Raw genomic sequence first — 56,966 nt, forward strand, 5'->3', positions numbered from 1 at the left:
GATCCGCCGCATCCCGCAACGACGTTTGGCGGAGCCGCGCGATCTGGATGGCGCGCTCCTCCTGCTTGCCAGCGACGCGGGGCGGCACATGACCGGCAGCGTCATTACCGTGGATGGCGGACATTCCGTCGGGAGTCTGTGATGGATCTCAACCTCGACCCGCGAAGCGAGAGCTTCCGCAAGCGTGTGCGCGAGTTCGTGCAGGAACGCCTCATCCCGCTGGAATCCGACCGCTCCAACTATGATGAGCACGAGAACATCGCGCCCGCGCTGCTCAAGGCGCTGCGGGAGGAGGCGAAGGCCCAGGGGCTTTGGTGCCTGCAGCTGCCGGAAAGCGTGGGCGGCCAAGGCCTGCCCTTCACCGGCATGGTCGCCTGCTACGAGGAGATGAACCGCTCCATCTTCGGGCCGGTCGTGTTCAACTCCGCCGCGCCCGACGACGGCAACATGATGGTGATGTGCAAGGTCGCCACGCCTGCTCAGAAGGAATGGTGGCTGGAGCCTGTGATCCGCGGCGAGTGCCAGTCCTCCTTCGCCATGACCGAGCCGGGCGAAGGCGCGGGCTCCGACCCTGGGATGACCAAGACCCGCGCCGAACGCGTCGGCAATGACCGCTGGCGCATCACCGGCCGCAAGTGGTTCATCACCGGCGCGGGCGAGTCTAAGCGCTTCATCGTCATGGCCCGCACTTCGGACGATCCGCGCAAGGGACTGACCGCCTTCCTGTTCCGCGACACCGATCCAGGATGGCACATCATGCGCCGCATCCCGATCATGGGACCGGAGGAGCATGGCGGGCATTGTGAGCTGCAGTTCGACGGGCTTGAGGTGCCGGACGAGAACGTGCTGATGGGCGTCGGTGACGGGCTCAAGATGACGCAGATCCGCCTCGGCCCCGCGCGCCTCACCCATTGCATGCGTTGGGGCGGGCTGGGCCGCCGCTGCCTGGAGATCGCATTGGACCGGGCCGAAACGCGATCGGCCTTCGGCCAGAAGCTGGCCGACAAGGAAAGCGTGCAGATGATGCTCGGCGAAGCGGCGATGCAGCTCGACATCGGGCGGATGCTGACCATGCGCGCGGCGTGGAAGCTCGACCAAGGCGATTTCGCGCGCAAGGAAATCTCGACGGCGAAGATCGTCGTGGCTGACGCGTTGCACCGCGCCGCCGACACGGCATTGCAGCTTCTTGGGGCCAAGGGCTATTCGCGCGACACCGTTGTTGAGTGGATCTACCGCTATGCCCGGCAGGCACGGCTGGTGGATGGCGCCTCCGAGGTGCACCGCATGGTGATCGCGAATTTTCTGCGCCGCGAGGCCGGCGGCTTCTTCGCATGGGGCCACCATGGATGACGCCACGCTGAGCGAGGCGGCCGGCGCGCCCGTCCGGGTGCTGTCGCGCACCTTGCTCTCCGGCGGTGCGATCCAGCAGAACTGGCTGCTGGAGGTAGAGCGCGACGGCACGCCTGAAGACTGGGTGCTGCGGACCGACAACGCAGCTACCCTCGCGGTCTCGCTGACGCGGCCGGAAGAATTCGCGCTGCTGCGCGCCGCCCACGCAGCAGGGGCGCCGGTTCCCGAGCCGCTCTTCGACGGCAAGCATGACGGCAAGCCGTTCTTCGTGATGCGCCGCGTTCGCGGCATCGCCAACCCGGTCGCGCTGGGCAAGCAAGTCGGCCCTGGCGGCGACGCCACGCTGGTGCGCGAATGCGGAAGGGCGTTGCGGCGCATCCATGCGATCCAGCCGCCGCGCCCTGACCTCAGCTTCCTTGGCGAACCGCCAGCCGATCCGGCCCTTGCATTCGTCGCGGCGATGGAGAAGCGGCTGGACGAGGCAGGAACGCCGCGCCCTGTGCTGGAATGGGGCCTCGCAGCAATGCGCCGCCACGCCCCGCCGCCCCTGCCACCGGTGCTGCTGCATCGGGATTTCCGCAACGGCAACTTGATGGTGGAGCAGAGCCGCCTGACTGGCGTGCTCGACTGGGAATTCTGCAGCTGGGGCGACCGGCACGAGGATTTGGGCTGGTTCTGCGCACCATGCTGGCGCTTCGCGCACCGGCATCTGGAGGCGGGCGGGCTGGGGCCGCGTGAGGCCTTCCTCGAAGGCTATGGGCCGGGCGTGGACGCGGCGCGGCTGCCCTACTGGGAATTGGCGGCAACGATCCGCTGGGCTGTGATCGCCGCCGACCAGGGCGCACGCTTCCTGTCAGGCGTGGAGCGCTCGCTGGAACTGGCACTGACTGGGCATATCGTGCCCGCGCTGGAAATGGACATCCTCAGGCAAGTGGAGGGTCTTGATGCTGGAACGACCTGATGCGGGCGAGTTGATCGAGGCGGCACGAGAAACGGTGCTCAACTCCCTGCTCGCAGCCCTACCGCGCGAGAAGCACTACGAGGCGCGGATGGTCGCCAATGCCCTGGCCATCGCCGGGCGCTCGTTGAATGCCACGGTGCCCGCGCACGACATCGCCCGCTTGGCCAACACTCTGCGCCACAATGAGCCCGTGCCCGGCAGCGCCGCTTATGCCGAAACCCGCGCCGCGCTGGAGGAGATCGCCCGCGCGCGCTGCGCCGTCTCCGCCCCGAAGGCGCTCTGAGCCATGGCGGGACCGCTCGCAGGACATCGCGTCATTGAGGTCGCAGGCATCGGCCCAGGCCCGTTCTGCGCCATGCTGCTGGCCGACATGGGCGCGGATGTCATCCGCATCGACCGTCAGGATGGCCCGCCCGGTTCGCGCCAGGACATTTCGGGGCGCGGCCGCCGCTCGCTTGCGCTGGACCTGAAACGTCCCGAGGCGATCGAAGCCGTGCTGCGCCTCTGCGACGCCGCGGATGCGCTGATCGAGGGATTCCGCCCTGGTGTGATGGAGCGCCTCGGCTTGGGACCGGAAGTGGTACGGGGGCGCAACAAGCGCCTCATCTATGGCCGCATGACCGGTTGGGGTCAGGAGGGGCCCATGGCGAAGGAAGCCGGGCACGACATCAACTACATCTCCCTCACCGGGGCGCTGCACGCCATGGGCCGCGCGGGTGAGCCCCCTGCCCCGCCGCTCAACCTGGTCGGCGACTATGGCGGGGGCGGGATGCTGCTGGCCCTCGGCATCCTTGCGGCGCTGGTGGAACGCGGCCGGTCCGGCGAAGGCCAGGTGGTGGACGCGGCGATGGTGGATGGCGCGGCACTGCTGATGGCGCCGATTTACGGAATGGCGGCGCGGGGGCGCTGGTCAGGCCGGGCGGGAAACATGCTCGACGGCGCCGCGCCCTTCTATGACAGCTATGCCTGCGCCTGCGGCGGCTTCGTCGCGGTAGGCCCGATCGAGCCCGCCTTCTTCAGCGAGATGCTGCACAGGATGAGCCTAAGCGAGGCAGAGTTCGAGGGCCGCATGGATCCGGCCAACTGGCACGCGCAGAAGCAGCGCCTTGCTGTGGCATTCCGCCAGAAGACGCGCGACGAATGGGCCGCGATCTTCGCCGGATCCGACGCCTGCGTGACGCCGATCCTGTCCATGACCGAAGCTCCTGCGCATCCACATCTGCGCGCGCGCGGAACCTTCACCGAGCAGGACGGGACGTTGCAGCCCGCCCCCGCCCCGCGCCTCAGCCGCACTCCGTCCTCCCTGTCCCGACCGCCATCCCTGCGCGGCGAGCATGGGCGGGAGGTCCTGGAGGAAGCCGGCTTCACGGCGACGGAGATCGAATCCCTGTTGCGGAAAGGCTGATCGCGGATAGGCTGCCCGGGAAACCAACGGGGAAGCATCCATGGACACGGCCCTTCGGTCCGCGCGGCCGCGTGCCGTCCTGACGTCTGAGCACGAAGCATTCCGCGCCCAGTTCCGCCGCTTCGTCGAGCGCGAGATCGTGCCGCATCACCGTGACTGGGAACGCGCCGGCTGCGTCCCGCGCGAGGTGTGGCGCAAGGCCGGCGAGCAGGGCTTCCTTTGCCCCACCCTGCCGGAGGAGTACGGCGGTGCCGGCGCGGATTTCGGCTTCTCCGCCGTCGTGGTCGAGGAACTGGCGCGGGTGAATGCCTCGGGCGTCGCCTTCCAGCTTCATTCCGACATCGTTGTGCCTTACGTCCTCGCCTATGCGACGGAGGAGCGGAAGCGCGCTTGGCTGCCGCGCATGGCCTTCGGCGAGATGATCGGCGCCATCGCCATGACCGAGCCCGGCATGGGCAGCGACCTGAAGGCGGTGCGGGCCACGGCGCGGCGCGACGGCGACCACTACACCATCAATGGTTCCAAGACCTTCATCTCCAACGGGCAGAATGCGGGCCTCGTCATCGTGGTCTGCAAGACGGACCCTGAGGCGGGGCGCAAGGGCGTCTCCCTGATTGCGGTCGAGGAAGGGACACCCGGCTTCACCCGCGGCCGCAACCTGGAGAAGATCGGGCTGCATGCTCAGGACACGTCCGAGCTCTTCTTCGAGGATGTGCGCGTACCGGTCGCCAACCTGATCGGCGAGGAGAATGGCGGCTTCCGCCACCTCATGCACCAGCTGCCGCAGGAAAGGCTGATCATCGCCATCCGCGCCGCCACCAACATGGAGGCGATGCTGGAGGAGACGATCGCCTACACCAAGTCTCGCCCCGTCTTCGGCCAGACCGTCTTCGACTTCCAGGTGCACCGCTTCAAGCTGGCGGAGGCCAAGGCCGAGATCGGCATGTTCCGCGTCTACCTGGATGACTGCCTCGCACGTCACATGCAGGGCGAGTTGTCGGGCGAGGAAGCGGCTGCCGCCAAGCTGCTCGGTACCGAGATGCAGAACAAGTGGCTGGACGCCTTCCTGCAGATGCACGGTGGCTATGGCTACATGGCCGAGTACGCCATCGGCCGCGCCTGGACCGATGCCCGCGTCGGCCGGATCTATGGCGGCTCGAGCGAGGTGATGAAGGAGATCATCGCCCGCACACTCTGAAGCCCGACAAAAGGGCGAAACGAAGCTGGGAGGCTAAAAACGAATGAAGCGTCGCGACATCCTTGCTGCTGGGGTTGCGGGTCTTGCCTTGCCCGCCATCGGACATGCGCAGTCCAACTTCCCCAACCGCCCGATCACGCTGCAGATCGCCTTTCCGCCGGGCGGCGCGACGGACGCACAGATGCGCGCCTTCGCCGAGGCGGCGACGCGCGCCTTCGGCCAGCAGGTCATCATCGAGAACCGGCCGGGCGGTGGCGCCACCATTCCCGCGTTGAACATGCGGAACACGCGGCCCGACGGCTACACCGTTGCGCAGTTTCCGCTCCCTGCCATCCGCCTGCCCTTCATGCAGCGCATGGCCTTCAACCCGCGCACCGACTTCACGCCAATCACCCACCTGACCGGCTACCTCTTTGCCACTTGCGTGCGCACGGAAAGCCCCTACCAAACATGGGCCGACCTCGTCGCCGATGCGCGGGCGAAGCCGGGTCAGTTGCGGATTGGCAACACGGGCGCGAATGGGACGCCGCACCTCACCATGATCGACCTCGCCGCAGCGGAACGGCTGGAGGTCGTCCATGTCCCCTTCCGCGGCGAGGCCGATGCCGTTCCCGCGCTGCTTGGCGGCCATATCGAGGCCTCGGCCACGGGTTCGGGCGTGGTGGAACTGGTCGAGCAGGGCAAGCTGCGCGTCCTGAACGTCTGGTCCTCCGAACGCTCCTGGCGCTGGCCCAACGTCCCGACGTTAAAGGAGCTCGGCTACAACATGGTCGTCACATCGCCCTATGGGCTTGTCGGCCCGCTGGGCATGGAACCGGACATCGTGCGCCGCCTCAACGAAGGCTTCCGCGCTGCCCTGCATGATCCCGCGCATGTCGCGGTGCTACGGCGCCTGGACATGCCGCTCGAATATCTCGGTCCGGAGGACTACGCCGCCTTCATCCAGCGCACCGCAAATGAGGAGGAAGCACGGGTCACCCGCCTCGGGCTGCGCGGATGATGGTGCTGCGGGAGGACGCGCTGGCCGGGGCGCGCGTCCTCGTCACGGGCGGTGGGTCCGGATTGGGCCGCATGATGGCGGAGGCGCTGCTGCGATGCGGCGCCGAGATCGAGATCTGGGGACGCCGCCCCGGCCCGCTGGAGGAGACCGCCGCCGCGCTCGGTGCGGAGCGCGTGCGCTCGCAGGCCGTGGACATCCGCGATGCCGAGGCGGTGGAGGCTGCCATCGCCGCCAGCTTCGACGCTGGGAAGGGCCCCACCCATCTGATCAACAATGCGGCAGGCAATTTCATCTCCCGTACGGAGGACCTGTCGCCACGCGGCTTCCGCGCCGTGTCGGACATCGTCTTTGCGGGGAGCTTCAACGTCACCCATTCGCTGGGAAAGCGTTGGATCGCCGCCGGGACCGGTGGCGCGGTGGTCAGCATTTTGGTGACCTGGATCTGGACAGGGTCGCCCTTCGTCGTGCCCTCCGCCATGAGCAAAGCCGGGATCGAGGCGATGACCAAGTCCCTGGCGCTGGAGTGGGGACGTCACGGCATCCGCCTGAACGGCATCGCGCCTGGGCTGATCCCGACTGAGGGCATGCTGGCCCGCATTCGCCCTGGTGAAGCCGATCCGACGGGGAAGTGGTCCGTCCGCAACCCGATGCGCCGCGCCGGCACGCCGGAGGATATCGGCACTCTCGCTGCCTTCCTGCTGAGCGATGGCGCAGGCTGGATCACCGGCCACACCGTCGCGCTGGATGGCGGGCACTGGCTGGCCAACGGCGCCGGTACCTACATGGACTATGCCGCTTGGGGCGACGCGGAATGGCAGGAAGCGCGCGACCGCATCCGCGCCACCAACGAGCGGGACAAGTCTAGCCGTAGGTGACGCTGTCATCCTGGGGCCGGCCGGAGGAGCGGACTGGCCCGCCCCCTGTCATTGCCAACGCCACCGCCTCCGCCACGCGGATGCCGTCCACCCCGGCAGAGAAGATGCCGCCCGCGTATCCTGCCCCCTCGCCTGCCGGGTAGAGGCCGGGCGTGTTCAGGCTCTGGCAATCCTCGCCGCGCGGGATGCGGAGGGGCGAGGAGGTGCGCGTCTCCACCCCCGTCATGACCGCATCGCCCATGGCAAAGCCGGGCAGGTCACGGTCGAAGGCGGCAAGGGCCTCGCGCATGGCGGCCACGGCGAAATCCGGCAGGCAGGGCGAAAGGTTGGTGGGCGTCACGCCGGGTTGGTAGGAGGGCGCGACCTCGCCGAGCGATGGGGAGGCGCGGCCTGCCAGGAAGTCGCCGACGCGCTGCGCCGGGGCGCGGTAGTCGCCGCCGCCCGCCTCGAAGGCCCGCTCCTCCCAATGGCGCTGGAACTCGATGCCGGCCAGCGGCCCGCCCGGATAATCCTCTGGATTGATGCCGACCACGATGCCTGCATTCGCATTGCGCTCGTCACGCTGATACTGGCTCATCCCGTTGGTGACGACGCGCCCTTCTTCGGAGGCCGCCGCGACCACGCGCCCGCCGGGGCACATGCAGAAGGAATACACGCCGCGTCCGTTGGAGGCGTGGTGGACCAGGCGGTAATCCGCGGCGCCCAGCAGCTTGTTGCCGGCATTCGGACCGAAGCGCCGCTGGTTGATCAAAGATTGAGGATGCTCGATCCGCACGCCCACAGAGAAGGGCTTGGCCTCCATCTGCACGCCGCGTCCGTGCAGCATGGCGAATGTGTCGCGGGCCGAGTGGCCGATGGCGAGGATGACGTGGCGCGCCTCGAGCCGTTCCCCGTTCGAGAGGTGAAGGGCGTGGATGGCGCCTGTCTCCACGTCCGTCTCGATGTCATCCACGCGGTGACCGAAGCGATACTCGCCGCCCAGTTCTGTGATCTCGGCGCGGATGCGCTCCACCATCTGCACCAGGCGGAACGTGCCGATATGCGGTTTGGAGATGAACAGGATCTCCTCCGGCGCCCCGGCCTTCACGAACTCGGCAAGGAGCTTGCGGCCGAAGAAGAAGGGGTCGCGGATCTGCGACCAGAGCTTGCCGTCGCTGAAGGTGCCGGCCCCGCCCTCACCGAACTGCACATTGCTCTCAGGGTTCAGGATCTGGCGGCGCCAGAGGCCCCATGTGTCCTTGGTCCGCTCCCGCACCGCCTTGCCGCGCTCCAGGATGATCGGGCGGAAGCCGGATTGGGCGAGGATGAGCGCGGCCATCAGCCCGCAAGGCCCCGTGCCCACCACGACTGGCCGTTCCGTCATTCCTTCCGGCGCGGTGGCGACGAAGCGATAGGTCATGTCCGGGCTGGGGCGCAGCCTTGGGTCACGCGTCAGCAGCGACGTCTCGTCCGGTACCTCGGCGTCGATCGTGTAGGCCAGCATGATGCGGCGTGGATTGCGCGCGTCGTAGCCACGGCGGAACACGGAATAGCGCAGCGGCACCGTGCCCAGGCGTTCGGCGACGGCGATGTCCAGCGCCTCGGGCGGATGGTCGAGGGGAAGGCGAAGTTCGGTGAGACGCAGCATGTCGGGGCGGAGTTCGTCCGCCCGTCGCCTCACGTCAAGAAGCGCTCCTTCAGGATGCGCCGGAGCAGCTTCCCGGCCTCGGAACGGGGCAGCTCTTCCACAAACTCCACGGCGCGCGGGACCTTCATCCGGCCCAGATGGGCGCGGCAATGGGCCAGGAGCGCGTCGGGCGAAGCGTGGGCCCGCGGCACCACCAGGGCCAGCGGCACCTCGCCCAGATCGGCATCCTTCACGCCGATCACCGCGCATTCCGAGACATCGGGGTGGCGCGACAGCACCGCCTCGATCTCAGCCGGGTAGATGTTGACCCCCCCGGAGAGGATCAGGTCCGCCCGCCGGTCAGAGAGGAACAGGTAGCCCTCCTCGTCCAAGGAGCCGAGATCGCCCAACGTCGCCCAGCCCCTGTCATTATAGGAAGCCTCGGTCTTGGCTGGGTCATTGTGGTAGGCGAAGCGGGCGCCGCCCTCGAACCACACGCGGCCGACCTCGCCGGGCGGAAGCTCCTTCCCTTCCTCGTCGGTGATGTGCAGGCGGCCATAGACGGCGCGGCCGACGCTGCCCGGGCGCGCCATCCACTCCTGGGGAGAGATCACCGTGGTGCCGATGCCTTCGCTGCCGGCGTAGTACTCCCAGAGAATCGGCCCCCACCACGCCATCATGGCGCGCTTCACTTCGACCGGGCATGGCGCGGCGGCATGGATGGCGCAGCGATGCGAGGACAGGTCGTGCCGCTGCCGCACTTCCTCCGGCAGTGCGAGGAGGCGCGCGAACATGGTCGGCACCCACTGGCTGTGGGTCACGCGGAATCGCTCGATCATCGCGAGGCATGTCTCGGCATCGAACTTCCGCAGGATCACGGCGGTGCCGCCATGGTCCATGGCGCGCTGGAGGTAGCGGTTCGGCGCGGCGTGATAGAGCGGAGCAGGCGAGAGGTAGACCGTGTCCGCACCGAAGCCGTAGAGCCGCTTCCAGCTCATGTCGAATTCGGGCTTGTCGCGCTCCTCCCAGGGAATGAGGGGACGGCGGATGCCCTTGGGCAACCCGGTGGTGCCGGAGGAATAGAGAAAGTCCCTCCCGAGCGGCCGGGGCGGCTCGGGCCAGGTCGCGGGCTGACCGGCAGAGAGCCATTCCAGAGGCGCGAAGCCGGGCAGCGTGCCTCCCGCTGCGTAGCGATGCGGAACGTCGTCCAGATCCAGCGCACCGGCGAGCGCCGCGAGCCCCGCATCCGCCACCAGCACCCGCGCGCCGGAATCGCGCAGCACGTGCGCCACCTCGTGCGGACGGAGATGGATGGAGAGCGGTGTGACCATCAACCCAGCCCGCCTTGCGCCATATCCCAGCACCAGGAAGTCCGGCGTATTGGGCAGGAGCATCGCGATGCCCTCGCCCGGCGAGAGGCCCAGCGACAGGAAGCCGTTGGCAGCACGGTTCGCCGCCTCGTCCAGGGCGCGGAAGGTCAAGGACTCGCCCGTTTCGGGAAAGATCGCACAGATCTTGTCGGGATCTTCCTTGGCGCGCGCGGCCAGCAGCGGCATGGCGTTTCCTCTCCTCGCGGCATCCATGCTTCCGGCTGCCCCGGCTTGCGTCAACTGCGCGCGCATGATGCGCTGCCTTCGCATCCGCGAAGGAGGAAACAGGATGGACGTTAAGGGGGCCGTCGCGATCGTGACGGGCGGCGCTTCGGGGCTCGGGCTGGCGACGGCCAAGCGCCTTGCCTCCCAGGGCGCCAAGATCATGATCGTGGACCTTGCCACCTCCAATGGCGAGGCGATGGCGAAGGAGCTTGGCGGCGGCTTCGCGGTGGCCGACGTGGCCGATGAAGGTCAGATGCAGGATGCCGTCGCGACAGCCGAGAAGCTCGGCCCGGTGCGCGTGCTGGTGCATTGCGCCGGCCGTGGTGGCGCGCTTCGCATCCTGGAGAAGGACGGCACTCCCGGCAGCCTCGCGCAGTACGAGGCGATCATCCGCGTGAACCTCACCGGCTCCTTCAATGCGCTTCGCCTTGCAGCCGCGGCGATGGCCAAGAACGATGCGGTGGAAGGCGAACGCGGCGTCTGCATCCTCACCGCTTCCATTGCGGGATATGAGGGGCAGATCGGGCAGATTCCCTATGCGTCGTCCAAGGCTGGCGTGATCGGCATGACGCTCGTCGCGGCGCGGGACCTGGCGTCGAAGGGCATTCGCGTCTGCACCATCGCACCCGGCATCATGGACACGCCGATGCTTCAGCGCCTGTCCGACCCGGTGAAGCAGTCACTCGCGCAGGGCGTACCAAATCCGCATCGCCTGGGCCTGCCGGAGGAATATGGTCGCCTCGCTGCGCATATCGTCGAGAATGGTTATTTGAACGGCGAGACGATTCGTCTCGATGGCGCGCTGCGGATGGCGCCGCGCTGAAGCGAATGCGGGCGGCGACGTGGTGCGCCGCCCGCCCATTGGTCATCGGCGCTGCGGCATGACCTCAGAGATGCGGACCGTCGCAGCCTGTGGGCGGCTGCGGTCAAAGGTGCCGACCCAGATGTTGTAGTTGCCGCTCTGCGGCCGCTCGAACACCACGCCGGGGTTCAGACCCTGGAAATCGTCGTTGCAGATCCAACGGCCCGAGGGATCGTTGATGACGATGGTCGTGTCTACCGACGACACGGCGGAAATGATAAGCGGGAAGGAACCCGCCTCATAATTCAGGTCCACGTCGGGACGCGAGAAGTCGATCCAACCGGCGCAGCCAGGGCCGATTCCGTCCGCCTGCCGGTCACCACCAGCCTCCACCGAAACCTCGCGCGGGTCGGGCTGGAAGTCGGCGCGCAGATTCAGCGTGCCGTAGCGCGGATCGGCGCGCCAATCCGGAAAGGGACCGCCTTGCGGTGCCTTCTGCTGCGCGAAGCCGCTCCCCGCGGCCAGTGCCAACCCCAGCACGGCCAGAGCAACGGTCTTTCTCATGTACGCGTCCTTCCTTGATGTCAGAATTGGGGAAAGCTGAACCGGTGTCGTTCGGAAGTCAAAGCCGAGTTTCATGAAGAATCTGTCGGCATTCCATCGCGCGCCAGGGCGGCAGCGCCGAGCAGCCAGGCGGTGCATGCCCCTCAATGGAAAGGCGCAGTATTTCGAGATCCACTTCGCTGTCCACGTCATGCCAAGCGGGTAGTTCGAGCAGGCGCATCCCCGCAGCGGCATGGCGCGTCGCTGCCATCAGATCCGGCGTGGACCACGGCATGCCGCGAAGAAGCGCCGGCGCTGGCCGCGCCAAGGCAAGAAGGCAGTATCCGTCGTCGAGGGCCGGCACCAAGGCCGCGTCAGCACCATCGTACAGCCCCGCCATCGCAAGCTCCGCCAGAGTCGGCGGTAGGGTCGGCGCATCCGTTCCAATGAGCAGGGAGGGATAGCCTAAAGTTTCGAAAGCCGCCTCCATGCGCTCGCCCAAGTCGCCGGTACTCTGCGGCACCACGGTGAAGCCCGGCAGCGTCACCTCGCCCTCCGCGAAGGCCACGACACTGGCGGAACGTCGTTGCGCGATCTCAACGGCGAGCGCTACCGAGTCCTGCAGAAACGCGCGCGCGAACATGGCGGCCCGCTCCGCCCCCATCGTCGCGGCGAGGCGGGTCTTCCCGCGAGCGGGGTCCTTGCACATCAGGCCAATCATGCGCGCGAACGTGCCACGGGCGACGAGGGGCGATAAGGTGGGCGCCATGCAGGAAGCAGATCTCTGCGTTGTCGGCGCGGGCTCGGGTGGGTTGTCGGTCGCGGCCGGCGCAGCCCGGATGGGCGCGCGCGTCGTGCTGGTCGAGCGCGGAGCGATGGGCGGCGAATGCCTGAACACGGGCTGCGTCCCGTCCAAGGCGCTGCTCTCAGCGGCGCGTGAGGGCGTGGCTTTCTCGGAGGCCATGGCGCGGGTCCGCAGAGCCATAGCCGCTATCGCCCCACACGACTCGGAGGAAAGGTTCCGGGGCCTCGGCTGCGAAGTCATCCGCGCCTCCGCCCGCTTCGTTTCGCCACGGGAAATGGAGGCCGGAGGCCGGCGCATCCGTGCCCGGCGCTTTGTCCTGGCCACCGGCTCGCGCGCCGTGGTGCCCGACATTCCTGGCCTGGCCGCGCCCCTCACCAACGAAACGCTGTTCAACCTGGAGGCGCTGCCCGGGCACCTCGCCATTCTGGGCGGCGGGCCGATCGGTGTTGAAATGGCACAGGGTTTCCGCCGCCTGGGAGCCCAGGTCACGCTGATCGAGCGCGGCCCACGACTGCTTCTTCGTGACGAGCCGGATACCTCCGCCCTCATTCAGCGCGGGCTGGAGCGCGAAGGCATCTCCATCCGGCTGGGCGAGGCCCCGGAGCGCGCGGAGGGCACGCGGTTGCATCTCCCTTCGGGCCCGGTCGAGGCGACGCATGTCCTCGCGGCGGTCGGGCGTGTGCCTGTGGTGGATGGGCTCGACCTCGAGGCGGGCGGCGTGGCCCATGATGCCAAGGGCATCACCGTGGATGACGGGCTTCGCAGCGTCAGCAACCGCCGCGTCTTTGCGCTCGGCGACGTAGCGGGGCGCGGGCAATGGACGCATCTCGCAGGATGGCAGGCGGGTATCGTGCTGCGGCGGGCCTTGTTCCTGCTTCCCGCACGTGCCCGACCGCCTGCCCTCCCTTCCGTCACCTATTGCGAGCCGGAAGCGGCTCAGGTCGGGCTGACCGAGGACCAAGCACCCGGCTGCACCGTGCAGGTGGCTGAACTTGCGCGCACCGACCGCGGCGTGACCGACGGCGTGACGGAGGGTCGCGTGAAGCTCGTCCTCGGCCGGGGTGGCAAGATGCTGGGATGCTCCATCGTCGGGCCCCATGCGGGCGAGATGATCGGGCTGCCGACCCTCGCCATCGCGCGGGGCCTCGGTGCCCGCGACCTGGCCGGGATGATCCTGCCCTACCCCACTTTGTCCGAGGCGCTGAAGCGCGCCGCCGGTCAGCATTTCGAACCGGCCCTGTTCGGGCCGCGCACCCGCTCCCTCGTCCGTCTCATCCAGCGCTGGATGCCGTGAGGCGCCTGCTCCTCGCCGCTGGGGCTTTCCTCCTCCTGCTTGTCGCACTGCGCCTGTCGCCATTGGGCGAGGCGCTCTCTTTGGAGAATCTCCGGCAGCACCAGGCTGGGCTGCTTGCATTGGTGGCTGAACGGCCCTTCCTGGCCGCACTGCTGTTCCTCTGCGCCTATGTCGCGGTGGTAGCCCTGTCTCTTCCGGGCGCAACGGTGATGACGCTCACCGGCGGCTTCCTGTTCGGGCCGCTGGTCGGCACTGCGTTGGCAGTAATGGGGGCGACCGTCGGAGCGGCGCTCGTCTTCCTGCTGGCGCGTCGCATCGTGGGGGCGAAGGGGCTTGAGAGCCTGGGTGAGCGCGGTGCGCGGCTGGCGGCCCTACTGCGGCGCGACGGCTTCCTCGTCCTTCTGGCGCTACGCCTCGTGCCCCTCTTTCCCTTCGTGCTGGTGAACCTGCTGCCGCCATTAGCCGGCATGCGGCTTCCAGCCTTCCTCGCCGCGACAGCACTGGGCATCGTTCCGGCCACCTTTGCCTACGCGCTGGCGGGTTCCGGCCTGGGCGACGCGCTGGAGGGCGGGCGCGTCCTGACGCCCGAGATCATCGTGGCGCTGTGTGGGCTTGCCCTGGTGGCGCTGTTGGGCATCCCGCTGCGACGCTGGTTGGAGCGGCGCTGAACACCGCCCCCTTGGCCACTACCTGCCGCCGTGCAAATGTCTTCCCATACTCGCAAGGATGCAGGATGCTTCGCCTTCTCTCCGTTGTACTTCTGGTCGCCACGCCCGCCTTGGCCGAAACGCGGCAGCCGAGCCCGGCGCAGCGGGCGCAGCAGGAAAGGATGCGAAGCTGCAACGCCGAAGCGAAGAGTCGCAGCCTTTCCGGCGAGCAGCGTCAGGGCTTCATGCGGAGCTGCCTACGCGGCCAGTCTACCGGTGCGACGCCGCAGCCGATGTGACCGCCGGCGCCGCTTACCAGCGGCGCACTGGTCCGCAATCGAGATGCACAAAGCCGTCACGCCGATACAGCCCGACACCGCCCGTCTGCATGTCGGCCGCGGTGCGCGCGATTCCCATGGAATCACGGCCCGGAAGGCGGCAATCCACAGCCATGCCCGACATGTGCAGCGAGACACGTGACACCCGCCGGGACTCCCGTGCACGGGCCGCGTTGCTCTCCGGCGCACGATAGGCGCTAATGACATCCCACATGTCGTCGGAGCCGAGGCGGCGTTGCACCTGGTTCAGCACATCGAACAGGCGCGGGTCCATAGGTGTCGCCTCGTCCAGGCCAGGGTCGCGCAGCACCTCGTCCAGGCGGTGCAGCGCGTCGCGGTCATAGCGGCCGTCGCGCCAATAGACGCCGCGGAAGGAATCGCCGGTCTGGACGCGACGCACGGCGATGGAGCGGGTGCCCGAAGCGCCGCTCTGTGCCATGGCCGGGGCTGTCAGCAGGCCGAAGGCGGCACCCAGCATCACGCGGCGGGGAACGGCGTCACACGTCGCGCCGTCCCGGCAGGCCGGGCAGGTATGTTGAAAGAGTCGCATGGTTTCTAGCTCCGCGCCGCCACCGGAACGCGGGGAGCGCGGCTTTCCATTGCGCGCGCATAGGCTTGGTCGAGCCCATAAATGTCCGGACGGATCCGGACATCCCTCCCCGCGACCGTGACGGTCGAATAATGAAGGCGGATGGGTAGCTGTCGCCTCAGCGAGGTGACGGAGGTGGCGCGGGAGGCCAGCATTCGGTCTGCCCGCTCGCGGTCCCAGCCGGGCATGCCGTCCAGGAGCAACGTCAGGAAATCCATCGGACGCTCCAGCCGGATGCAGCCCGAGGAGAAGGCGCGGTCTGGGCGGCGGAAATACTGCCGCTCCGGCGTGTCGTGCAGGAAGATGTCATCGCCGTTCGGCATGATGAACTTCAGCCGGCCGAGCGCATTCAGGTCGCCAGCATCCTGCCTGAGGATGAAGGGGAATCGGTCGGGGTGGATGGAGCGCCAGTCCACCGTCATCGGGTCGATTTCCGTCAACTCGCCGTCGATGCGGCGGAAGATGCGGATCCCGCGCTGAGCGAGCGACTGCGGGTCGCGGCGGAGGCGCGGAAGCATGTCCTCCTTCGCGAGGCGCTGCGGCACACCCCAGGGCGGATTGAACTGAACCGCGGTCAGCCGCGTCACGATCATCGGCGTTGCACGGGCGGGGCGGCCCACCACCACCGCCATGTCCATCAGCACCCGGTCCTCCTCCAGCACCAGGAGGCGGTAATCGGGGACGTTCACTTCGATGCGGCGTTCGCGCAGCGCCGGCGCCAGGCCACGCCGCATGTCGAGGGCAACGCGGATCTGGTCGATCTGCTGCTGCGGAGAGCGGTTGAGCGCGGCGAAGGTCAGCGCGCCAATGCGGCCATCCGGCTCCAGCCCTGCTTCGGTCTGGAAGCGGCGCACCGCCGCGACAAGCGCCTCATCATATTCCGTGCCCGCACCAGGGCGGGCGGCAAGCCCCGGGTCCGTCGCGGCGAGGCGCGCACGCAGGGCAGGCACGCGGGCGTCGTCGACGCCCGGCTCCAGCGTGCCCCCCGCGCTGGGGACGGTGGGAAGCGGACGCAGCGCGCGGGCCCGGGCCGCAGCGAGTTCCGCCTTCAGCACCGCGACGTCCGGCCCGGCCTGAGCCGCGCGGTCCAGCGCCTCGACCGGCTCGGCGGATTGGGTGATCTGAGCCAGCCAAGGCGTGAGGGGATGCGCGGCCGTGTCGCGCCGCAGATCCACGCGCCCGACAGGAATTCCTGCCCGCCCGTGCAGGAGGTCCGTCACGACCAGGCCGGCCGCGCGCAGGATGGCGGCAGGGTCGGACAGCGTCGCCGGGCCGAGATCGTACCAGCGCGGGTCCAGCCCATCCTCCTCGACACGGAGCAGGCGCTCACCCAGCCGCGCAAGGGCCTCCGGCCCGGCCGCAATGGGGCGCGCCTGGGCGTTGGCGCGCCCGGAGGCAGCGCCAAGCGCCGCGATGGCGGCCAGGAAATGGCGACGATCCATGGCCCGGTTCTACACGCCTCCCCAGCCCCACGCCAAGCGCGGGCAAACCCTCAGCCGAAGTTCGAACCCTGCGACAGCGGCAGTATCCGAAGCCTAAACGCAACGCTTCATTGATCGGGCGTCAGTAGCAGGAGGGCCTCACCCTCCTCCACCGCGTCGCCCAGGGCGTGAGGCACCGACTCGATCCGGCCGGCAAAGGGCGCATGGAACTTCAGCTCAGTCTTCATGGCTTCCATGACCGCAAGGAGTTGGCCCTCCGCGACCCTGTCGCCCGCGGCGACCAGCAACTGCACCAGCCGTCCGGGAATGGGCGCGAGCAAGGTCCCGGCATCTCCGGCTTCGGAGGCAGAGGCTGGGGCCTCGACCCGCTCCAGCCGCCATGCCTCGCCGGGCCGCGTGACCCGGATGGCCTTACCGTCGGCGGCAAATTGAGCCCCGGATGCGTCGGGTGTCACGCCATCCAGGGTCACGCCGGATGGCGCGCGCCGCACAACAAGGGCATGCGTGGTCACCCCGTCGGACCAGTGCTCCACCCTCTCAGCCGCGCCATGAAGCCGGAACCCGTCCCGCCGGTCCCAGGGTCCGGACGCCGACTCGGGGCGGTGCCGCCCCAAGGCCGCGGCGAGGAGCTTTGCCGGCATCGGCTGCGGCGCGGCGAGCAATGCATCCGCATGCCGGGCGATGAAACCCGTGTCCAGCTCCAAAGCACGCAACGCGGGATGCCGCGCCAAGCGCCGGAGGAAAGGAAGGTTCGTAGCGAAGCCCTCAAGGGTCGCCGCATCCAGCGCCGCCGCAAGGCGGTCCAGCGCAGCCTCGCGGTCCTGGCCCCAGGCGATCAGCTTCGCCAGCATCGGGTCGTAGAAGGAAGTGACCGCATCGCCCGCGCGGAACCCGGCATCGAGGCGCAGCCCCTCACCTTCGGGAACCTCCAGCCGGGTGACCCGACCGGTCGAAGGCCGAAAATCATGTACCGCATCCTCGGCGTAGAGCCGGACCTCGACCGCGTGGCCCCTCGGCAAGGGCGGGAAGTCGCCTGGCAGGGCTTCGCCGGATGCGACGCGCAACTGCCATTCCACGAGATCGAGGCCGGTCACCAGCTCGGTCACTGGATGCTCGACCTGCAAGCGCGTGTTCATCTCCAGGAAATAGGCCTCATCGCCCTCCACGATGAACTCCACCGTTCCGGCATTCACGTAGGCCACGGCGCGCGCGGCATTCACGGCAGCGTCGTGCAGCCTTTCCCTTAGCGCTTCCGACAGAGCCGGGGCAGGCGCTTCCTCCAGCACCTTCTGATGGCGGCGCTGCACCGAGCAATCGCGCGTGTGCAGGTGGATGATGCGGCCGCGCTGGTCGCCCAGCACCTGCACCTCTACATGACGTGGTCGGGTGAGGTAGCGCTCCAGCAGGACGCGTGCATCGCCGAAGGCGGCTTGCGCTTCGCGCCGAGCTCCGGCCAGCTCAGCAAGGAAATCCGCCGGCCCGTAAGCAGGGCGCATCCCCTTCCCGCCCCCGCCGGCACTGGCCTTGATCAGCACGGGAAAACCGATGCGCTGCGCTTCAGCCTCCAGCACCGCGTCAGACTGGTCCTCGCCATGATATCCGGGCACGGTCGGCACGCCGGCTGCCACCATGAGGCGTTTGCTCTCGGCCTTGGAGCCCATGGCCCGGATGGCCTCAGGCCCCGGCCCGACGAAGGCGATGCCAGAGGCGGTGCAGGCTTCGGCAAAGGCCGCGTTCTCGCTGAGGAAGCCGTAGCCGGGGTGAATCGCATCGGCGCCCGCGCGGCGTGCCACGTCCAGGATCGTGTCTGCGCGCAGATAGGACTGCGCTGCCGGGGCGGGGCCGATGCAATGCGCCTCGTCTGCTGCCCCGACATGCAGCGCGTGGCGGTCGGCCTCGGAGTACACGGCGACGACACGGCAGCCGAGGCGTCGCGCGGTGCGGGCGATGCGGACGGCGATCTCGCCGCGATTGGCGATCAGGAGGGTGCGGAACATGACGCTCACATCCGGAAGAGTGGTGCTATGCGCCGCTCGCCCGGCGCGTGCATCGCCGCGTGCAGCGCCAGGCCCAGCACGTCCCGACTCAGGGCGGGTGGGATGATGCCGTCATCCCACAGCCTTGCCGTGGCGTGGTAGGGATCGCCCTCGCGCTCGTACTTGTCGCGGATCGGGGCCTTGAATGTTTCCTCCTCCTCTGCGCTCCAGGCCTTGCCCGCCGCTTCGAGATTGTCGCGGCGAAGCGTTGCCAGGACGCTCGCCGCCTGCTCACCGCCCATGACCGAGATCCGCGAATTGGGCCAGGTGAAGAGAAAGCGCGGCGAGTAGGCTCGGCCGCACATGCCGTAATTCCCCGCTCCGAAGGAGCCGCCGGTGATGAGAGTCAGCTTCGGCACGGATGCTGTGGCGACGGCGGTGACCAGCTTCGCTCCATCCTTGGCTATGCCGCCCGTTTCATATTTCCGTCCTACCATGAAGCCGGCGATGTTCTGCAGGAAGAGCAGCGAGATGCCGCGCTGGCAGCAAATCTCTATGAAATGCGCGCCCTTCTGCGCGCTCTCGCTGAACAGGATGCCGTCATTCGCGAGGATGCCAACGGGCATGCCCCAGAGATGCGCGAAGCCGGTCACGAGCGTCGTTCCGTAGCGCGGCTTGAACTCATCCAGTTCGGAGCCGTCCACGATGCGCGCGATGATCTCGCGTGCCGGGACTGGCTGCCGCACGTCGCCAGGCACCAGCCCGTGCAGATCGGCGGGGTCATAGGCAGGAGGGGCCGCGCGGCGCGGGGCGGCAGGCGGCTTGGGCGCGTTGAGGTTGCCGACGATGCGGCGCAGCAGCGCCAGGGCGTGATGGTCATCCTCGGCCAGATGATCGGCAACGCCGGACAGGCGGGTGTGCACGTCGCCGCCGCCGAGGTCTTCGGCGCTCACCACCTCGCCGGTCGCAGCCTTCACCAGGGGTGGGCCGCCCAGGAAGATCGTGCCCTGGCTGCGGACGATCACCGCCTCGTCGCACATGGCGGGCACATAGGCACCACCCGCGGTGCAGGAGCCCATCACGGCAGCGATCTGCGGGATGCCCTCGGCCGACATGGTGGCTTGGTTAAAGAAGATGCGGCCGAAATGCTCGCGGTCGGGGAAGATCTCGTCCTGGTTCGGCAGGTTGGCGCCGCCTGAGTCGACGAGGTAGAGGCAAGGCAGCCGGTTCTCCCGTGCGATTTCCTGGGCGCGCAGGTGCTTCTTCACCGTCAGGGGGAAATAGGTGCCGCCTTTCACCGTCGCGTCATTGGCGACGATCACGCAGAGCCGCCCAGACACCATGCCCAGGCCGGTCACGAGCCCGGCTCCCGGCACTTCATTGCCATACATGCCGTTTGCCGCGAGCGGACTCAGCTCCAGGAAGGGCGCGCCGGGGTCGAGCAGGTTCTCGACGCGCGCGCGGGGCAGCAGCTTGCCACGCGACAGGTGCTTCTGCCGTGCCGCCTCGGGACCGCCCAAAGCCGCGCGGGCAGTGCGGGTCGAAAGCTGCTCCAGCAGCGCCTCCATGCGGATGCGATTGGCGCGGAACTCCTCGGTCCTTGTGTTCAGCTTCGAGGCGACGCGCATCTAGGCGGTTTCCCGGAAGATCTCGCGGCCGATCAGCAGGCGGCGGATCTCGCTGGTCCCGGCGCCGATCTCATAGAGCTTCGCGTCGCGCAGGAGCCGCCCGGTCGGATAGTCATTAATGTAGCCATTACCCCCCAGGATCTGGATCGCGTCCAGCGCAGCCCGCGTCGCCTCCTCTGCCGCAAACAGGATGGCGCCCGCCGCGTCCTTGCGCGTGGTCCTGCCTGCGTCGCAGGCGCGCGCCACGGCGTAGACATAGGCGCGCGCCGCATTCAGCCGTGTGTACATGTCCGCGACCTTGCCCTGGATGAATTGGAACTCGCCGATCGGGCTGCCGAACTGCTGCCTCTGATGGATATAGGGCACCACCACGTCCAGGCAGGCCTGCATGATGCCGAGCGGCCCCGCCGCCAGCACCGCACGTTCATAATCTAGCCCGGACATCAGGACCCGCACGCCGCCATTCACGGCGCCCAGCACGTTCTCCTCCGGCACCTCGCAATCCTCGAAGACGAGCTCCGAGGTGGGCGAGCCGCGCATGCCAAGCTTGTCCAGCTTCTGCGCCGGCGTGAATCCCTTGAAGCCGCGTTCGACGATGAAAGCGGTGATGCCCTTCGGCCCTGCCTCTGCCTCCGTCTTGGCATAGACGATGATGGTCTCGGCATAGTGGGCGTTGGTGATCCAGAGCTTCGTGCCGTTCAGCACGTAGCGGTCACCACGCTTCTCCGCGCGCAGCTTCATGGAAACGACGTCGGAACCCGCACCCGGCTCGCTCATCGCCAGCGCGCCGAGGTGATCGCCGCTGATCAGCTTCGGCAGGTAGCGGCCCTTCTGCTCCTTCGTGCCGTTCCGCTCGATCTGGTTGACGCAGAGATTGCTGTGCGCGCCATAGGAGAGGCCGATGCTGGCGGAGGCACGGCTCACCTCCTCCATCGCCACACAGTGAGCGAGGTAGCCCATGCCAGCCCCGCCATGCTCCTCGCTGGCAGTGATGCCATGCAGGCCGAGCGCCCCCATCTCCGGCCAAAGGTGGCGCGGGAATTCGTCGGTGCGGTCGATCTCGGCCGCGAGGGGTGCGATGCGCTGCTCGCTGAAGCCGCGCACCGTGTCGCGCAGGGCCTCGATGGGCTCGCCGAGGGCGAAATCCAGCCCGGGAGGGGCATTCGGGATCATGGCAGCCTTTTCCAGTTCTCGCGCAGGGTGCGCCGCATGATCTTGCCTGTCGCCGTCTGCGGCAACTCGGCAACGAAGCGGATGTGGCGAGGATAGAGGTGGCCGGCAAGGCGGGTCCGGACATGGGCCTGCAGGGCGGCCTCCAGCTCAGGGCTTGGAGAATGACCGGCGCGGAGGACGACCGCCGCGGCCACCGCCTCGGTCCGCATAGGGTCTGGGATGCCGATTACGGCGGCGGCCGCTACCGACTCATGGCGAATCAGGCAGTCCTCCACTTCGCCAGGACCGATCCGGTAGCCGGCGGAGGTGATGACATCGTCCGCGCGACCGAGGAAGCGGATGAAGCCATCTCCATCCATCTCGCCGGCATCGCCGGTCATGAGCCAGCCGTCACGGAACTTGGCGGTGGTGTCCTCGGGCCGGTTCCAGTAGCGCATGAACATGACCGGATCGGGCGCACGTATCGCAATCTCGCCCTCCACGATGGACACCTCATGCCCCAGCACGGCACGGCCCGCCCAGCCGGGCTTCGGTGGGAAGAGGGCACCGCAGGACGAGACGACAAGATTGCATTCGGTCTGGCCGTAAAACTCGTTGATCGAAACGCCGAACGCTTCCCTTCCCCACTCCAGCATCTCCGCGCCCAGCGTCTCGCCACCCGAACCGATGGAGCGCGGCCGGGCACCGAGGCGCGCCGGGTCCGGCACCTGGCGCATGAGGCGCAACGCAGTGGGCGGCAGGAACAGGTTGCGGATCCCGTGGCGAGCGACGAGGTGGAAGGCCTCCTCAGGGTCGAACTTCGTCATGCGGTGCGCCATAACCGGCACGCCGTGAAACAGGCTGGGCAGGAGCACGTCGAGCAGCCCCCCGATCCAGGCCCAATCCGCGGGCGTCCAGAACAGGTCGCCCGGCTGGGGGAAGAGGTCCTGCGGCATCTCCACCCCCGGCAGATGGCCGATTAGCACCCGGTGCGCATGCAGCGCCCCCTTAGGGGAGCCTGTGGTGCCGCTGGTGTAGATGATCAGCGCCGGGTCTTCCGCCGAGGTATCCGCGCATTCGTGTCGGTCGCCCGCGCGCTCCATGGCGGCCAGCATGTCCACGGCGCCTGCCCCAATGGTGAAGGCCAGGGGACCGGCTGGAAGCTTCGGAAGTCCATCGCCGTCCGTGATGACGGCGCGCGCATCGCAATCCGCAAGGCGGTAGGCGATGGCATCCGCGCCAAAAAGCTGGAACAGGGGCACGGCGATGGCGCCGACGCGGTAGATGGCCATATGCGCCACTACCGTCTCGACCGCCTGCGGCAGTAGCACGCCAACGCGGTCCGCTGGCCCGATGCCATGGGCCAGCAGGACATTTGCCATGCGCGAGGACTGGCGCAGCAACTCGTCGAACGTGATCCCCGGCCCATCCGGGAGCAGCAGGGCGACGCGCCCCGATCCGTCGGCCCAGCGGTCGCAGCAGGCTCGGGCGATGTTGAATCGTTCCGGGATGTCCCAGCGGAAGTCGCGTCGCCAGGCTTCGTAAGAGGTCACAGCCAACGCTTGCGCCGTTTGTAGCTCTTGATGTTCTTGAAGGACTTCCGTTCCGCCCCGTGGCCGCCGAGGTAGAACTCCTTCACATCCTCATTGTCCATCAGCGATGCGGCGGTGCCGTCCAGAACGACCTTGCCCTGCTCCATCACGTAGCCGTAGGAGGCGACGGACAGCGCCATGCGCGCATTCTGCTCCACCAGCAGGATAGTGATGCCGAGGTCGCGGTTCAGCTTTCGGATGATGCCGAACACCTCCTTCACCAGGAGCGGCGAAAGACCCATGGACGGCTCGTCCATCAGGATGAGCTTGGGACGCGCCATCAGGGCCCGGCCGATGGCGAGCATCTGCTGCTCCCCGCCAGAGAGATAGCCAGCAAGCCCCGTCCGCTCCTTGAGGCGCGGGAAATACGAATACACCATATCGATGTCGCGCTTTACCTCGCCATCCGAGCGGGTGAAGGCGCCGAGCCGAAGATTCTCCTGGCACGTCATGTCGGCGACGATGCGGCGCCCCTCCATCACCTGGAAGATGCCGCGGCGGACGATGTTGTGCGCTTCGATGCCGTGGATCGGGTCTCCCATGAAGCGGATCTCGCCCCGAGTGACCTCACCCTCCTCCGTGCGCAGCAGGCCGGAAATCGCCTTGAGGGTCGTGGACTTGCCCGCCCCATTGGCGCCCAGAAGGGCGACGATCTCGCCCTGCGGGACTTCAAGCGACAGCCCGCGCAGCACCAGGATGACGTCGTTGTACACGACCTCGATGTTGCTGACTTGGAGCAGCGGGGCCGTCATCGATTCACCAACCCAGCCAGTCGCGGCGGCGCTCGAGGTTGATGGTCGTCACCGGCTCCAGCCTCATGGTGCCGCTGCGCATCAGTTCGTCCACGCTTGCTTGGGTGGTGTCGCCCTGCACCACGGAGCGGTAGAGCGCGACCGCGAGCGTGCCGCGGTGGTCTTCATTGGAAAAGTTGGAGGGCGCGCATACGCCCTGGAACCCTTCTGGTACCCAATCGCGTCGCGCATAGAACCCGTCGCGAATGCGCACTCCGGTGATCTGACCGCCATCGGCAGCCGCCGTCTCCATCGCCTCGACCATCAGCATCGCCGCGCAGACTCCCGCGAGGTAGTGCACGGGGCGATAAGCGTTGCCCGCCTGGTCGCTCATGCGCGAAATGGTGCGGATCTGATTCATGCCAGGCACTTCTTGGCCCCAGACCGCGGCGGTGCGGACCGGGAATACCACGCCATTCGCCGCGGCGCCGGCGGCCTTCATCGCGTTCTCGTCCATGCCCCAGACATTGCCCAGGAACTGCACCTGCGCGCCCACCGTCTGGCATGCCCGCAGCACGGAAATGTTGGAGCCGGCGGTGTTGCCCAGATAGGCGTAGTTGGCACCCTGGTTCCGCAGCGTCAGGCACTGGGCGGTGTAGTCACCCGGCGCCAGCGCGAACTGAATGGAAGGCAAAACCTCGAAGCCGAGCTCCTGAGCCAGCGCCTCTCCCGCCGCCTTGGGCGAGTTCGGATAGGGGTGATTAGCGCCCATGTGGACGTATTTCGGCCGCCCCTGCTGGCCACGACGCTGCCAGTCGTCGCGCGCCCAGATCAGCATGGCACGCAGCGCGTCGCTGTAGGACGGACCATAGAAGAAGTTGAAGGGCGCGGCCTTATCCGCCCGGGGCGCGCGACCAGTCGGGTCGGTCAGCGCGGCCGAATAGGAGGCTGAGATGTAGGGAACGCGGTCGCGCGTGTTGAAAGCGATCAGCGCCTCGGTGTCCACCGTGCCCCAGCCCTGAATCGCGACCGGCCGCTCACGGCCCATCCAGGACTGGTACTGGCTGATAGCGCGCGGAGCCTGGTAGCCGTAATCCACCGTCATCACGTGCATCGTGCGCCCGGCGACGCGGCGATTGGCGTTCACCCAGGCCAGCGCGTCCTGGACGCCTCGCCCATAGGGCACGCCGACATCGGAGGTCGCGCCCGAGTAATCCGCGATGTGCCCGACCTGAATGGGGGCCTGCGCCAGAGCAGGGCTCGCCCCCAAGGCCAGCGCCGCCGCGAGAAGGGTCATCTTCATGGACGTGTCCTCCGAATTTCTTGCTTAGTGCGAGTAGGGGTAAAGCTTCCAATAAGCCTTGATCAACCGCCATCGCCGGGCCAGCCCGTCGGGCTCGAAGATCAGGAAAAGAATGATGGCAGCACCGATAGCCATCTCGCGCAGGAAGTTCAGCGAGTTGCCGAGGTTCAGCGCACGGTCCAGCGCGCCGCCTTGCAAGGCCTGCGCCGCGCTCTGCACCGCCTCCGGCATCAGCACCATGAACGCGGCACCCATCAGCGATCCCATGACCGAGCCCAGCCCGCCGATGATGATCATGGCGAGGAACTGGATGGAGAACAGGATGTTGAAGGCCTCGACGCTGACGAAGAGGATGTAGTGCGCATAAAGCGCGCCACCGACGCCTGCGTAGAAGGAGGCGATGCCAAAGGATAGGGTGCGGTAGTAGGCGAGGTTGATACCCATGACCTCGGCGGACAGGTAGTGGTCGCGCACGGCCACAAGGGCGCGCCCGTCGCGCGACCGCATCAGGTTCGCCGCCATCACGTACATCAGCACGACCCAAGCGAGGACGACGTAAAAATAGGTCTCCTCCCGGTCGAAGCGGAAGCGGAACAGGGAGAAGTTCTCGGTCACCTGCCCAGCGACGCCGCCAGAAAACCACCGCGCGCGAGCGAAGAAATCCTCAAGGATGAACTGCGCCGCGAGCGTGGCGATAGCCAGATAGAGGCCCTTGAGCCGCGCTGCCGGCAGGCCGAAGACAAGGCCGACCAGCGCCGTGGCGACACCGGCCAGCGGAATGGCCAGTACCACCGGCACGCCCAGCTTCACGAACCCGGCCGAGGCGAAGGCGCCAAAGCCAAAGAAGGCCGCGTGCCCGATCGAGATCTGCCCGGTGAAACCGACAAGGATGTTGAGCCCGAGCGCGGCGATGCCCAGGAAGCCGATCTGGATCAGCAGCGACAACTCGTACCGTCCGAACACGAGCGGCGCGAGGCAAAGCAGCACCAGGCCAACCCCGAGCGCGATACGTGAATTGCGCGTCGGGAAGATCGTCATGTCCGCAGCATAGGAGGTGCGGAAGTCGCCGCAGGGGAGCGGGCTGGCCGTCGCCATGGCTCAGACCCGCTCGATGTTGCGGGTGCCGAACAGGCCATAGGGCTTGATCAGCAGGATCAGCACCAGCGCGTAGAAGGGGGCAACGTTGATCATATTGCCCCAGTTCAACCACTGCGCGTCGAGATACTGCGCGACATTCTCTAGCACGCCGACGATGATCCCGCCGAGCATGGCGCCGACGATGGAATCCAGCCCGCCCAGGATAACTGCCGGAAACACCTTGATGCCGTAAAAGGAAAGACCGGAGGAAACGCCCGAAACCACGCCGACTACCACCCCGGCCACGGCCGAGACCACCGCGCTGATCGCCCACGACATGGCGAAGACCTTAGGCACCGAGACGCCCAGCGATTGTGCCACCTGCTGGTCGAAAGCCGTCGCCCTCATGGCTAGGCCGTGCTTGGAGAAGGTGAAGAACCACCAGAACCCCAGCATGATCACCACCGACAGGACGAGGGAGAGCAGATAGACACTCTGGACCTCAAGCCCGAGCAGCGAGACGCGTTCCGAAGCAAAGATGGGTGGGAAGGGCTGGGCGAAGACGCCGAACATCCATTTCATCAGTGCTTGGAAAAAGATCGACAGCCCCACCGTCGCCATGATGACGGAGATCACGGGTTCACCAATCAGGGGCCGGAGCACCGTCACCTGCAGCACGATCCCGAAGATTGTCATGAAGGCGAGGCACATGGGGAAGGCTAGCCAGAAGGGAAGCTGCATGTCGGTGATGAGCCACCAGCACGCCCAAGCCCCGACCAGCAGGAACTCGCCCTGGGCGAAATTCACCACCTGCGAAGCCTTGTAGATCAGGACGAAGGACATCGCGACGACGCCATAGAGCGCCCCCACGATCAGCCCGTTCACCAGCAGCTGGAGAAAGAGGGTCCCTTCCATGGTCAGGCCGCCCTTGCTTGCGCTGCATCGGCGCGTTGCACGGTCAGGTTGGTGCGGATGCGGCTGTGGCTGCCGTCCTGGAAGGTGATGGTGGTATCCACCGGGATCTCGCCCTGCCCGCCATAGATCGCGGCAATGATGTCGCCGTATTTCTGGTTGATGACGCCGCGCCGCACCTTGCGCGTGCGCGTCAGCTCCTCGTCATCCGCGTCGAGCTCCTTGTAGAGCAGCACGAAGTCACGGATGCGCTGCGCTTCCGGCAAGGTCGCGTTTACCTTGGCGACTTCCTCGGCGATCAGGGCCTGGACCTGCGGCCGGGCCGACAGGTCGGTGTAGGTTGTGAAGGCGATGCGGTTCCGCTCAGCCCATTTGCTGACGATGGGAAAGCGGATGCAGATCATGGCGGCGAGGTGCGGCCGCCCATCGCCGAGCACCACCGCCTCGGCCACATAGGGCGAGAACTTCAGCTTGTTCTCGATGTATTGCGGTGAGAAGCGCGTACCGGTGCTGGTGGTGGCGATGTCCTTGATGCGGTCGATCACCACGAGCCGGCCCATAGGGTCGAAGAATCCCGCGTCACCCGTATGCAGCCAGCCATCGCGCAGGTCGGGCGTCTCGGCCACGCCGAAATACCCGCTGAACATGTACGGATGGCGCGTGACGATCTCGCCGACGCCATTCGCATCCGGGTCGTCCACGCGAAGCTCGATCCGTGCGTTGAACGGCGCACCTACTGTCTCGAAATCAGCTCGGCCGGGCGCCTGCAGCGTATACGCGCCAAGGGTCTCGGTCTGCCCATAAAGCTGGCGCAGCGGCACACCGAGCGCGAGGAAAAAGCGAAACGTGTCGGGCCCGAGAGCGGCGCCGCCCGTAGCGGCGGAGCGCAAATTGGTGAATCCCAGGCGGTCGCGCAGCGCGCGAAACAGGACCCCGTCCGCGAGGGCCGACCGTCCCCCCTTCTCCAGCGCCTGCAGCCCCAGCTTCATGCCAAGGTCGAACATGCGACGCTTCATCGGGCTCGCGTCCATCACGCGCGCACGCACCTCTGCGGCCAAAGCCTCCCAGGTGCGAGGCGCGAAGAGAACGAAGCTGGGGCCGACCTCCCGGAAATCGGCCATGGTGGTCTCCGGCTCCTCGACGAAGTTGACCTTCATGCGGGAGATGAGGTTCCAGCCAACCGCGTAGATCTGCTCCATGATCCAGGGCAGCGGCAGCACGGAAACATACTCGTCCTGGGGCCCCTTGGGGTCGACGGCCAGATACGCCTCGCAATGGCGAATCAACGCGCTGGAAGTGAGCTGGGCCAATTTGGGCCGCGCGGTCGTACCGGACGTCGTACAAAGGATCGCAACGTCCTCGCCGCGTGTCGCCTGGATAAACGCGTCATACTCGTCGGCTGACCGTTCCGCGCCTCGACGCAGCAATTTATCGGCACTGATGAGGCGCGGGTCCTCGAGCTTGCGCATCCCGCGCGGGTCGCTGAACACGATGTGCCGCAGGCCAGGCAGGCGATCGCCGATATTGAGCAGCTTGTCCGCCTGCTCCTCATCCTCGGCGAAGACCACCGATGCACTGGTGACGCCCAGAAGGTACTCGACCTCGTCCTCCATGGAATCACGATAGATGCCGAGAGTGCGACAACCTAGCGCATGCGCCGCCACCTCGCCCATCACCCAGTCGGGCCGGTTGTCGCCGATCAGCCCGACCACCTCGCCGCTGCGGATTCCGAGTGTCGCCAAGCCGAGTGCGAAGCCGCGGACGCGAGCCTGGTATTCGGCCCAGGTGAAGGAACGCCAAATGCCCAGATGCTTCTCCCGCAGCGCGACCTCATCCCCATGGTCCCTGGCATTGCGGGCGAGAATGCGTGGGAGCGTGTCCTCCGTCATCCCGCCGTCTCCGGCTGCGGGGCCTCCTCCACCTCCCCCAGATAGGCACTACGCACCTGGGCGTCGGCCATCACCTCATCCGGCCGGCCCTCCGCGATCTTGCGGCCGAAATCCAGCACCATGACGCGGTGGGAGATGTCCATGACCACGCCCATGTCGTGCTCGATCATCAGCACGGTCATGCCCCATTCCTGGTTCAGGTCGAGGATGAAGCGGGCCATGTCCTCCTTTTCTTCGAGGTTCATGCCGGCCATCGGCTCATCCAGCAGGATCAGCTTGGGGCGTAGCGCCACGGCGCGCGCCAGTTCCACCCGCTTGCGGAGGCCGTAGGAGAGCGTCCCGGCCGCGGCTTTCCGGACATGCTGGATCTCGAGGAAGTCGATGATCTCCTCGACCTCGCGCCGATGCGCCAGCTCTTCCTGCCGCGCACCGCCGAACCAATGGACCATGCCCCGAACGAAGCCGGACTTCATCAGGTGGTGGCGTCCGACCATGATGTTGTCGAGCACGCTCATGTGACCGAACAGCGCGAGGTTCTGGAAGGTGCGCCCCAGCCCGAGCGCCGCGCGACGGTTGGTCGGCAGGCGCGTGATGTCCTTGCCTTCGAACAGGATGCGTCCCTCGGTCGGCCGGTAGCGGCCCGAGACGCAGTTCACCATGGAGGTCTTGCCCGCACCGTTCGGGCCAATGATCGAGAAGACCTCACCCGCCTGGATGGCGAAGGAAACGTCGGTGAGCGCGCGAACACCTCCGAATCGGAGCGACACGCGGTCCGCCTCCAGGATTGCACTTCCCGGCATTCTTCCTCCCTGTAAGGGCGGAAGGCTAGTCGGGAGGATGGCCGCTCCGCAAGCGCATTGCGTCGGCGCGCATCTGCGCTGCCAGCGGGGGGTCGTCCGTGGCAATCGCGTCCAAGGCAAGCTCCGGCGACAGGGCATGGCGCAGGGTGGGTGCGTGGTTCGCGCCCCAGACCGAGAGCCGCAGCCCGGCCTCATGGACCGCCCGTGCCAGCCCGGCCTCGACAGCTTCGACGGGCAGTCCAAGTTCCGTGGCGCCGACGGCACGGCAGGCTGCAATCAGGTCCTCGGCTCGGCTGGCGCGGCGTCGGCGCCCATCCACCAGCAGCACGTATTGCGCGAACCCGCCTATCGCGACTGCTTCGGCCAGGGTGGCAGACTCGAAAGACATCACGACTGCGGCTTGCCGATCGCCCACGGCATGGACGGCCGCGCGAACCAGCCCCGGATAGGGGGAGCCTGTCGTATCGCTCTTGATCTCGAGACGCAGGATCTTTCCACCGGCCGAGATGGCGCTTGCCGCCTCGCGCAAGTGAGGAATGGCCTCGCCGCCCGTTCCTTTCACCCGCAGGCGCTGGAGCGTCGACCAGTCCAGGGCCGAAACCGGCCCGGAGCCATCCGTCATCCGGTCCAGCGTCGCGTCATGCATCACGACCGGTTCGCCATCGCGCGACATATGGATGTCGATCTCCACCTGCTCCGCCTCGAAGGCGCAAGCGGCGCGGATGGCAGCGAGGCTGTTCTCGGGCCAGAGGAAGGCGCCGCCGCGATGGCTGGCAAGTTCGGGGGCAGGCATGATCGGCGTGTCGCGCCGCCTGGGCCGAGCCGTCAAGCCTCCGCCAGCGCATGTCGCAGGGCCGTGGCAAGGTTGCGGCCGAAGCGTGGGGCATCCATGAGTGGTGGCGCCTCCATTCGCTTCCGCATCCCGGCCCGCAATTCTGCCAAGGCGCTCAAGTCTCCTGCTTTGGACAAGGCGACGCTGACAAGCCCCCATCAGGTGGGCCGAGTTCAATGAGGGCCGATCATGAGGAAGCTGCTCGTCGCTGAGGGTGCTGGCAGGGCGATGCCGATGACCTCTGGCGCTGGCGGGCGGTATCCGAGGGAGGAATGGGGCCTGATGGCGTTGTAGTGCTTTCGCCATTCCTCGATGAGCACCTGCGCTTCGCGGAGCGTGGCGAACACCTCGCCGTCCAGCAGCTCGTCCCGCAGCTTGCCGTTGAACGACTCTACGTAGCCATTACCGGGCATGATTGGGCCGGTGCTCGCGTGTCGCGCCACGTCGGTGTGGCGGCATATGGTGCGACCATCCGGGACACGGGGCACCGGGAGCACGTGGAGTGCGAGCAGGCCGTCCGATGGAAGTGAACCGCGAGTTCGAACTCGTTACATGGCCGCCCCTGCGACTTGCCCGGATGCGCTGCGAGCGCGGATCCGTAGCTGTCGTGTTGCCCGCCAGCTCCCGCCCTTTCACCACGAGCGAGGAGGAGGATGGGGCGCCATGCGCATCATCGGAATGGACATTCACCGCGTCTTCGCGGAGGCGGTGGCGTGGATGGACGGAAAGGCCGTCCGGCTGGGCCGGGTGGACATGCGCCGGGATCGGCTGGAGGAGTTCGCCCGCGCGAGCCTGACGCACGACGACCATGTGGTCGTCGAGGCGACGGGCAACGCCGCGGCGGTGGTCGAGGTGCTCGCGCCGCACGTCGGGCGCGTCGTGATCGCCAATCCCAAGCAAGTGCGCCTGATCGCGCACGCCAGGATCAAAACGGACGCGATCGATGCAGCCGTTCTGGCCAAGCTCTACGCCAGCGGCTTCCTGCCGGAGGTCTGGGTGCCCGACGAGCGGACCGGCGCGCTGCGGCGCCAGGTCAGCCGGCGCGAGCAGCTCGTCCGGCAGAGGACCCGGATCAAGAACATCGTGCAGTCGATCCTGCACGCGCATCTCGTGCCGCCCTGTCCGCATGCCGATCTGTTCGGCCACAGCGGCCGCGCCTGGCTGGCTCGGCAGACCCTGCCCGAGGACGAGCGCCAGGCCGTCGAGCGGCACGTGCGCACGCTGGACCGGCTGCTCGAGGACCTCCGCGTGGTCGAGCGCGACATTGCCGAGCATGCCCTCGAGGACGGCGCAGTTCGGCGGCTTATGACCATCCCGGGGATCGACATGATCGTCGCGGTCGGGCTCGCGGCCGCGATCGGCGACGTGGGCCGGTTCCCCTCGGCCGAGAAGCTCGTCGCCTACCTCGGCCTGAACCCCAGCGTGCGGCAGTCCGGAGAGGGGCCCGCCCGGCACGGACGCATCACAAAGCAAGGCCGAGGGCACGCCCGCGGCCTCCTCGTGGAGGCCGCATGGGCCGCCGCCCGTGCGCCCGGACCACTGAAGGCGTTCTTTGGGCGTGTCGCCTCCCGGCGCGGCCAGCACGTCGCGGCGGTGGCGACCGCCCGCAAGCTGGCCGTCCTCGCGTGGCGGCTCCTGACCCGGGGCGAGGACTATGCCTGGCTCCGTCCGGCGCTGCAGGCCCGGAAGCTGCGGAGCCTCGAGCTGCGGGCCGGACGGCCGCGGCTGCACGGTCTTCGGGGTGCCGCCTTCGACTACAACATCAAAGGCATCCGGCAGCGCGAACGGCAGGCCGCAGAGGCCGCCGAGACGGCTTATCGCAAACTCACAGAAGGCTGGGCGCAGTCCGGCCCCAGAAAGGGTCGGGCACGCACGAGCGCCGCAGGGGAGGAGCGACGATCTGAGGCGGCGCGGCGGGGCTGACACCTCCATGCCCCGCCCTTGGCCACGCGGTCGCCCGTGCGCAAAGGAAATCTGGCAAGGCTCGCGAAAAGGGACTTCCCTATTTCATCCGTTTCCCACGGACTGCCGCGCTCGATGTACGCCGTCCTCGCCCCGACACCGCCAATCCAGCCCTTGACCGCAGCCGCGATGAACTCCGGCCCCTGGTCCGAGCGTACGTGTTGCGGCACGCCATGGAGGAGGAAAAGATCAGCGAGAGTGTCGATGACATCCACCGAGGTGAGCTTCCGCCCGACACGGATGGCCAGCGCCTCGCGCGTAAACTCGTCGACCACGCAGAGCATCCGGAACCGCCGCCCGTCCCGCGTCCGGTCCTCGACGAAGTCGTAGGCCCAGACGTGCCGGGGATGTTCGGGGCGCAGCCGGATGCACGACCCGTCCGCTAGCCAGAGCCTGCCGCGCTTGGGCTGGCGCTTCGGCACCTTCAGGCCCTCGCGGCGTCCTATCCGCTCCACCCTCTTATGGTTCACGGCCCAGCCCGCCTGGTTCAGCAGCGCCGTGATCCGCCGGTAGCCGTAGCGTCCATAGCGCCTCGCCAGTTCGACGATGTCGGCCGTCAGTGCCGCCTCGTCGGCACGCCCTCGCGGCGCCTTCTGCTGCGTCGACCGATGCTGGCCCAGCACGCGGCAAGCGAGGCGTTGCGAGACACCGAGCCTTTCCTTCACATGCTCGACGCAGCGGCGCCTGCGGGCTGGGCTCAGTAGTTTCCCGATGCAGCTTCCTTCAGGATGATCTTTTCAAGCGTCAGGTCCGACACCGCCTTCTGCAGCCGCGCGTTCTCACGCTCCAATTCCTTCAGCCGCTTCACCGCGTCCAGCTTCAGGCCGCCATACTCGGCGCGCCATCGATGATACGTGGCCTCGCTCACCCCGATCGCCCGCACCGCGTCTGCCACGGACTTTCCGCCCGCGATCAGCACCTCCGCCTGCCGCAGCTTCGCGACGATCTCCTCAGGCTTGTGCATCGGCCTCCGGCCCATCATCCCGCCTCCCTTGGCTCCGCGGCTCTCATTACCGCAGACCCACTCCTACGGGGGCAGACCAAGCACCTCTTCCAGAGCCTTTGCCAGCAGAGGAGCGCAAAGGAAGCGCGCGTCCAGGCACGATGATCCGGTGCGGAGCGCCCCCGCCGGGTCCACCTGCCCTTCCAATGGGCAAGGCCCCAGGCGATGCCACGTCAACGGCGCCTCGGCCAGCGTCGGGAGGTCATGGAACAGCAACGCGTTGGCCCAGGGGATCCCGGTTTCGCAGGGGATGCGAAGCCCGAGATCCACCTCTTCTCCCATTCATTCCGTGCTTGACCACCCGGCGCCCAGCCGCGTCCCAGCTTCCAGGAGCATGACCGACCAGCCACGCGAAGCGAGACACAGCGCCGCGCCCATTCCGGCCAATCCGCCCCCGATGACCGCGGCACGGGGCAGCATCAGGAGGCTTTCCGAGGCTGTGCCTGGAGGCAGATCTGCCGCATGGCGCCCAAGACGCGCTCAATCTCTTCCTCGTTCATATCTGGCAGGAAGGGCAACCCGAGCGTCGTCTGGGCGAGGCGTCGGGTCACCTCAAGTCGCACTCCCGCAGGGAAGGTAGCGAAGTCGCGGAAGGCAGGCTGCGCGTGGTTGCCCTCCCCCCACCAGGACCGGGTCTGGATACCGAAAAGACCCAAGTCGAGCGCTGCTTCGGCAGCACCGACACCCGCCGGCAAACGAACCACGCAGGTCGAGGCTACCCAATCCTTTCCGAAACCAGGCAGGAGGCCGCGGCCCATTCCCGTCAACGCATCGCTCATTCGTGCCGCTGTCGTGATGAGGGCAGCACGGCGCTCCGGCCATTCGTCGAGCGCCGCGAGGGCCACCGCTGCATGGTACTCGCTGAGCTTTGCGTTCAATCCGGAAACCTCGGCGGTGCGCGAGCCGAAGAAGCCAAGATTCGCCGCGCGCTTGATGCGACGGGCGAGATCGGGATCGGTGGTGGCGACGAAACCGCCCTCCCCGGCCCCCACGACCTTGGTCGCATGCATGCTCACAACGGCTGGGGGCCGCCCGGCGCTCAGCCCGTCGAAAGCGGCGGCGGCGTCAATCACAACGGGAATGCCCGTCTCCTGCGTGAATGCATCCCAGGGGCCGGGGTCCACCAGCAAGCCGAAGGGAGCCACGACCATCACGGCAGCGACCGCTACACCCTCCTGGCTCGCACGGGCTGAACGGATCGCGTTGCGCACCTGATCGGGGTCAAGCGCCCATCGCTCCTCCCCCACATCGAGGAAGGCAGGATGGAGGTCAGCCGCAATTGCGGCGTGGCCGCTTGCCACGAAGCTCCAGGATGGCATCAGGCAAAGGCCCTGGCGAGCTTCGCTGGGGCGATCCTCCAGCACGGCGCGAAGGGCGCAGACCAGCCCATCCGTGGCAGTGGAGACGGAAACGACATGGCCACCGCAATGCACGGCCAGCCGCACCTCGAGTTCCGCGCTCAGCGGGCCCCAATTGGCATAGATCCGTGCGGCGTCGATGCGGCGCAGATAGGGCAACAGTGCATCGACGCGCGGCAGGAGCGGGCGCGGACCGGAATGGGCGCCAGTATACCCGTGGCCGCGAGGAGGGCCGGGGCCGCCCCGCCCCGACCCTGCATCGGTGGGCGCAAGGGGACAGGCCGGGTTCCCGGCTCCAGAATGGACGAGGCGCTTACCGTCAGCGGGCTTCCCGGTTGTCGCTTCCGGGAAGATGCCCGCCGGGCCCATAAGGCCCGGTTAACGCCGCGAGGTCAGATTTCAGATATCGGCGTAAACATGCGTCTCGGCGCGCGCGCCAGGCTGGGTCACCGCCCCGTACCGCGCGGGGCCGACGGTCTGCGCGTATTTCCACAAAGCGCCGCTGTTGTAGTCATGCGTGCGCGGCTTCCATTCGGCCCGGCGCTTCGACAGTTCTTCTTCCGACAGCATCACGTCGATCGTGCCCTTCTCCGCATCGATCACGATGCGGTCGCCGTTGCGCAGCAGGCCGATGGGCCCGCCGACCGCCGCCTCCGGCCCCACATGGCCGATGCAGAAGCCGCGCGTGGCGCCAGAGAAGCGGCCATCGGTGATCAGCGCCACCTTGTCGCCCATGCCCTGGCCGTAGAGGGCGCTGGTCGTGCTCAACATCTCGCGCATGCCGGGGCCGCCCTTGGGGCCCTCGTAGCGGATGACGATGACGTCGCCGGGCTTGTAGGCCCGTGCCTCGACGGCGGCGAATGCGTCCTCCTCGCAATCGAAGCACAGCGCCGTGCCCTCGAAGCGGAGCTTCTCCATGCCGGCGATCTTCACGATCGCTCCATCAGGCGCGAGGTTGCCGAAGAGCGAGACCACTCCGCCGATCTTGCTGATCGGGTCTGAGACGGGACGCACCACGTCCTGATCCTTCGGGAAAATCACCTCTGCGTGGTTCTCAGCCAAGGTCTTGCCGGTGGCGGTGATACAGTCGCCATGCAACAGCCCGCCATCCAGCAGCGCCTTGATGATGACCGGCACGCCACCAATGCGGTGCACGTCGAGCGCGACGTAGCGTCCGCCGGGCTTCAGGTCGGCGATGTGGGGCGTGTCGCGCATCAGCCGCGCCACCTCCTCCAGCGGGAAGTCAATGCCCGCCTCATGGGCGATGGCGGGCAGGTGCAGTGCGGCATTGGTCGAGCCGCCCGTGGCGCCGACGATGCGCGCCGCGTTTTCCAGGGCCTTCCTCGTCACGATGTCGCGAGGGCGAATGCCGCTGCGGATCAGCTCGACTACCTGCCGGCCGGATTCAAGAGCCCACACGTCGCGGTCCTCATCCGGAGCGGGAGCGCCGGCCGAATTCGGAAGGGCGAGGCCGATGACCTCGCTGATGCAGGCCATGGTGTTGGCGGTGAACTGACCGCCGCAGGCACCGGCGCCCGGGCAGGCATGCTGCTCCAGCTCCTCCAGCTCCTCGTCGCTCATGCGGCCGGCCGCATGGGTGCCCACCGCCTCGAAGACGTCCAGCACCGTGACGTCACGGCCGCGGTGGTGGCCGGGGCGGATCGAGCCGCCATACATGAAGACGGAGGGCACGTTCAGGCGCAGCATCGCCATCATCACGCCGGGCAGCGACTTGTCGCAGCCCGCGAGGCCCACCATCGCGTCATAGCAGTGGCCCCGCATGGTGAGTTCGATGGAGTCCGCGATCACCTCGCGCGAGACCAGGGAGGACTTCATCCCCTGGTGCCCCATCGCGATGCCGTCCGTCACCGTGATGGTGGTGAACTCGCGCGGCGCGGCGCCCGCCTCACGCACGCCCTGCTTCACCGACTGCGCCTGGCGGCTGAGGGCGATGTTGCAGGGCGCGGCCTCGTTCCAGCACGTCGCCACGCCGATGAGGGGAGCGTTGATCTCCTCCTTCGTCATTCCCATCGCGTAGTAGTAGGAGCGGTGCGGCGCGCGCTCCGGACCGACGCTGACGTGGCGGCTCGGGAGCTTGGACTTGTCCCATTGGGTCATTGCGTGCGTTTCCTCGGCTTTCTGGTTCAGCTTGCGATGCGCGAGAGGGCGGCGTCCAGCCGGAGCAGTTCGGCCTCGGCCTCCGCCAGTCTTTCCTCCGTCTCGGCAACCACGCTCTCCTCGGCCTTCGCGCGGAAGCCGGGATTGCCCAGCTTCTTTGCCAGCTTGTCCCGCTCCCCCTCGGCCTTTGTGCGGTCCCGGCCAAGGCGTGAGCGCTCGGCGGCGAGGTCCACGACGCCCGTGAGTGGGAGGAAGAGCGACAAGTCGCCAGCGGCGGCGCTGGCGCCAGGCCCAGCACCTTCCGCCGCATCGGCCACGAATTGCGGTGCCTCGACCCGTGCTAGGCGCATAATCTGCGGCGTGAAGGCTGCCAGGTTCTGCGCCGCCGACATCGGGCCGGAGACGCGAAGCGCCAGCGTCGCCCCCGCCGGCACGTTCAGCGCTGCACGCGCCGAACGAATTGCGCCGATCGCGGCAATGGCGAGGTCGATCCCCTCCCCTTCCGCATCGGTGAGGACAGCGCGCGGCCAATCAGCCGTGGTAAGAGAGACGGCCTTGCCATAGCCGAGCTGCTCCCAGAGCTCCGCCGTCACGAAAGGCATCACCGGGTGCAGCAGGCGCAGGATCACGCCGAGCACGTGCTGGGCTGCGCCACGCACCTCGTCCTTCTCCGGGCCATCGGGTCCGTTCAGCACCGGCTTCGCGAACTCGATGAACCAGTCGCAGTAGCTGTTCCAGGTGAAGCCGTAGAGGGCGGCGGCGTAGTCGTCGAAACGGAAGCGGTCCAGCGACTCGGTCGCCGCTGCGATGGCGGCTGAGGACTTGCCAAGCAGCCAGCGCGCCAGCGGCGTCTGCACCGTGGCCGGGTTGAAGGCCGGATCAGGCTGGACGCCGTTCATCTCCAGGAAGCGCGCGGCGTTCCACAGCTTGGTCGCGAAGGCGCGGTAGCCCTCCAGTCGCTGCGGGTCGAGCTTGATGTCGCGGCCCGGCGAGGCCAGCGCGCAGAGAGTGAAGCGCACCGCGTCGGCACCATGCTGGTCGATCAGGTCGAGGGGGTCCATGACGTTCCCCTTCGACTTGGACATCTTCTGCCCCTTCGCGTCGCGCACGAGACCGTGGATCACCACGTCGCGGAACGGCACCTCCTTCATGAAGTGCAGCCCCATCATCATCATCCGGGCGACCCAGAAGAAGATGATGTCGAAGCCTGTCACCAGCACGTCGGTCGGGTAGTGCTTGCGAAGCTCCGCCGTGTCCTCGGGCCAGCCCAGCGTCGAGAAGGGCCAGAGGGCGCTGCTGAACCATGTGTCCAGCACGTCCTCGTCGCGGCGCAGTTCCACCGGTTCGCCGTAATGCGCCTGGGCGGCCTCCAGCGCCTCCGCCTCGCTGCGCTTCACGAAGACCGTGCCGTCCGGGCCATACCAGGCCGGGATGCGGTGGCCCCACCAAAGCTGCCGCGAGATGCACCAGGGCTGGATGTCGCGCATCCAGGCGAAGAACAGGTTCTCATACTGGCGCGGCACGAAGCGGGTGCGGCCAGTTTCCACCGCCTCGATGGCCGGCTTCGCGAGAGTCGCGGCGTCGCAATACCATTGCAGCGTCAGGCGCGGCTCGATCGGCACACCGGAGCGGTCGCCGTGCGGCACCTGATGCGCGTGCGGCTCCGCCTGGACCAGTAGCCCTTGCGCCTCAAGCTCCGCGATGATGAGCTTGCGGGCCTCGAAGCGGTCCATGCCTTCCAGGGTGCGTAGGAAGGGCGACGGGTCCTCGATCTCGGCCAGGGTGATGCGGGCACTCTCGTCCAGCACGCTCGGCATGGCGAGCTCGTGGCGGCGTCCCACCTCATAGTCGTTGAAATCATGCGCGGGAGTGATCTTCACCGCGCCCGTGCCTTTCTCAGGATCAGAATAGGCGTCGGCGACGATGGAGATGCGCCGTCCAACCAAGGGCAGGATGACATGGCGCCCGACCAGCGCGGCGAAACGTTCATCCTCCGGGTGCACGGCGACGGCCGTGTCGGCCAGCATGGTCTCGGGGCGCGTGGTCGCCACTTCGATGTGCCCGCCGCCCTCCACCGGGTAGCGCAGCGTCCACAGCGTGCCCTTCACCTCCCGGCTTTCCACCTCAAGGTCGGAGATCGCGGTCTGGAAGACCGGGTCCCAGTTCACGAGTCGGGTGTCGCGGTAGATCAGCCCTTCCTCGTGCAGGCGCACGAAGACCTCCAGCACGGCGCGGGACAGGCCTTCATCCATGGTGAATCGCTCGCGCGGCCAGTCGAGGCTGGCGCCGAGCCGGCGCAGCTGGCGGGTGATGGTGCCGCCGCTCTCCGCCTTCCACTGCCAGACGCGCTCAAGGAACTTCTCACGCCCCATCTCACGACGCCCGGGCTGCTGGGTCTGGGCGAGGAGACGCTCGACGACCATCTGGGTGGCGATGCCGGCGTGGTCGGTGCCGGGCATCCACAGCGCGTCGCTGCCCTGCATGCGGCGGAACCGCACGAGCACGTCCTGCAGCGTGTTGTTCAGCGCGTGGCCGATGTGCAGGCTGCCCGTGACGTTGGGCGGAGGGATGACGACCGTGAAGGGCGGGCGGTCCCGCGCTGGGTCGGCGCCGAAGACGCCGGCGGCCTCGGCCTCGGCATAGAGGCGCGATTCGATGGCGGAGGGATCGAAAGCCTTGGGGAGCATGGGCGCAACTTCCGCGCCCCACGCTTCCCGTCAAGCCCAGAAGGCGTCAGCCCTGGCGGGACATCACCCGTTCGATCTCTTGGCGGACCAAGCGCTCGACAATCGCGGGCAGGTGGTTGTCGAGCCATTCCTTCAGGACGGGCCGGATTTCCTCCCGCACCACATCCTCGATCGTGGGGCCGCCGCGGGCGACGCCCGTGGCCCGCTCCTGCGCCACCGCGCGCGACAGCTGGCCGAGGGCCGCGGGGGGGGGGGGGGGGGGCGCCCGCGCCCATCGCGCCGGGGTGGCGGGGGTGGGGGGGGGGCGGGGGGACAGCTCGGGCTCTGGGGCCGCAGCGGTCGCGGGCGCCTCGGTGAGAGGAATGGGCTCAGGCGATAAGGCCGGAGCCTCGGGCGCATCTGGCGGCAATGCCCCCTCCGGCCGGGTGATCATCATGTCCGGCGTGAGCAGGAGGGGTTCGGGCTCCGTGACAGGGATCGGGCCGGCTGGCGGCTCCCCCTCGTTCAGGATCTTTCGGATGGACGCCAGGATATCGTCCATCGTGGGCTCTGGCTGTGCAGGCCCGCTCCCGCTCACCGCCGCACCGCCGCGACCGAATAGTCGCCGATGCCCACCCAGCGGTCGCGCACCGCATTGTAGTATTGGCGCATGTCGTAGAGCTCGACCGGCAGGCCGAGGTCCTGCGCCGTCAGCCGCCCGATGGAGGCCGCCAGGTTGTAGGAGCCGGTCACGACGGTGGAGAGGGCGTTCACCAGGCTGGTTCGCGCATTCAGCAGTTCCTGCTCGGCGTTCAGAACGTCCAGCGTGGTGCGGCTACCGACGATCGCCTCACGCTGGACGCCATCGAGGGCAATCTCGGCGGCGCGGATCTGCGCGCGGACGCTTTCCACCGTGGCGCGGGCGGAGCGAAGCTGCTCCCAGCTTTGTGCTGCCTGCTGCGCCACGGTGCGCCGCGCCTCATCCACCTGGGAGATGGCCTGCTGCGCGGTCTGGCGCGCCTGCCGCACCAGCGCGTGCTCCGCACCGCCCTGGTAGAGCGGCACGTTGAGGTTCAGCGTCGCCTGCCCTCCGGTCTGGCGCGTGCCGCGAAGCTGAGCGTTGTCCTGGCGGAAGGCTTGGGCCGTGGCCGAAACCTGCGGCAGCAAGGTGGAGATCTGCACGTCCACCGCGTCGCGCGCCGATGCGGCATTGAAGAGCGCGGCGACCACGTTCGGGTTGTTGGCGATGGCCGCTGCCTGGGCCTCGGCCGCCGAGCGAACCGGCACGACCAGCGGTTGGGGGTTGGTCAGGCGGCCCGGCGGCTCACCCACGACGCGCTGATAGGTCGCGCGCGCGATCTGGAGGTTGCCCTCAGCCTGGGTGCGGGATGAGCGCGCGCCGGCGAGGCGGCTCTCCGCCTGGGCCACGTCGGTGCGGGTGATCTCACCGACGCGGAAGCGCTCGTTGGTCGCCTGGAGCTGACGGCCGAGTACCTGCTCGTTGTTGATGTTGAGGCGTAGTAGTTCGGCGTTCTGGATCACGCCGATATAGGCGTTCACGCCATCGCTCAGGATCTGCTGCTCGGTCGCGAAGAGCCGGGCGCGCTGGGCCAGGACTTGGTTTTCCGCCTGACGAGTCTGGGCGACGGTCCGGCCGCCGCGAAAGATCGGCTGGGTAACGGTGCCCGTGACACTGGCCGGCGAGCGGTCAAGCCGCGAAACAACCCCGCCCTGCCCCGTATTCCGGACGTCCGTGGCGCCGTAGGAACCGGCGATGACCACGGTGGGCCGCCAGCCGGCGAGCGCCTGGGGAACGTTCTCGTCCACCGCGCGAAGCTGGGCGCGTGCGGCGAGCAGGGTGGGGTTGTTGTTGTAGGCCTGGGCCAGGGCTTCCTGCAGCGTCTGGGCGCCGGCAGGCGCCGCCGCAAGCAGCATCGCGGCGGCGAGGCCGTAATGGAACGGGCTGGAACGCATCCGCATGAAACTCCGAGCGTATTGGGCAGAAGAATAGCGGCTGGCGCTGCCGGGCGCCACCGCGAGGCTCAGAAGCGGAATCCGGCGGCTTCCGAGAAGGCGGGCAGCACGGGCGCCGGCGCCTCGAAGGCCGGGATTTCGCTCACTGTCCCCCCGGCGCGGCGGTACAGGCAGACCTTCCCCATCATCCCGGGCCGGGCGCGGACCAGGATCGCCCGGCCGCCCTCGCCCAGTTGGGACCACAGGGTCTCGGGCACGCGCTGCACGGCGCCCTCGATTAGCAGGATCCGGTAGGGCGCGCCCTCGGGCCAGCCGCGCGCGGGATCGCCGACATTCAGGACGGGCCGGTTGCCGTGGAGGGCAAACTCGAGGGCGCGCTGGCCAAGCGAGACCAGCGACTCCTCCTCTTCCACCCCCGTCACCACGAGGCCCATCCGGGCTAGGACTGCCGCGCCGTAGCCGCTGCCGGCGCCGAGGACCAAGGCCCGCTCGCCGGGCTGCGGCAGCACGGCCTGGATCATGCGGGCCAGCACCATGGGTTGGAGCATGAAGCGCCCCGGTGCCACGGGCGTCGATTCGTCGGCATAGGCGCGCGCCGCCATGGCAGGGGGCAGGAAGCGCTCGCGCGGAACCTCACCCATCGCCTGGACCAGCAGGGGATCGGTGACGGCATTGGGCGTGATCTGGCCGAGCACCATCATGCGGCGGGCCGCCTCGTGATCCTGAACCATTGCCGCCGGGAGCGTCATTGCCTGCCTGCCTTTCCGTTGGCGGGCGTTATACGGGGCGGCGAGCAGGGCGGAAAGTCGGGCGCGCCTTGACCGAAGGGCGCCGCTGCCCGATACGGGGGCCGCACTTGGGGTCCGGTGGCCGAGTGGTCAGGCAAGGGTCTGCAAAACCCTCTACAGCGGTTCGATTCCGCTCCGGACCTCCAGAGTGCGGCTCGTGTTTCAGGGGCGGTTGCAGGGCGTCGAGCCCTCTGCTATTCGCCCCGCACCGCGATGTTCCGGCGTGGCGCAGCGGTAGCGCAGCGGACTGTTAATCCGTTGGTCGTTGGTTCGAATCCAACCGCCGGAGCCACGGCTCCCTAAGCATTTGAACCAGCTTCTGTTTCGCCGTCCGGCCCGCTATCGGAGGCCGCGCTGGTGCTCACGCTCCCACAATGCTCCCACATCACCCGCAAGCGCGGGGTCTATTACTGGCGGCGGCGCCTGCCGGGGACCCCGAGAGGCGAAGTAGCCTTGAGCCTGCGGACACGGCGCTACCGGGAAGCGGAGCACTTGGCATCGCGGCTGGACATGGCGTTCGGCGCGGCGTGGCGAAGGGCGAAGGCGAGCGTGAGCGCATCGGCAGGCAAGACGGATTTGAACGCCATCCTGCGGGAATACCTGCGGGAGAAGCTGGATGCGGACAGCATCAGGGCGTCCTGGCCCTTGGGGATGCTTGAGGAAGGATTAGAGCAGACGCGCGATCACCTCGCTGGCCGGGAGGACTGGAGCGTGAGGACCGCTGTGGACACCATGATGCAGCGGCATGAACTCCCCGAAGATGAACGCTACAGGCTCACTATCGGCACCCTTGAAGCTGACCTTCTCATTTTCAGAGAGTTGATCCGCCGGGCTAAGGGAGAAGTGCCTACCGTCTTCACCGATCCCGGCAGCGAAGAAATCGGCCCAGTACCAGAGCGCTATCCGCCAGCAAGCCCGCCGCTTGCCCAACCGGTCCCCCCTACCCCGCCCGTGCCGAAGGCGTCAGAGTTGGTGGGATTGTTCCTCGAAGTCCGAGGCAGCCGCGACAACGCCACCCATAAGCAGCGCGGTGAAGAGCACGCAACGATTCGGCGCTTCATGGAAGTGGCAGGCGACAAGAACCCGGCCGATTACGGGCGCGGCGACGTGACGCGCTACCTCAACACTCTGCGTCAACTCCCAAGCTCATATGGCAAGTCCCCGAAGGACGCAGGACGGACCCTTGCCGATATTATCGCGGACCCTGCGCGGGCTGGACAGGCACGCGTGACGGAGCGGACCGCCGAGAAGCATCTGAACGCCCTTCGTCAGTTCTTCCAGTATGCTGTTGACGTGGGACAAATGAGGGTGGCCACACGCGTAGAGCTAGTGGACGGCCACCGGTTCGGCGCGGCGACGGAAGGTGCGAGGGAGCAGCGCGACGTATTCACGCCCGAAGAGTTGAGGCGGCTCTTCGCCTCGCCAGTTTGGGCAGGGCGGCACCCCTTCTTCCGAGACAAGCGCGGCGAACACGTCATACGGGACGCCCACTTTTGGCTCCCGCTCCTGGCCCTGTTCCACGGCGCCCGCCTGGAAGAGATGGCCGATTTGAAGCGGGGCGACGTGCGGCGCGATGGCGGGCTGTGGTCCCTTCACATCCGGCCTGCGCCAGGGCGGCGACTGAAGAACAAGAACGCCAGCCGCGTCATCCCCCTGCACCCGGAGATGGTGAAGCTCGGCTTCCCGCAGCACATCATGGCTGTGACGAACGACGACGCGGACCCCATCTTCGCGGACCTCACGCCGCGCGGAAAGGACATGCGGCGAGGTGTGGATGTGACGAAGTGGTTCACGCGCTATCGCAGGGCTATTGGCCTCGCCCGCGACGGGCTGACGTTCCATTCATTCCGGCACACAGCCATTACCCGCATCTCAGACGCCATCACGGACCTTCAGCAGAAGCGGCACCGGAACCGCATCATGGGACACGCCAGCGAGGAAGGCGGCGAAGGCGATGCCCGATACGACAAGGGACCGGACCTTCACGCAGCGGCGCAAACGCTAGCCCTGTTACAGTTCCCCGAGTTGGACCTCCGGAAGCTCTATGTCGTAGGGGCGACCGAAGGCTAATCACGTCCAAGCGGCCGAGAGGATGCAAGGTCATCCGGCGGTCCGCCTGCCCAGGTAGAGTTGGCTTTACCTTCGCGAACGGCGGCGCCTGCCCTCCGCTATAGAACGAAGAACCTCGGCTCCGTCGGCCGTTCAGTGGCGTCAGGAACTCCATTCTTTCGAATGGGATCGGCGGTCCTCGCCATGTGGGACCCAAGGCACGAAGCGTGAAGGTAGAGCGCGACTAGACCTCTGCGCTGGACACCCAAAGCCTGCCCCCTGCTATCCCGAATGCCCTCTTCGCGGCCGAAGGGCGGGGCTGTCCCCGCTCTCCCCGAACGAAGCCCTCAAGGCCCGTTCCATGTCCTCCCTTGGCCCCTTAGCGGCCCCACAAGGACCCCACACACATCATGACCCCTTCTCCGTCGCCTCTCCGGGCGGCATCTCCTTCGCGCGTCGTCTCTGCGCTTCTCCTCTCACCCGTCAGGGCGCAATGCGGCGAAGTCGAAGTCACGCATCGCACGCCTGTCCTGGTCCTTGCACGGGCGCTGATCGCGGCCGGGCATGATCCTCGGACGCTCCTTCAGGTCCGCTGGAAAGACACGGGGACCGAAACCCTCACCGCTCCCCTCGGGACGCTCGCGCGGCTTACGGTCTACGAGGATGACCGATCAGGGCCACGCTTCGCCCCCTACCAGCCCTTTCCGGGGACGCTTCGCCAACGGAAACCCGGATTGATGCGGCTCGATGCTTGACGCGACGCCGCCTACTTACAGGCTATCAAGCAAGGGGCTTCGTTTGGCTATCAGCACAGCGATGCGCGAGGCACCATGGCGCGAGCGGCGTAACGCTGATGGCCCACTTCAAACCTTCCTTCAGCGCATCCAGGCCGCCCTCTGGCGCGAAGACCCGAGCGAAGTTGCGGCTCTCTACGAAGCAATGCTTCTGCGCGACGTTTGGGATGAGCCAAATGCCTTTGATGGAAAGTTTGGGCTGCGTGCCGAGCGTCTCCGGGAACTACGCCGTCCGCTTCCGCAGCGACCCAGGAAGGGCCTCACGATAACCGAGATGGCACGACACGCGAGCGTTGACCGGGAGACGATGGCCCGCGCGCTTGAGCATCACGGTTACGTGACCCTCGCCCCGTTCGGTGGACGCCAACAACGGCGCCTTGTCTCGGATCAAGCGACTGCCGCTGGCTACGGCCACAATGCGGACGGGAGCAACACGCATATCGCCGCGTTGGAGGGCCTCAATCGCGCATCTGTGTTCGCCGTCTTCTACGAAGATCACGTTCCCTCGGTCCTGTGGACGCTGGACCTCGACGGCATCCGTGACCGCGCGACAGCGATCGTCTCCAAGCGCCACCGGCTTAAGTGGCTCCTCGCAAGTCACGGCTACTTGCCCAGCGGGTTCATCGCGTCTCTTGCGGGCTGCACCGAGCGGGCGGTGAAGAAGGCGCGGGCGCGCATGGGAGGCGAAAGTTCCCTTGCAAGTTATAGGTACACAAAAGGGTCCCTGATGGCTTCCGCTACCGGCCAGCAGTGAAGACCAAAGCTTGGCCCCTACCGTATCTCACCTCCCCCTCACAACGCCTTAACTGCCTCGGCAACGGCCACGCTTTGGGTGTCTGGCTGTGTCTCTAGGTCTGCGGAAGGTAAAGTTCACTAGACCTCTCCGGGTTCCCACTCGGCGAGCGCCTTACACATCGTCAAGCGTGCACGGCTCTGCGACGTCTTCGATGAACTCCGGCTTCAAGAAGTTCACGAACCCAGCCACTTGAGCGAGCTTCTCCTTCAGGGCTTCGAACGAGAGAAAGGAACACACTTCGCTCATTGGCGGGTTCAGTTTCGCGAAGACCGGCCGGTTCGTCTCGCTGAAAACCTTCTGCCGCCTTTCAGCAGGGGCGACGATGTAGAGCGGAATGTTGAGGTTCGGCTGCATGGCGATCAGGTCCGCCATCCGTAGCAGACCTGAGAACACTTGCGTTGTGCTCTCGATTTCGAACGCTGCCACAATCGCGTTTCCTTTGAGCCACATCACGTCAATCAGTTCGATGGTCTTCCGCGTAGCGTCGTCGAAGTTGACCGGGAGGACGAGCTTCAGTTGCGGCAGTTCCTTAAAGCTGTGCCCCTTGTAGGACCTGCTTACGTCGTTCTTCGCGATCCAGACGCCAAGGCCAAGGTCGTTGCCCAGCTTCGCAAGCAGCCATTGCATCTCGGTGTGAGGGGTGTCTTCCTTCGCCGCACTGACTGAGACGCCAGCGGCTGACCCAACTTGCTCATCAGGCGTTGACTGCTCGGGAACCGTCGCTGGCTCCTCTTCGGGGACGGTGACCGCTTGGCCACTCGCGGTCTTCAGGATCGGAGGAACCTTGCTCAGTTTCGCTGGATCGAAGGGCCGCTCGATGGGGTCACGTACTGCAGCGTGAATGGCGCTTGCGACAATCTGGCCACTCTCGCTCGGCCACTTAGCGGGGGAGCCACGGAAATGCCCCGTCCAGGCGTGTGGGCTCTTCAAGTTTTCGAAAAGCGGCAGCTTGTCCTTCATCGTCAAAATGGGGACAGCGGTGATAGGTTCGAGCTTGGCCGTGACCTTGACGGGGACGCGTACAGGAAACTTGTTGTCCTTCCAGATCGGCTCATCGGACTGGAAGGCGGCGCCGGTTACCTCAAGCAATCCAATCCATCTCGACACGCCTGTCAGGTAGCAAAGCAGGTAGTCCCCGGGGTGCATATTCTGCACCGTCTTCCACCGGTTCTCGCGAAAGCCGGTTACTTCGCCTCCAGCGGCCAAGAACTCCTGCCAAGTCTGATACGTGAAGAGGTTCAGCCAGTACTGTGGAGCCACGGGAACATGCCTCGGTAGGTTTGTGTTGGCCGCTAGGTCACGCCCCTTGAAGTGGATCATCGGGAGGGTTGCGCGATACAGGGCGAGGAGAACATGCCGCTTTCGAGCCGGTCAACGCGCGTCCCGGTTGCTCCCATGAAATGCCGCGAGCGACGATGCCGAGTAGGCTGAAGCGACGAAGGCAATCAGGTCCGCACGGAGCGTTCCGGAAACTGAGCGCGACTTGGCGCGAGCTTTCAGGTGGCGGCTGGTAACGAGTGGGGCTCGGAGCGGAAGGTAAAGCCCACTACACCTTCGCTGTCCCCCGCTATGAAGGAACACAACTAACCAACTCTGTCCCCCGCTATCCCGGAACGAGCTCTAGGGGGGTCCTATAGGGACCCTGAACGGGACCCGTAGCTAGTGGGAGGAGGGAACCTCCCCCTCTCCCATCCCCTGAATGACCCGTGAAGGTGAAGTCAACTCTACCATCAGGAGCCGGGCGAGGACCGTAGCGAGGTCCCATCGTCTCCAAGGTCCCAAGCGCCCCCTAAGCTGCTTCGAGCAGCCCCGTCGCTCGGAACGCATCTTCCAAAGCCGATGCCGGAAGGACGAGCTCGGTCCCATCAAGCTGCCAAAGCCCCCAGAAGACGAGATTGCACAGGTAGTCCCGGAGTGGCGGAACAGCGGTGCTGCGTCTTACCGCTTCAACGAGGGCGAAGTCCGCGTCCACGAACCGCATAGGGTGGCCATCCAGCGTCACTTCGATGGTGTTCCCGCAGGCCACAATCACGAGGCCAGGCGCGTAGATGGAGCGGTCCTGCAATGGCTGAACTTTCGAGGGAGAAGTTGCACAGCGGCCCCCCGGTCGGGACCATCAACCGAGCCGCCGGTCGAAACTTAACGTTAGCTGAACGGCCGTTGCTGGATCAACAAGAAAATGCGCAGGAATGGTTTCGGGTCGCGGGCGCCCCATTTCATCGCGAAAACACGAGCGGGTATCCGCAATCGCGGCGGTGGCGATTTCCCCCCGTGGCGGGTGGCGACCCCGGCCCCCCTTCGGTCCCGCGAAGGTGTAGTCGGGGCTCTACCTTCAGGGCCGTGAGCGTGGCCGTGCTGGCCTCCCGCTAGCGCCGTCCGTCGCCTGAACCCCGTACCGAGTATGGCTCGCAGGCGAGGCCGTCCCCGTCCGCGTCTAGGCGCGTGCGGTAACCGGGGCTGCCAGCGGGAATGTTGTAGTATCCCGCCTCGTGAGCCGCTGCGCAGTTCGGGAAGTACAGCCCCCATAGAGCGGAGGTGAAGTAGGCTGCGGTAGCAGGCGGGTGATGGATTGCTTTGGGAGCGAAGAGCGCCACGCCAACGGCCAGGACGAGGAAGACCGGCAGCGGCATCCACTCTCTCAGGCGGCGAAATGTTCGCTTCCGGTCCAAGCTGCGCTGCTGTTGGGCGGCAATCCGAGCGCGGCGCTGCCTTTCGCGCTCTAGGTCGGCGACGGTTCCCATAGAGGCATGGTAGCAGGCGAAGACGGCGGATAAACACTCCGTTGGCTTGCGGGGTCTCTCCCGCCCCTTGACCCCCTGAAAGCGCCGTTCGCTTCACCTTAGTAGGCCGCAACGAGACAGGCTCAGGCCGCCGTTTCGCCCGCCAGGATACGGTAAACGCTGGCCCGGCCGATCCCCAGACGGGAGGCAATCTCCGTGGGCCTCACCCCTTCTGCCTTCAGCTTGTGGACCTCATTGGCCTTACGCTGCGCGGTCGGGACGCGGCCCTGGTACTTTCCCTCCGCCCTTGCCTTGGCGATGCCCTCCCGCTGCCGTTCCAGCATTAGGTCCCGCTCGAACTCGGCCACGGCTCCAAGCATCGTGAGCATGAGCTTGCCGGTGGGGTTCCGGGTGTCCAGCGCGGTCCCGCCCATGGAAAGGACCCGCAGCGCCACGCCCTTCCCGTGCAGCTTAGCGACGATGGCGAGAAGGTCCGCAACGGAGCGGGCGAGACGGTCTGGCTTGGTGACCACCAGCGTGTCCCCGTCGCGGGCAAAGTCCAGGGCGGCCGCAAGCTGCTCTCGCTTGGCTACTGAGGACACACGCTCCGCGAAGATGCGCTCGCAGCCTGCTGCCTTTAGGTCCCGCTCCTGGGCTTCGAGGCCCGCCTCCTGCTCAACCGTAGAGGTTCGGGCGTAGCCGATGGTCATCCCCATGAAGGCGTCTCCTATACCGGCGGCTTGTCCCGCACGGGTCTTTGAGAGAGTGGGATGATCCGTCTCAGAACGTCAAGGCCACTTATGCGAGACACCACTGGCGCTTTTCCCGATGGCTCACATGAGCCTGCTTCAGCGAGACGTGGGGAAGCCTTGCATAGCGTCGATCAGGCGCCTTACCATTCTGGACATGTAAGGAGCTGAGCAATGCCGTTTACACCGTCGAAGCTTAAGGCTGCTGCTGAGGCCACATTAGAACTTGCCTCCAGCGTCAAGCCCTCACTCGACACGTCCAGTCTCAGCGGACTTGCGTCGAATGTGGCAAGTACACTGAAGGAACTGGCCTCAAACTCGTTTCGGTTGGAACAAGCGCAGTTTCCCGTACCGCTTCAGAGGCCGTAGAGGGCAGTGCTCGTGTCATCGCATCTGTTAGCGAGGTCGTAAGTGCCGTCGATGTGAGTGCGACCGTCAGCAAGGCTGCTGATTTGGCCACGTCCGCTGCATCTCAAGCAGCCGATATAGCAGTTCTTGCCGCTAAGAGCGAGATAACCCAGGCAGTTATTGAAGGCGCGGCTAGTGTAGCTCAGACCGCTGCCCAGGCTGCGGTTAGGGTGGTTACCAGTGAAGCCGTCCACACCGCTCTTGATCTCGGTAAAGAGGCTGCCATCGCGGTTATTGAGGCCGCACTTGATGGAGGCTGACCCCGCTTTTTCATGATGGGTGCGGCGCACGATGCGCGGAGCGGCGGGGCAGCTTCGGGGGCCTCTAGGTCCCGTTCATCGGACCATGCTGCCTTCCGTCTCCTACCTTTGGTGGGTGAGGCACAGGCCAGCGGTGCGACCTCACTCCGTCACTTGGCGGAGTTCTTTTCCATATGGCGAGTGCCAACGCCTTTAGGGGCCGGAACGTAGACCGCTACGGCCGTTCGCCGGGTGGAAGAACGGGCCGCCCGCGTGACCGGAGCGTCCCAATCAGATCGTCCCTCGACAACCGAGACTGTACCTCTTGCACTCCGCGTGAAGCGCCCCCTTATAGGTCATTATATTTGGAAATGAAAGCTAAGTGGAATGCATGGATGCTGAGCGAGAGTGCTTGCGCTGGCCTCACACGAAAGGCGCTTTTTCTTGGTTAGACTGGATACAAATCTTGTCGATACTCATCGAAACGGTATTCGATTTTGTTCATGCGGATTAGCTTTCCACCCTTGATCTCGAACTCAAGGATCTGCGCTCCCAGACGAAGTCCCTTGTCATACGATGCGCCGCTTGCCACCACATGGACACTCACAGACCGTCCCGCCTTGTACTCCATACAACTGTGCACGTGGCCCGCCAGGATATGATGCACACCGTGGTTATCTGCAGCATCTATAAGCTTCTGGCCATCAAGAAGCTTTAGCGTAAGGCTCCCCCCAGGGTCTTGCGGAGGAAAGTGGACCGCCCAAATCACAGCTTCCCTCCCGTGGTTGCGTGCAGCAAGGGTCGCGTCGCACATCTGACGCAAGCGGTTCTCATCTACCTTCCCTTGCCCAAGATGCATAAACGGCATCCCCCTTGGCTGCGCATCGGAGGCATTGGTCAAACTGAAATCACCGGCTACAATGGTCAGCGCCTCCCCATCTGTTGCATCAATAAGAGTCGAGGAAGAGACATCGGGCTTAGGCCATAGGTCGGCGAAAATAGCATCGAAGCGCCTACAGCCAGGCGTACCGCAGTCATCGGCGTATCGATCATGATTACCAGGAAGCAAGAGGACCAGATCTCGCGCTCTTACTTCTCCCAAATCTCCTCTCGATGATGAAGGGGTCGAGTTCGGTCTGAGGAAACGGGCCGCAGCATTAAGATCCTCCTCCATTCCGGATGTCGCAAGATCGCCCGTAATTAGAACCGCCTGCACAAATCCGTTGAGAGCTGCTCGGGTCGCAAAGCGGCCAACCACTCTCAGTGCCGTAGGATTGTAGCTACCGAATGGGCCAACCGCATAAGTAACGGTCGGAAACAGTATCTTACTTACCGCTTGCCAGAGCAGACGTCGTGCGGCTAAAGCTGGAGTTGGCGGAAATTGGGAGGGATTTTCAGCGATATGCAAATCCGAGATGTGAAGAATTCGGATCACGCCCATCGGATAGCCCTAATGACAGCTTTACGGTGTCCGCTCAATCAACGCCGGTGATAGCGGAGCGAACGGAAACTGCTCTGTGAGGTCTGGTATCGCAACTTCCATCGTCAGACCATCGCCGTCAAGTGCAATGTTCCCCCATGCTCCTCCGATCGACATGCCACGAGCAAGCTGCGCTTTGATGTCCGCTAGCAGGTCTGTCAGAAAAGCCGACGTCTCAGCAGGCCGCGTTGGGAATGCTTCGGCCAGTCGGTACTCGAATTGTAACGCCCAACCATCTTGCGTTGCAATATTGTGAGATCCCGCGCCTCGACGCGCAGCGAATTCTGTAAATACAAGCCAGAGCTGAGACGTTAGCTCTCCACGAAGCTGCTCGGCATCTACTTGTGTGTCCAGAATGTATGGGCTGAGGTCGGCCCACTTCGGATGTGAGTCTAATTCCTGCTCTCCAAGTATCCGCATGCTTTCGATGCCTCGCGCCACGTAACCCGCTAGCGTTGCGCTGATTTGGTAGCGCTCCCCGAATCCATCGGCCGTCGGCTCAGCAGCTACTTTCGCTTCTCCACCTGGTCGAAGAAATACGACATCAAATACATCTGCATGCACGGCAGCTAAGGCGCGCAACATATCTTTATCTAAAAGTGCCTCTCTTGCTCGCCACCTAAAAACGTTTTTTGAGTTTCGAGAACGCGAAGCCTCAGTCATGCCAAAAGGCACAATATGTGGCGTTTCCAAGTATAAGCACAGAGCTGAATAATTGCCTTCATTACTCGAACTCAAATGAACGTTATCGTCTAGAAGCCAGGCATTAGGCTCTGGACTGAAATCCGCAAATAGAAATTCTCCCACAAGCGTCTCATTTAGGGGGCCGCTTAAGAAGTCCATGTCGCAAGATTGGTTAAAATCTAAATCCACCAAGGTACCTCTTGAGCCCCCCATTGCGCCGCTCACTTTGATGGAATCATATTTTCTCGTCGTGCCATGCATTTCAGAACCTCACTCTTTTAGATATTTCTTTAAGGTGCTCAAGGTGAGCTAAAGCAACTTTCAATCTCAAAATGACTAATCTGAGCCTTTGCTCATCGACTTGAAATGCCTGGTCATCTCCAAAATTATACTGAAGCCTAACTGATACAATTGGCAGGAAAGCAGAAATATCTGGGACGACTGGTTTCTCCAAATTCTGCAGCTCTTCCAAAGTTGGATCGCGCTGCTCACCAACAACAGCCCGCAGTTCGACACTCGTCTCAACATCTATGAGAAACGGTATTGGGCCTTGAGCTGCGTCGCGTAGCCTCATTTCGTCCTTGCGGCGTTGCGCAATGATTATGAGATCATTAATTGCCGCAGCAACAGATTCGACCGCGCTTGAGGTAAGCTCGATTTCGCGCGCGAGATCATCGGCGAACCTCCGAGCTTCGTCCTCAGGGACTTGGTAGGACTGAAAAGCTCGAACAAGCCCGATACAGAGCCGGATTAGACGTATGAAATCTGATCTTGGCCGCTGCATTTCGCCAGATAGCGATTCAATCGCGGCCTCGCGCTCCGAAGTTAGGTCGGAGGTAAGCAGGCGCTCAACCTGATCCAGCAATCTGTGCCGCGCATCGGGCTTTAACTCTGCAAGGGTACGAACGTCCTCTGCGAGCCTGCTCTCACGCAAGCCCCTTTGGCCAATCCGACTAAAAAACTCAGACCTGTGGCTTGATGCCTCAGGCAGGTTCATGGCCCAACTCCGAGGGTTATGGGTTGCTTCGCTCGTATTTTACTGCTTGAACGAATGAAGCTCGCCCTTCGCAAACATTCACTCGCTTTTGCGTCTAGTGCCAGCCATGACTCAATATGGTCCAAGTTTGAGACAATCATATTAGGCTTTCCCGCATACTGTCGGCCAAGACTGCGTTCTCTCGGCACGCACCACAAGGAAGCCCGCCAGCGACCCTGGCAGTAGGGGTAACGGCAGTCCTTGAACAGCGTTGGTCGTTTCGACCGGGGAGTTCACCCCGCAGATCAGCATCTGAGTATCTAACCACCAAGGCTGCCCCCTCAAAACCATGCCGGAGTCCGACCGTCTCATACACTACTGATGTAGTGCTAACATAACCTTCCGCCATTGGCGTCCCTTGTGCAACGCCGAAAGATCTCGGCCATCTTGCCTCACGTGCCGACCGAACGAGTAGCCTTCAAGGACCTGCTGGCTGCAAGCAGGGTGCAGAAGTAACCTCGTCGGGCCGCCCGCGTCACCAGCTACCGGCCAAGTCGGCGTGGCCGTTCGGGTATCGAGGCTGCGCTTCTTGCGCTCTTTGCGGAGGCGCTCCTGCGCGTGGGCAAGGGCGTCTTCCAGCGTCAGCAGCAACTTCCTGGCCTCGGCCGCAGTCTCGGGATGGCAGTCTCTGTCCATCTCTTCAATAAGCGCGATCTGAAGAGCTACGCGCTGCTCTCCCGCTTGGCTATGGCGAGGGCGTCTTCAGGCGGGCCCATGGTCTTCCTATTGGCTAGCACCTTCCTGAACACCCCGGGTCTGGGCATGGCTGAGCGCGCCTTTATGGCTCACCTCAATCATAAGGGCCGAACCGGACCATTTCGTTGGCATAGCTGTTGCGTTTGCGGCCTCCGCTCGGTGCTGGATGCAGCAGCCGGACAGGGACTTGGAGGCAGGCGCGGGGAGGCTGCGGGTCATGGTGCCCAGGTACCCGTTCCGGCTCCCGCTACGGCCGTGAGGGCTGCGGAATGAGCGCCGTAAAGCCCCTCCCCGCACCTCCGCTCGCCCGCGCAACTTCGGCGGTTCCTGGCCGCCATCGAGAAGCTTAGGGAGAAGATCAAGGCGCGGATGCAGGAAGCCCCCGACCAACGGGAACCGCTCCATCGGGAACTTGACGAGGTGGCAGGCGAAAAGCGGGCCTTTGAAATGGCCCTTGCCGAAGCCGAAGGCCGAGAGGCAGCCAAACCGGAACGGAGGAAGTAACAAGCAGTCCTGCGCAGGCCCGCCGCTATCGCCTAAGGATGGCCCCTTCCCGTGTCCCGGTGGGGGCCGTCAGCGGCTTTTCAGGGGGCTTGGGTGGGTTAGTCTACTCAGGTCCCGTAAGGCTTGCGACCGGAGGATGATGCACAGATGGATGAAACTGCACGCGATATTGCTAAGGCAGCGGGCGAGATTGGGAAGGGCATCGGAAAGACGGCCGACTTTGGCGGGAAGGTGGTTGACGCTGGGACCGGGTTTGGCGGTTGGTTGAAGGATACTTTTGGCACGATCCCGCAAGACCTTCTCGGTGTCGCAGGAGGCGACTGGCTACACTATAGGCGCCGAATGAACCTGCTCCAACTGGAACTGAAGACCGAAGTCCTGCGTGAGAAACTGAATGAAAATAGATTGATCGAGCCCAGTCCGAGCATCCTGTTACCTCTCCTTCAACATGCCGCGAATGAAAGCAGAGATGAGCTGCAAGATCTGTGGGCTGCACTCCTGATTAGTGCGATGCATCCGGAAGCCTATAGACGAGTGAGGAGATCTTTTTTCGAAACCCTGATGAAGATGGAGCCGCTAGACGCTCTTGTATTCGATAAAATCATCAGATCAAAGACCCCAGCCGTAAATAAAGGAGCCAGGAAGTTCCTTGAAGAGGAGCTAGGCATCAGACAAACTGAGGTTCAGCTCAGTATGGCTGCCCTTAGTAATTTAGGACTACTTACTGGCGATCAGTTCTCTTACGTTAGTCCCTACGGCTATGAATTTTGGAGAGCGTGTAATCCTGAGGAAGCGTCGGTGTGAAACCCGCTTGATCCACCTCTCTTTCGTCACGTCCTTGTTGCGCTCGTCGCGGTAACTTATCCACCACAGCTTGCACCAAGGGGCCAAGCGGGCCCACAATGCTCCCACAACCAACCCGCCGGAGCAGGAAAGGACGGCTGGATCAGTTGCTTAGGAGACGGACCCTGCGGCTCCAACCGCCGGAGCCATCACCCCAGCATTTCTGCAGTGTGCGTGGTTTGGCATTGCGTCCATTGCCGACCAAGGCCCGTTGGCTGCCGCCGTTCCGGTTATGAGACGCGGGCTTCCAGCTGGACGAGGGAGTCGATGTGCTGCCGGAGCGGACCACGGCCCCGATCTCGCTCTCGCTTCCAGGCAGCTGACCAGACGCACCATGCCCACGTTATCGGGGATCCGGTGGCGCGGTTGCTATGGCTTTTCAGGCCGCATCAGACCGAAGTCGAGGGCAAGCGCCCGCCCCAAGTCGCGGAAGGAGAACGCGTTGCGCCGCGCTCCCGCGCGCCAAAGCGCGTCTCCAGTGCGAAACAACTGCCCTGTTCCCCTTATGGAGGCGGCATATCGGGCCGACCGCGCTTCCCTCGCGGCCCAATCCCGCACCAGTTCACTCGGCGGCTCAGCGTAAAAAAGGTGAAAGCCCTCTGACAAGGAAAGGACACGACGCCCCAAAGCTCGGGCGCAGGTGTCAAGGCTTGCCGAGGTAAAGATGGAAAAATGCCCGTTGCGAGGAGCTATGTACCACCAGTCAATATCGGCCTTATTGGGCAGGGTCAGAGTAGAAGCCAAAAATGCGCCGCTGGGTTTTGCAAAGCGAAGCGCATCGCGAGACGTGCCGATTGGATCGCGGCTGTGCTCGAAAACCTCAAAAGCGGTGATGAGGTCGTAGCTCTTCTCTTCAGGCTCCGCAGTTCTGTCCCCGAAATAGGGATCGTAGCTGTCAAACAAATAGCCTCTTTCGCGCATAATGCGCGTTAGCAGACCGTTTCCCCCGCCGTAGTCGAGAACACGGAGATGCTTGCGATCAGGGCCAAGCATGGCTTGCAGCACCTCCGCGCTGCTACGCGGGCGGGCCACTGCGAAGTCGGGATCCGCGAGATGGTAATCGCTGTTGTAGATCCTGATGCCGATCTCTGCATCCGTTAGCGCGTCGAAATGTGTAGTGAACACGAAGCCGCATCTTCCGCAGCGGACATAGGCGATGTCCTCGCCCATCCAGCGGAAGGGAGGCGGTCCTCGGCGATCCTCGCAACTTCGTGAGGCGTCCACGGACCCGAAGGGATAGAGGTTTGACCCGCCGCAACACTTGCAGTGCCCCGACGCATAGGCCGATCGCTGCTGTGTATGGCTCACACCCGACGAACCTCGCTCATCAATGCTTCCCATTTTCACACACCCGGCGGGAATTCTTGGGCGTGAAGGCGTTGCGAAACAAGGAAATAATGGGCACTGTCGCTACATGCGCGAATTTCGCAGAATTATGCACACGACCGATTGACCCTTCCAACCACAGGGTCAGTCATTCCGAACTCGGTACGGCGCCTCGGAGATCATTCTCTCGCATAGAAACTGCTACCGAGTGCATAGGTCGTGTGACGACGCACGGCGTTTCATCGGGTTCGGCGATCGCGAAGGCGCGACACTGTGCCTCTGCTCTCATGAGCGAAGACAGGGAACATGCGCTATACATTCGGCACGTAAGGCACATCCCTTCCCGGTCAGGGAAGGCACCCGCGAAGCTTCGGCACGGCCGCACACCGCCGCTCAAGTCGTAAATGCGCAGCCCCAGCGAGCGGCTTAGC

General features: G+C 65.8%; 48 protein-coding genes, 2 tRNA genes and 1 pseudogene (1 of these 51 running past the window's edge). 18 read left to right on the forward strand and 33 right to left on the reverse strand.

The genetic code is table 11. The features are described 5' to 3' along the window. The 8 genes in view from JTJ31_RS01940 to JTJ31_RS01975 are tightly spaced (at most 43 nt apart) and all read left to right on the forward strand, a layout consistent with a single transcriptional unit that may run on beyond the window. A protein-coding gene (locus JTJ31_RS01940) for an SDR family NAD(P)-dependent oxidoreductase (RefSeq protein ID WP_207536903.1) crosses the window boundary here: on the forward strand, positions 1–142 show its 3' end. It extends 611 nt beyond the left edge of the window; only the last 142 of its 753 coding nucleotides appear in the window; the start codon falls outside the window, past its left edge; it ends in the stop codon at positions 140–142. Then, positions 142–1,350, forward strand: a complete 1,209-nt coding sequence (locus JTJ31_RS01945; RefSeq protein ID WP_207536904.1) for an acyl-CoA dehydrogenase family protein — start codon at positions 142–144, stop codon at positions 1,348–1,350. The genes JTJ31_RS01940 and JTJ31_RS01945 overlap by 1 nt, the downstream gene beginning before the upstream one ends. Continuing rightward, the gene (locus JTJ31_RS01950; protein ID WP_207536905.1) at positions 1,343–2,311 is read left to right on the forward strand and encodes a phosphotransferase family protein; all 969 of its coding nucleotides are present in this window, start codon (positions 1,343–1,345) and stop codon (positions 2,309–2,311) included. The genes JTJ31_RS01945 and JTJ31_RS01950 overlap by 8 nt, the downstream gene beginning before the upstream one ends. Beyond that, positions 2,295–2,594, forward strand: a complete 300-nt coding sequence (locus tag JTJ31_RS01955) for a hypothetical protein (protein WP_207536906.1) — start codon at positions 2,295–2,297, stop codon at positions 2,592–2,594. The genes JTJ31_RS01950 and JTJ31_RS01955 overlap by 17 nt, the downstream gene beginning before the upstream one ends. 3 nt (positions 2,595–2,597) lie before the next feature. Further along, positions 2,598–3,716, forward strand: a complete 1,119-nt coding sequence (locus JTJ31_RS01960) for a CaiB/BaiF CoA transferase family protein (protein WP_207536907.1) — start codon at positions 2,598–2,600, stop codon at positions 3,714–3,716. Positions 3,717–3,756: 40 nt separating this feature from the next. Next, complete coding sequence (locus JTJ31_RS01965) at positions 3,757–4,914, forward strand: acyl-CoA dehydrogenase family protein (protein ID WP_207536908.1); 1,158 nt, start codon at positions 3,757–3,759, stop codon at positions 4,912–4,914. A 43-nt stretch (positions 4,915–4,957) separates the two neighbouring features. After that, complete coding sequence (locus JTJ31_RS01970) at positions 4,958–5,914, forward strand: Bug family tripartite tricarboxylate transporter substrate binding protein (RefSeq protein WP_207536909.1); 957 nt, start codon at positions 4,958–4,960, stop codon at positions 5,912–5,914. Then, positions 5,911–6,789 (forward strand): SDR family oxidoreductase, encoded by an 879-nt coding sequence (locus JTJ31_RS01975; RefSeq protein ID WP_207536910.1) that lies wholly within the window; start codon positions 5,911–5,913, stop codon positions 6,787–6,789. Before JTJ31_RS01970 ends, JTJ31_RS01975 begins: the two co-directional genes overlap by 4 nt. Here JTJ31_RS01975 and JTJ31_RS01980 read toward each other — a convergent pair. Beyond that, a complete protein-coding gene (locus JTJ31_RS01980) occupies positions 6,776–8,416 on the reverse strand; it encodes an NAD(P)/FAD-dependent oxidoreductase (RefSeq protein ID WP_207537297.1) in 1,641 nt (546 codons plus the stop codon). The two genes, JTJ31_RS01975 and JTJ31_RS01980, sit on opposite strands and share 14 nt — an antisense overlap. A 29-nt stretch (positions 8,417–8,445) precedes the next feature. After that, positions 8,446–9,951, reverse strand: coding sequence for an AMP-binding protein (locus JTJ31_RS01985; protein ID WP_207536911.1), 1,506 nt, complete (start codon positions 9,949–9,951; stop codon positions 8,446–8,448). 103 nt (positions 9,952–10,054) lie between these two features. Here JTJ31_RS01985 and JTJ31_RS01990 point away from each other — a divergent pair, with 103 nt between their 5' ends. Continuing rightward, entirely contained in the window at positions 10,055–10,813 is a 759-nt protein-coding gene (locus JTJ31_RS01990) for an SDR family NAD(P)-dependent oxidoreductase (protein WP_207536912.1), read from the forward strand. Between the two features lie 42 nt (positions 10,814–10,855). On the opposite strand, the gene JTJ31_RS01995 is transcribed toward JTJ31_RS01990, so the two are convergent. Together JTJ31_RS01995 and JTJ31_RS02000 are read right to left on the reverse strand one after the other, a co-directional pair. Beyond that, the gene (locus tag JTJ31_RS01995; protein ID WP_207536913.1) at positions 10,856–11,356 is read right to left on the reverse strand and encodes a hypothetical protein; all 501 of its coding nucleotides are present in this window, start codon (positions 11,354–11,356) and stop codon (positions 10,856–10,858) included. A 58-nt stretch (positions 11,357–11,414) separates the two neighbouring features. Beyond that, a complete protein-coding gene (locus JTJ31_RS02000; RefSeq protein WP_207536914.1) occupies positions 11,415–11,978 on the reverse strand; it encodes a DUF2064 domain-containing protein in 564 nt (187 codons plus the stop codon). A 124-nt stretch (positions 11,979–12,102) separates the two neighbouring features. Here JTJ31_RS02000 and JTJ31_RS02005 point away from each other — a divergent pair, with 124 nt between their 5' ends. From JTJ31_RS02005 to JTJ31_RS02015, 3 genes are all read left to right on the forward strand, one after another. After that, positions 12,103–13,434 carry a dihydrolipoyl dehydrogenase family protein gene (locus JTJ31_RS02005; RefSeq protein ID WP_207536915.1) on the forward strand — a complete coding sequence of 444 codons (1,332 nt, stop codon included), beginning with the start codon at positions 12,103–12,105 and terminating at the stop codon, positions 13,432–13,434. After that, positions 13,431–14,102 (forward strand): TVP38/TMEM64 family protein, encoded by a 672-nt coding sequence (locus JTJ31_RS02010; RefSeq protein ID WP_207536916.1) that lies wholly within the window; start codon positions 13,431–13,433, stop codon positions 14,100–14,102. Before JTJ31_RS02005 ends, JTJ31_RS02010 begins: the two co-directional genes overlap by 4 nt. A gap of 65 nt (positions 14,103–14,167) precedes the next feature. After that, on the forward strand, positions 14,168–14,380 hold the full coding sequence (locus tag JTJ31_RS02015; RefSeq protein ID WP_207536917.1) for a PsiF family protein: 213 nt from the start codon (positions 14,168–14,170) through the stop codon (positions 14,378–14,380). Between the two features lie 13 nt (positions 14,381–14,393). Here JTJ31_RS02015 and JTJ31_RS02020 read toward each other — a convergent pair whose 3' ends face one another. The 14 genes and pseudogenes from JTJ31_RS02020 to JTJ31_RS02085 all read right to left on the reverse strand — a co-directional run. Further along, the gene (locus JTJ31_RS02020; RefSeq protein WP_207536918.1) at positions 14,394–14,969 is read right to left on the reverse strand and encodes a DUF882 domain-containing protein; all 576 of its coding nucleotides are present in this window, start codon (positions 14,967–14,969) and stop codon (positions 14,394–14,396) included. A gap of 5 nt (positions 14,970–14,974) precedes the next feature. Further along, positions 14,975–16,450: a L,D-transpeptidase family protein gene (locus JTJ31_RS02025; protein ID WP_207536919.1), complete on the reverse strand. Its 1,476-nt coding sequence runs from the start codon at positions 16,448–16,450 to the stop codon at positions 14,975–14,977. A 107-nt stretch (positions 16,451–16,557) separates the two neighbouring features. Further along, positions 16,558–18,447: an ATP-binding protein gene (locus tag JTJ31_RS02030; RefSeq protein WP_207536920.1), complete on the reverse strand. Its 1,890-nt coding sequence runs from the start codon at positions 18,445–18,447 to the stop codon at positions 16,558–16,560. A 5-nt stretch (positions 18,448–18,452) separates the two neighbouring features. Further along, positions 18,453–20,054, reverse strand: a complete 1,602-nt coding sequence (locus tag JTJ31_RS02035) for a carboxyl transferase domain-containing protein (RefSeq protein WP_207536921.1) — start codon at positions 20,052–20,054, stop codon at positions 18,453–18,455. Then, a complete protein-coding gene (locus tag JTJ31_RS02040) occupies positions 20,055–21,227 on the reverse strand; it encodes an isovaleryl-CoA dehydrogenase (protein WP_207536922.1) in 1,173 nt (390 codons plus the stop codon). Then, positions 21,224–22,759, reverse strand: coding sequence for an AMP-binding protein (locus tag JTJ31_RS02045; RefSeq protein WP_328805659.1), 1,536 nt, complete (start codon positions 22,757–22,759; stop codon positions 21,224–21,226). Before JTJ31_RS02045 ends, JTJ31_RS02040 begins: the two co-directional genes overlap by 4 nt. Continuing rightward, a complete protein-coding gene (locus JTJ31_RS02050) occupies positions 22,756–23,550 on the reverse strand; it encodes an ABC transporter ATP-binding protein (RefSeq protein ID WP_207536924.1) in 795 nt (264 codons plus the stop codon). The genes JTJ31_RS02045 and JTJ31_RS02050 overlap by 4 nt, the downstream gene beginning before the upstream one ends. A 4-nt stretch (positions 23,551–23,554) precedes the next feature. Then, positions 23,555–24,832 (reverse strand): ABC transporter substrate-binding protein, encoded by a 1,278-nt coding sequence (locus JTJ31_RS02055; protein ID WP_207536925.1) that lies wholly within the window; start codon positions 24,830–24,832, stop codon positions 23,555–23,557. A gap of 24 nt (positions 24,833–24,856) precedes the next feature. Further along, positions 24,857–25,927, reverse strand: a complete 1,071-nt coding sequence (locus JTJ31_RS02060) for a branched-chain amino acid ABC transporter permease (RefSeq protein WP_207536926.1) — start codon at positions 25,925–25,927, stop codon at positions 24,857–24,859. A gap of 3 nt (positions 25,928–25,930) precedes the next feature. Next, positions 25,931–26,824, reverse strand: a complete 894-nt coding sequence (locus tag JTJ31_RS02065; protein ID WP_207536927.1) for a branched-chain amino acid ABC transporter permease — start codon at positions 26,822–26,824, stop codon at positions 25,931–25,933. A gap of 2 nt (positions 26,825–26,826) precedes the next feature. Beyond that, positions 26,827–28,710: an AMP-binding protein gene (locus tag JTJ31_RS02070; protein WP_207536928.1), complete on the reverse strand. Its 1,884-nt coding sequence runs from the start codon at positions 28,708–28,710 to the stop codon at positions 26,827–26,829. Continuing rightward, on the reverse strand, positions 28,707–29,510 hold the full coding sequence (locus JTJ31_RS02075; RefSeq protein WP_207536929.1) for an ABC transporter ATP-binding protein: 804 nt from the start codon (positions 29,508–29,510) through the stop codon (positions 28,707–28,709). The genes JTJ31_RS02070 and JTJ31_RS02075 overlap by 4 nt, the downstream gene beginning before the upstream one ends. Before the next feature lie 25 nt (positions 29,511–29,535). Continuing rightward, entirely contained in the window at positions 29,536–30,339 is an 804-nt protein-coding gene (locus tag JTJ31_RS02080; RefSeq protein ID WP_207536930.1) for a glycerophosphodiester phosphodiesterase, read from the reverse strand. 176 nt (positions 30,340–30,515) lie between these two features. Next, positions 30,516–30,758 (reverse strand): annotated as a pseudogene (locus JTJ31_RS02085) (integrase core domain-containing protein); the annotation flags it as partial. A gap of 262 nt (positions 30,759–31,020) precedes the next feature. Here JTJ31_RS02085 and JTJ31_RS02090 point away from each other — a divergent pair. Further along, on the forward strand, positions 31,021–32,265 hold the full coding sequence (locus JTJ31_RS02090) for an IS110 family RNA-guided transposase (protein ID WP_408015376.1): 1,245 nt from the start codon (positions 31,021–31,023) through the stop codon (positions 32,263–32,265). Here JTJ31_RS02090 and JTJ31_RS02095 read toward each other — a convergent pair. From JTJ31_RS02095 to JTJ31_RS02130, 8 genes are all read right to left on the reverse strand, one after another. Next, positions 32,157–33,283, reverse strand: a protein-coding gene (locus tag JTJ31_RS02095; RefSeq protein WP_408015377.1) for an IS3 family transposase whose coding sequence is annotated in 2 segments (ribosomal slippage) — positions 32,157–33,016 and positions 33,016–33,283 — 1,128 coding nt in all. Because the reading frame shifts where the segments join, the coding sequence is not laid out codon by codon here. The genes JTJ31_RS02090 and JTJ31_RS02095 overlap by 109 nt on opposite strands. Before the next feature lie 306 nt (positions 33,284–33,589). Next, complete coding sequence (locus JTJ31_RS02100; protein WP_207536931.1) at positions 33,590–33,727, reverse strand: FAD-dependent oxidoreductase; 138 nt, start codon at positions 33,725–33,727, stop codon at positions 33,590–33,592. Beyond that, on the reverse strand, positions 33,727–34,824 hold the full coding sequence (locus JTJ31_RS02105; protein WP_236019769.1) for a DegT/DnrJ/EryC1/StrS family aminotransferase: 1,098 nt from the start codon (positions 34,822–34,824) through the stop codon (positions 33,727–33,729). The genes JTJ31_RS02100 and JTJ31_RS02105 overlap by 1 nt, the downstream gene beginning before the upstream one ends. Positions 34,825–35,064: 240 nt before the next feature. Beyond that, positions 35,065–36,783 (reverse strand): dihydroxy-acid dehydratase, encoded by a 1,719-nt coding sequence (gene ilvD, locus JTJ31_RS02110; protein ID WP_207536933.1) that lies wholly within the window; start codon positions 36,781–36,783, stop codon positions 35,065–35,067. Between the two features lie 26 nt (positions 36,784–36,809). Continuing rightward, complete coding sequence (locus JTJ31_RS02115) at positions 36,810–39,470, reverse strand: valine--tRNA ligase (RefSeq protein ID WP_207536934.1); 2,661 nt, start codon at positions 39,468–39,470, stop codon at positions 36,810–36,812. 46 nt (positions 39,471–39,516) lie between these two features. After that, the gene (locus JTJ31_RS02120; protein ID WP_207536935.1) at positions 39,517–40,011 is read right to left on the reverse strand and encodes a DUF2497 domain-containing protein; all 495 of its coding nucleotides are present in this window, start codon (positions 40,009–40,011) and stop codon (positions 39,517–39,519) included. Positions 40,012–40,043: 32 nt separating this feature from the next. After that, positions 40,044–41,423, reverse strand: a complete 1,380-nt coding sequence (locus JTJ31_RS02125; protein ID WP_207536936.1) for a TolC family outer membrane protein — start codon at positions 41,421–41,423, stop codon at positions 40,044–40,046. Positions 41,424–41,491: 68 nt separating this feature from the next. Next, on the reverse strand, positions 41,492–42,172 hold the full coding sequence (locus JTJ31_RS02130) for a protein-L-isoaspartate O-methyltransferase family protein (RefSeq protein ID WP_236019770.1): 681 nt from the start codon (positions 42,170–42,172) through the stop codon (positions 41,492–41,494). 111 nt (positions 42,173–42,283) lie between these two features. On the opposite strand from JTJ31_RS02130, the gene JTJ31_RS02135 reads away from it, so the two are divergent. From JTJ31_RS02135 to JTJ31_RS02150, 4 genes are all read left to right on the forward strand, one after another. Further along, positions 42,284–42,357 (forward strand) — tRNA-Cys (locus JTJ31_RS02135). A gap of 71 nt (positions 42,358–42,428) precedes the next feature. Beyond that, a tRNA-Asn gene (locus tag JTJ31_RS02140) sits at positions 42,429–42,503 on the forward strand. 65 nt (positions 42,504–42,568) lie between these two features. Beyond that, the gene (locus JTJ31_RS02145; protein ID WP_328805645.1) at positions 42,569–44,281 is read left to right on the forward strand and encodes a site-specific integrase; all 1,713 of its coding nucleotides are present in this window, start codon (positions 42,569–42,571) and stop codon (positions 44,279–44,281) included. 726 nt (positions 44,282–45,007) lie between these two features. Beyond that, positions 45,008–45,808, forward strand: a complete 801-nt coding sequence (locus JTJ31_RS02150) for a hypothetical protein (RefSeq protein WP_207536938.1) — start codon at positions 45,008–45,010, stop codon at positions 45,806–45,808. Positions 45,809–45,961: 153 nt separating this feature from the next. Here the strand turns inward: JTJ31_RS02150 and JTJ31_RS02155 are convergent, their stop codons facing one another. The 6 genes from JTJ31_RS02155 to JTJ31_RS02180 all read right to left on the reverse strand — a co-directional run bounded on the left by JTJ31_RS02155 (position 45,962) and on the right by JTJ31_RS02180 (position 53,127). Beyond that, positions 45,962–47,170, reverse strand: coding sequence for an EVE domain-containing protein (locus tag JTJ31_RS02155; RefSeq protein ID WP_207536939.1), 1,209 nt, complete (start codon positions 47,168–47,170; stop codon positions 45,962–45,964). A gap of 1,046 nt (positions 47,171–48,216) precedes the next feature. Further along, on the reverse strand, positions 48,217–48,591 hold the full coding sequence (locus JTJ31_RS25290; RefSeq protein WP_408015369.1) for an excalibur calcium-binding domain-containing protein: 375 nt from the start codon (positions 48,589–48,591) through the stop codon (positions 48,217–48,219). A gap of 122 nt (positions 48,592–48,713) precedes the next feature. Then, positions 48,714–49,280, reverse strand: a complete 567-nt coding sequence (locus JTJ31_RS02165) for a recombinase family protein (protein WP_207537299.1) — start codon at positions 49,278–49,280, stop codon at positions 48,714–48,716. A gap of 1,134 nt (positions 49,281–50,414) precedes the next feature. Continuing rightward, positions 50,415–51,407, reverse strand: a complete 993-nt coding sequence (locus JTJ31_RS02170) for a metallophosphoesterase family protein (RefSeq protein WP_207536941.1) — start codon at positions 51,405–51,407, stop codon at positions 50,415–50,417. Between the two features lie 21 nt (positions 51,408–51,428). Then, entirely contained in the window at positions 51,429–52,391 is a 963-nt protein-coding gene (locus JTJ31_RS02175) for a hypothetical protein (RefSeq protein WP_207536942.1), read from the reverse strand. A 1-nt stretch (position 52,392) separates the two neighbouring features. After that, complete coding sequence (locus tag JTJ31_RS02180) at positions 52,393–53,127, reverse strand: hypothetical protein (protein WP_207536943.1); 735 nt, start codon at positions 53,125–53,127, stop codon at positions 52,393–52,395. A gap of 1,386 nt (positions 53,128–54,513) precedes the next feature. Here JTJ31_RS02180 and JTJ31_RS02185 point away from each other — a divergent pair. Next, on the forward strand, positions 54,514–55,170 hold the full coding sequence (locus tag JTJ31_RS02185; RefSeq protein ID WP_207536944.1) for an Abi-alpha family protein: 657 nt from the start codon (positions 54,514–54,516) through the stop codon (positions 55,168–55,170). Between the two features lie 408 nt (positions 55,171–55,578). Here JTJ31_RS02185 and JTJ31_RS02190 read toward each other — a convergent pair whose 3' ends face one another. Continuing rightward, on the reverse strand, positions 55,579–56,379 hold the full coding sequence (locus JTJ31_RS02190) for a class I SAM-dependent methyltransferase (protein WP_207536945.1): 801 nt from the start codon (positions 56,377–56,379) through the stop codon (positions 55,579–55,581). Positions 56,380–56,966 lie beyond the last annotated feature (587 nt).

The organism is Sabulicella rubraurantiaca, assembly GCF_017355885.1.
Taxonomy (GTDB): domain Bacteria; phylum Pseudomonadota; class Alphaproteobacteria; order Acetobacterales; family Acetobacteraceae; genus Roseococcus; species Roseococcus rubraurantiacus.

Coding starts and splice junctions, on each gene's coding strand:
- JTJ31_RS01945 (WP_207536904.1), top strand. CDS start 142: ATGGATCTCAACCTCGACCCGCGAAGCGAGAGCTTCCGCAAGCGTGTG.
- JTJ31_RS01950 (WP_207536905.1), top strand. CDS start 1,343: ATGGATGACGCCACGCTGAGCGAGGCGGCCGGCGCGCCCGTCCGGGTG.
- JTJ31_RS01955 (WP_207536906.1), top strand. CDS start 2,295: ATGCTGGAACGACCTGATGCGGGCGAGTTGATCGAGGCGGCACGAGAA.
- JTJ31_RS01960 (WP_207536907.1), top strand. CDS start 2,598: ATGGCGGGACCGCTCGCAGGACATCGCGTCATTGAGGTCGCAGGCATC.
- JTJ31_RS01965 (WP_207536908.1), top strand. CDS start 3,757: ATGGACACGGCCCTTCGGTCCGCGCGGCCGCGTGCCGTCCTGACGTCT.
- JTJ31_RS01970 (WP_207536909.1), top strand. CDS start 4,958: ATGAAGCGTCGCGACATCCTTGCTGCTGGGGTTGCGGGTCTTGCCTTG.
- JTJ31_RS01975 (WP_207536910.1), top strand. CDS start 5,911: ATGATGGTGCTGCGGGAGGACGCGCTGGCCGGGGCGCGCGTCCTCGTC.
- JTJ31_RS01980 (WP_207537297.1), bottom strand. CDS start 8,416: ATGCTGCGTCTCACCGAACTTCGCCTTCCCCTCGACCATCCGCCCGAG.
- JTJ31_RS01985 (WP_207536911.1), bottom strand. CDS start 9,951: ATGCCGCTGCTGGCCGCGCGCGCCAAGGAAGATCCCGACAAGATCTGT.
- JTJ31_RS01990 (WP_207536912.1), top strand. CDS start 10,055: ATGGACGTTAAGGGGGCCGTCGCGATCGTGACGGGCGGCGCTTCGGGG.
- JTJ31_RS01995 (WP_207536913.1), bottom strand. CDS start 11,356: ATGAGAAAGACCGTTGCTCTGGCCGTGCTGGGGTTGGCACTGGCCGCG.
- JTJ31_RS02000 (WP_207536914.1), bottom strand. CDS start 11,978: ATGTTCGCGCGCGCGTTTCTGCAGGACTCGGTAGCGCTCGCCGTTGAG.
- JTJ31_RS02005 (WP_207536915.1), top strand. CDS start 12,103: ATGCAGGAAGCAGATCTCTGCGTTGTCGGCGCGGGCTCGGGTGGGTTG.
- JTJ31_RS02015 (WP_207536917.1), top strand. CDS start 14,168: ATGCTTCGCCTTCTCTCCGTTGTACTTCTGGTCGCCACGCCCGCCTTG.
- JTJ31_RS02020 (WP_207536918.1), bottom strand. CDS start 14,969: ATGCGACTCTTTCAACATACCTGCCCGGCCTGCCGGGACGGCGCGACG.
- JTJ31_RS02025 (WP_207536919.1), bottom strand. CDS start 16,450: ATGGATCGTCGCCATTTCCTGGCCGCCATCGCGGCGCTTGGCGCTGCC.
- JTJ31_RS02030 (WP_207536920.1), bottom strand. CDS start 18,447: ATGTTCCGCACCCTCCTGATCGCCAATCGCGGCGAGATCGCCGTCCGC.
- JTJ31_RS02035 (WP_207536921.1), bottom strand. CDS start 20,054: ATGCGCGTCGCCTCGAAGCTGAACACAAGGACCGAGGAGTTCCGCGCC.
- JTJ31_RS02040 (WP_207536922.1), bottom strand. CDS start 21,227: ATGATCCCGAATGCCCCTCCCGGGCTGGATTTCGCCCTCGGCGAGCCC.
- JTJ31_RS02050 (WP_207536924.1), bottom strand. CDS start 23,550: ATGACGGCCCCGCTGCTCCAAGTCAGCAACATCGAGGTCGTGTACAAC.
- JTJ31_RS02055 (WP_207536925.1), bottom strand. CDS start 24,832: ATGAAGATGACCCTTCTCGCGGCGGCGCTGGCCTTGGGGGCGAGCCCT.
- JTJ31_RS02060 (WP_207536926.1), bottom strand. CDS start 25,927: ATGGCGACGGCCAGCCCGCTCCCCTGCGGCGACTTCCGCACCTCCTAT.
- JTJ31_RS02065 (WP_207536927.1), bottom strand. CDS start 26,824: ATGGAAGGGACCCTCTTTCTCCAGCTGCTGGTGAACGGGCTGATCGTG.
- JTJ31_RS02070 (WP_207536928.1), bottom strand. CDS start 28,710: ATGACGGAGGACACGCTCCCACGCATTCTCGCCCGCAATGCCAGGGAC.
- JTJ31_RS02075 (WP_207536929.1), bottom strand. CDS start 29,510: ATGCCGGGAAGTGCAATCCTGGAGGCGGACCGCGTGTCGCTCCGATTC.
- JTJ31_RS02090 (WP_408015376.1), top strand. CDS start 31,021: ATGGACATTCACCGCGTCTTCGCGGAGGCGGTGGCGTGGATGGACGGA.
- JTJ31_RS02100 (WP_207536931.1), bottom strand. CDS start 33,727: ATGCTGCCCCGTGCCGCGGTCATCGGGGGCGGATTGGCCGGAATGGGC.
- ilvD (WP_207536933.1), bottom strand. CDS start 36,783: ATGACCCAATGGGACAAGTCCAAGCTCCCGAGCCGCCACGTCAGCGTC.
- JTJ31_RS02115 (WP_207536934.1), bottom strand. CDS start 39,470: ATGCTCCCCAAGGCTTTCGATCCCTCCGCCATCGAATCGCGCCTCTAT.
- JTJ31_RS02120 (WP_207536935.1), bottom strand. CDS start 40,011: ATGGACGATATCCTGGCGTCCATCCGAAAGATCCTGAACGAGGGGGAG.
- JTJ31_RS02125 (WP_207536936.1), bottom strand. CDS start 41,423: ATGCGTTCCAGCCCGTTCCATTACGGCCTCGCCGCCGCGATGCTGCTT.
- JTJ31_RS02130 (WP_236019770.1), bottom strand. CDS start 42,172: ATGACGCTCCCGGCGGCAATGGTTCAGGATCACGAGGCGGCCCGCCGC.
- JTJ31_RS02150 (WP_207536938.1), top strand. CDS start 45,008: ATGCTTGACGCGACGCCGCCTACTTACAGGCTATCAAGCAAGGGGCTT.
- JTJ31_RS02155 (WP_207536939.1), bottom strand. CDS start 47,170: ATGATCCACTTCAAGGGGCGTGACCTAGCGGCCAACACAAACCTACCG.
- JTJ31_RS25290 (WP_408015369.1), bottom strand. CDS start 48,591: ATGGGAACCGTCGCCGACCTAGAGCGCGAAAGGCAGCGCCGCGCTCGG.
- JTJ31_RS02165 (WP_207537299.1), bottom strand. CDS start 49,280: ATGACCATCGGCTACGCCCGAACCTCTACGGTTGAGCAGGAGGCGGGC.
- JTJ31_RS02170 (WP_207536941.1), bottom strand. CDS start 51,407: ATGGGCGTGATCCGAATTCTTCACATCTCGGATTTGCATATCGCTGAA.
- JTJ31_RS02175 (WP_207536942.1), bottom strand. CDS start 52,391: ATGCATGGCACGACGAGAAAATATGATTCCATCAAAGTGAGCGGCGCA.
- JTJ31_RS02180 (WP_207536943.1), bottom strand. CDS start 53,127: ATGAACCTGCCTGAGGCATCAAGCCACAGGTCTGAGTTTTTTAGTCGG.
- JTJ31_RS02185 (WP_207536944.1), top strand. CDS start 54,514: ATGGATGAAACTGCACGCGATATTGCTAAGGCAGCGGGCGAGATTGGG.
- JTJ31_RS02190 (WP_207536945.1), bottom strand. CDS start 56,379: ATGGGCGAGGACATCGCCTATGTCCGCTGCGGAAGATGCGGCTTCGTG.